Raw genomic sequence first — 57671 nt, 5'->3', positions numbered from 1 at the left:
AAGTGCCGGAAAAACTGGTGCATCTGCTGATGTTCACCGTGCGCTATCTGGATGTGATCGGCCAGGAATATAAGCGTATGCGCCGGGCGATGCAGGCCCGGGCGTTTGTGTTGCGCAGTAATATGCATACCTGGCGTTCTGTGGGCTATCTGGTGGGTATGCTGCTGGTGCACTCGCTGGAGCGTTCTGAACGTATCATGGCAGCCATGAAATGCCGGGGGTATCAGGGCAAACTGTATTTGATGGATAGCATGGAAGTCGTGCGCCATGACTATTACTTTATGGTGCTCAGTGGCGGCTGTTTAGCCATACTGGTTGGACTGAATTTTTATTAAGGCCGGTTTCAGGAACAGGCTGTACGTTAAAACGCGGGTTGAAATAGAGCTATGACAAACATGAATAAGACCGCATTACTTGAAGTCCGTGGTCTCAGTTACCGTTATCCCCGCCGGGGTGTTGTACTGGACGGGGTCGATTTCAGTTTGCATAGCGGTGAGCGGGTTGCCCTGACCGGGGCTAACGGTGCCGGTAAAACTACGCTGTTCCATTTGCTGATGGGGCTGAAAAAAGCCAAACAGGGTGACATTCTTGCCTTTGGTGAAGCCCGCCGTGAAGAGCCGGACTTCGTTGAGGTTCGCGGTAAAGTAGGGTTTCTGTTTCAGGACCCGGATGACCAGCTGTTTTGCCCGACCGTTATCGAAGATGTCGCGTTCGGCCCCCTGAATCTCGGTAAGAGCCGTGAGGAAGCGATGGACATTGCCAGTAAAACGCTGGAGTCGCTGGGGATGGCCGGTTTTGAAGAACGGGTGACCCATCAGTTATCCGGCGGTGAAAAACGCATGATTACGCTGGCTTCCGTTTTAGCGATGGAGCCTGAAGTGCTGTTGCTTGATGAACCAAGCAATGCGCTGGACACTAAAGCCCGGGAGCGCCTGCTGACAACCTTGCAGAACCTGCCCCAGGCGATGATTATTATTTCCCACGATGACAGTTTCCTGGAACAACTGGCAACTCGCTGGGTACGCCTGCAGGATGCCAGTCTGGTAGATTACCAGACCAGTCTGAGTGCGGTTTCAGCCTGACAGTGGAGGCACCTTTTAGATAAAGGTAAAACAGATCCCTTATGAGCAGCTTTTTCAGTCCGTTAGCCCATCCGGTATTTCGCTGGTTGTTTTTTGGTCAGGTAGTTTCCCTGCTGGGTACCGGACTGGCGACGGTCGCCCTGGCGTTGATGGTTTACGACCTCAGCCCTCTGCAGGCCGGTCTTGTGCTGGGGTCTGCACTGGCGGTTAAAATGGTGGCGTATTTGGGTGTGGCCCCTGTTGTTGGCGGTTACAGCCATGCATTTCCCCGCCGCAGCTGGCTGGCGGGTCTGAATCTTGGCCGCGCGGTGATCGTTATCCTGTTGCCGTTTGCCGCAGAAATATGGCAGATTTTTGTGCTGATCTTTCTGCTGAATGCGCTGGCGGCGGGGTATACACCTGTGTATCAGGCGTTGCTGCCGGATGTACTGACCGATGATGATGAATATACCCGGGCGCTGTCTCTGTCGCGTCTGGCGATGGAACTGGAGAGTTTACTCAGCCCTGCGCTGGCGGCAGGTTTGCTGCTGATCACCTCTTATGAATTACTGTTCCGGCTGAATGCAGTTGCCTTTGTGCTGGCTGCCGGGTGTATCTTCCTGGTGAAGGTGCCGGCAGCGGCGGCCAGCGACCGGACCGGCGGGGTCTGGCAGCATGTCAGCTTTGGCATTATCAGCTACCTGAAAACGCCACGTCTGCGCGGTGTGCTGGCACTGAATCTGGCACTTTCTGCCGCCGGTGCGATGATCATCGTAAACACCGTGGTATATGTACGGCACGTACTGGGTATGAGTGAATCTGCAGTGCCTACGCTGATGGCTGCGGCCGGTGTCGGCTCAATGATTACGGCATTTTTACTGCCGAAACTGCTGGATCACTTTTCAAACCGTTCAGTGATGCTGGCTGGCGGCGTATTATTCAGTGTGGCGTTGTTTGCCGGGCTGAGCGGGCCGGGATATGCGGGACTGTTTCCGATCTGGTTCCTGATCGGCGGAGCTACTTCAATGGTACTGATTCCCACCGGCCGGGTGGTACGTGATTCCTGCAATGCCGGAGACCGCAATGATTATTTTTCAGCAAATTTTGCGCTGACCCACGGTATGTGGCTGGTGGGATATTTGCTGGCGGGCAGTATCGGCAGTGCGTGGGGAATGCAGGCCAGCTTTGCTGCACTGGGTGTGGTTGCGCTGCTGGCGACGCTACTGGCGGCTAAACTGTGGCGGCATGATGATCAGGAAAATATCTGGCATGTGCATCCGGCGCAGGAACATTTACATCCCCATACCCATGATGAACACCATCAGCATGAACATGAAGGCTGGGAGGGCCCGGAGCCCCACGTGCATCCTCACTACCATGCCAAGCACCGGCACCGGCACCGGTTTGTGATTGATGAACACCACGCTCACTGGCCGAAGCAATAAACGCCTTAAACGGCAAACAGGAATAACACACAGACAATGAATGAACAGCAGTTTCCATTTGCAGCAGTCACCGGTCAGCAGAATCTGAAGCTGGCCCTGATGCTCGCCGCCGTTAATCCCGCCATTGGCGGGGTACTGGTCAGCGGACCGCGGGGGTGCGCGAAATCGACACTGGCCCGCGGGCTGGTGGGTATTCTGCCGCACCGGGAAACTGACGATGCCACGGCGCCGTTTGTAACGCTGCCGCTGGGTGCCAGTGAGGAAATGCTGCTGGGTTCGCTGGATCTGCAGCAGGTGCTGAGTGACAAACAGGTCAGCTTCCGGCCGGGCCTGCTGAGTAAGGCCCATCAGGGGGTGCTGTATGTGGATGAAGTGAACCTGCTGAATGATCATCTGGTGGATCAGTTACTGGATGTGGCTGCCAGCGGTGTTAACCGCATTGAGCGGGACGGTATCAGCCATCAGCACGCGGCCAGTTTTCTGTTACTGGGCACCATGAATCCGGATGAAGGGGCGCTGCGTCCTCAGCTGCAGGACCGTTTTGGTCTGGCGGTGAATCTGAGCAACCAGTATCCGGTTGCGGAGCGGGTGGAAATTGTCCGTCATCGCGAAGCCTTTGATGCGGACCCGGAAGGGTTCTGCCAGCAGTATAGTGAGACTCAGGCCGGTTTGCTGGCGCAGATAGTGACTGCGCGGCAAATACTGACAAAGGTAACCTGCAGTGATGAACTGCGGATTGCCATTGCTGAGGCCTGTAATGCCGCCGGCGTTGACGGCTTACGCGGCGATATTGTCTGGTTCCGTGCGGCCGTTGCCCATGCAGCATTGCAGGGGCGTGATGCAGTGACCCGTGAAGATATTGATGCAGTAGCCGAGCTGGTACTGGCCCACCGCCGTAAAGACGATGCCGGTCAGAACAGCAACCCGCCGTCCCCGGAACAGAATTCAGATCAGCAGCCACCAAACCCGCCACGGAATAACGGTTTTAAGCGTCCGGATGACAGCCAGCGGCAATCATCAGAGCCGTCATCCCAACAGGACCGGCAGGATCAGTCTGGCAAGGATCAGCAGGGGGACTGGGGCAGTATGGCACCGCAGGCTTATGCGGCTGATCAGACTGTTGACGTGGCTTTGCCGGCTCAGCTGGAACAGGCAGTGCCACTGAAAGGTAAGGCGCTGGCAGCACCTGCGGCCAGCCGTCAGGGGAATGCAGCTGCACACAGCGGTGCAGCCCGCGGCAATACACAGACAAACCGTCCGGACTGGTTTGCCACCCTGGGTAAAAGCCTTGGGGAATGGCCGCCGCAGCTGGTGTTTAAGCGTCAGCCGGAAGGTCGCAGCCAACTGCATTGTTTATTACTGGATACTTCAGCATCTACCCTGGCAGAGGGCGTATTTGCCCGGGCAAAAGGGGCCATGGTGGAGATTGCCCGGCGGGCATATCTGGAACGTCAGCAGCTGGCGATTTTCGGCTTTGGCAATAACCGGGTCGAAAACCTGTTGCCGCAAATCAGGGCACCAAAAGAACTGCAGCGCTGGCTGGACAATCTGAGTGCCGGTGGCGGTACGCCGATGCGTCAGGTTTTCAGCCATGTAGCCGGTTATCTGCAACAGACACAGCGGCAGTTTCCGGCACTGGAAATCCATACTTATGTGTTAACTGATGGCCGCAGTCAGGCACAGTTAAACGATATCAGCCTGCCGGGAAAAACTTTCTGGCTGGATACCGAACAGGCAAGTGTAAAGCGGGGCCGGGGTGAGGCTTTGGCACAGCAGTTACACGCAGAATACATTGCCCTGTAATGACAGGGCTAAACAAGAGGGCAGCACCATGACAGATCAGGAAAAACCAAAGCTAACCCATGAAGAACGAATGGCCCGTAAAAAGGCGGTGGTTGATCAGAAAATTGCCAAGGCGACTGAAGAACGCGGCGTGCTGATTTTGCTCAAAGGCAATGGTAAAGGTAAAAGCAGCTCAGCATTCGGCACGATGGCCCGTTCCGTGGGGCACGGTCAGCGTGCGGCGGTTATTCAGTTTATTAAAGGCCGCACTGAAACCGGTGAATTCAAACTGTTCAAAGATCATCCTCAGATTGACTGGCATGTCATGGGGCACGGCTTCACCTGGGAAACGCAGGATAAAAGCCAGGACATCGCAGCAGCAGAAAAAGCCTGGGAACTGGCGGAAAAACTGCTCCAGAATGATTACTACGACATTCTGATCTTCGACGAAATGAGCTACATGTTCAAATACAAGTATCTGGAGCTTGAGCCGGTTGTTAAGGCGCTGCAGAACCGTCCTGAGAAGCAGAACGTGATGATCACCGGCCGGGTAATGCCTGAAGGTCTGGAAGACATTGCTGACACCATCAGCAGTATTCGCGATGAGCGTCACGCTTTCCGTCTGGGTGTAAAAGCTCAGGAAGGCATCGAGTTCTAGGAGATATCGTCAATATGACTACTCAGAGTGTCAGCTGCCCGGCTATTTTCCTGTCGGCACCCAGTTCCGGTGAAGGTAAAACTACCATCACCGCTGCGATTGCGCGTAACTTCCGTAATCAGGGCAAGGTGGTACGGGTTTTCAAAACCGGCCCGGATTATCTGGACCCGCAGATTCTGGCGCAGGCATCCGGTGAAGATGTTGAACAGCTGGATATGTGGATGGCAGGCGAAGAATACTGCCAGCAGAAACTGTTTGAAGCGGCTCAGGTGGCCGATCTGATCATTGTGGAAGGTGCCATGGGCATGTTCGACGGAGATCCGTCCAGTGCGGATCTGGCGGCCCGGTTTAACATTCCGATTGCGATTGTGATGAGTGTGAAGGGCATGGCTCAGACGGCTGCCGCGGTTGCCGGGGGACTGGCGAATTTCCGTGATGACGTGAAGGTTGCCGGTCTGATTGCCAACCACTGCGGTACTGAACGCCATGCTGAACTGATCCGTGATGCATTACCGGAAAATCTGCCGTTACTGGCAACTCTGCCGCGCTCTGAAGAAGTCGCTCTGCCGGAACGTCATTTAGGTCTGGTACAGGCCTCTGAAGTGTCCGAAGAACTGGAACAGCGCTTCACCGCCGGTGCGGAATGGGTGGATGGCCAACTGATTACGGAACTGCCTGCACCGGTGACTTTCTACAGCGCTGAAACGCCTGAAGTTCCTGTGTTGCTGGAAGGCAAGATCATTGCGGTGGCAAAAGATGAAGCCTTCAGCTTTATCTACGATGCCAATATCCGTCTGCTGGAGCAGATGGGCGCCCGTTGCGTGTTTTTCTCACCGCTGCATGACTCTGAACTGCCTGAAGCGGATGCCATGTGGCTGCCGGGCGGGTATCCGGAGCTGCACTGTCAGGCGCTGTCAGCCAATGTGGATATGCACAATCAGATCCGTGGTTTCTTCGATGCCGGTAAATCTATTCTGGCGGAATGCGGTGGCTTCCTGTACAGCCTGAAGGACCTGGTGGATCTGGAAGGAGCATCACACCCGATGCTGGGCATTTTGCAGGGGACCGGGGCAATGCGCGGTAAACGCGGTTGTCAGGGCATGCAGACTGCCGTATTGCCGGAAGGTGAAGTGCGGGCCCATGCCCACCACCGTTCCCGCAGTGAGAGCACCCCTGAACCTGTCGGACATGGCCGCCGTCAGCGTCACCCGGCACCGGGTGAAGCGATTTATCAGTCCCGCGGTTTAACCGCCAGTTACCTGCACCTGTTCTTTGCATCCAACCCTGAGGCAGTCGCCCGGGTGTTTGGCGCAGAGTGCTGAGCAGGCTGACCCAGTAGCGAGCAGAGAAGTATGTGGCCGGAAACCAGTGAAACGCCCCAGCCTTTACGCAGTGGCCTGACAACAGGCTCCTGCGCGACGGCCTGCAGTGTTGCCGCGGCACAGGCATTGCTGGCCGGCCGGCAGCCGCAATCTGTTGAGGTTACGCTGCCGAAGGGTAAGGTTGTCAACATGACCATTGAGGGCTATCAGCCACTGGATGATAAGCCGGCCGGTAAGGGCATGCGCACCGCAACCGTGAAGGATGCCGGTGATGACCCTGATGCCACCCACGGTGCGACTGTTTATGTGGAGCTGCGTCTGGAAAGTGAACCGGGTGTCCGTTTTAAAGCCGCTGAAGGCGTGGGCACCGTTACCCGTGAAGGGTTGGCATTACCGGTGGGTGAGCCGGCGATCAACCGGGTGCCCCGGAAAATGATGACAGATCATTTGCTGAATGCCGCCCAAGTGTACGGTTACGGCGGTGGCTTTGAAGTATCCGTAGGGGTCGAGCGGGGCGAAATCATTGCCCTGAAAACCATGAATTCCCGGTTGGGCATTCTTGGCGGCCTGTCGATTCTGGGTACTACAGGTATCGTCCGGCCATACTCCTGCGCGGCGTATATCGCATCTATCCATCAGGGCATTGATGTGGCCACCACCAACGGTGTATTCCACATTGCTGCGACTACCGGCAGTACCAGTGAAGGGGCGATCACCGGCATTTACGACATTCCTGAAATGGGCCTGATCGAAATGGGCGACTTTGTCGGTGCGGTACTTAAATACCTGAAGAAGGTACCGGTTGAACGCCTGACGATTTGCGGCGGCTTTGGCAAGTTAACCAAGTTGGCCAACGGCCATCTGGATCTCAACAGCCGTGTCTCCAGTATTGATTTAGAGCATCTGGCGGGGCTGGCGGCGGATATGGGGGCGGATGACGCCCTGCAGCAGGAAATTAAAGCCGCTAACACCAGCATGCAGGCACTGAAAGCCTGTCAGGATGCCGGGGTAGATCTGGCGTCAAAGGTGTGTGAAGAAGCCTGGATAAAGGCCAGAGATGTGATGAATGTGCCGGCACTGGCGAACCTTCAGTTGGATATTTTTGCAGTCGACCGCAAAGGCGGTTTTGTCGGCTGTTATCCGGCGAATCTGCAAGCCGACATGAACCGTGGAGAGCCATCATGAAGTGGCTGATTCTCGGCGGTACTGCAGATGCCCGTCATTTAGTCGGTGCGCTGGCTGATGCCGGATTACTTGCGCCTGCAGGGCCGTTATCGCTGGTGTACAGCGTGGCAGGTTTAGTGCGGATTCCTAAGCTGGATTGCGAAGTAATCAGTGGTGGCTTTACCCAGTTCGGCGGCCTGAAGGCTTACTTACAGGATCAGCAGATCAGCGGTGTGTTTGATGTGACGCATCCTTTTGCTGAAAACATGAGCCGGACGGCTGTAGAGGTTTGTGCGGAACTGGATGTGCCCTGCTGGCGTTTTCACCGGCTAGCCTGGCAACAACAGCCCGGTGACAATTGGCAGAGCTTCACTGACTGGCAGGCGCTCCCCGGCCTGTTGTCAGGTAAGCAAAATATTTTACTCACCGCCGGGCAACTGACAGAAGATATCAGCGCGCAGTTACTGGCACAGGCTGAAGCAGAAGAGCAGCGGCTGATTCTGCGCACTGCCGCGCCGCCACGGTTCAGCTGGCCGGATGATCAGATCTGGATTAAAGCCATTGGCCCGTTTGATCTGGCAGCGGAAGCAGAACTGTTTGATCAGTATCAGATTGATGCGCTGGTAACCAAGAACAGTGGCGGCGATGCCACCGTTGCCAAGTTGGCAGCGGCCCGTAACTGCGGTGCCGAAGTATTTATGCTGCAGCGGCCGGAAATGCCCGCCGCCGGGCAGGAATTTAGCAATATTGCCGACTGTGTCACCGCGTTGCGGGCACAGTTGGCGGAATAACCATTAATAAGAGAGTCAGGCCCGTGAGCTTCGAATACGAATTAAACCCGCAGGCGATTGAGCAGGAAAGTTTCCGTCAGATTCGCCAGACCGCCAATCTGGATGGCCTGAGCCGCGAGCAGCAACAGGTTGTTATGCGCATTGTGCACAGTCTTGGGCTACCTGAAGTCGCTGATCTGGTACGTTTCAGCGAAGGTGCCTGCGAGTCCGGTATGGCTGCGCTGGCCAATAACTGCCCGATCCTGTGTGATGTGGAAATGGTTAAGCAGGGCATTACCAAGCGGATGATCGAGCGTGAACCTCTGTGTTTCCTGAACGATGAGCGGGTCAAAGATCTGGCTAAATCCCGCGGTGAAACCCGTTCCATGGCGGCGTTGGATTTCTGGAAAGACTATCTGGAAGGCAGTGTGGTGGTGATAGGTAATGCCCCGACTGCATTATTCCGTCTGTTGGAAATGATTCAGCAGGGTGCCCCAAAACCGGCGCTGGTGGTCGGCATGCCTGTGGGTTTTGTAGGCGCAGCGGAATCTAAAGATGCCCTGTGGGAAGTACATGAAGAGCTGGGAATTCCGTGCATAACCTTGCTAGGGCGTCCGGGCGGCAGTGCGGTCAGCTCCGCCAGCGTCAATGCGTTGCTGCGCTGTAACCGCGGTGAGTGGTACTGAATATGACGGCAATGGGGCACCTGCAACTGCACATTATTGGCCTTGGGGTCAGTGACAAAGCCCGGCTGAGCGCTGAGGCGGAAGCGGGTCTGAACAGTGCTGCAATTGTTATTGGTTCTGAACGCCAGCTGGAAACGGTGGCCGGGTTGCTCCGTGAAGATCAGCGCCAGGTGGTGTTACCTAAGTTGTCAGAGCTGAAGCAACAACTTCCTGAAATGGCAGCAGATGTGAACAGCATTGCAATTCTGGCCTCCGGTGATCCTTTGTTTTATGGCATTGGTGCCTGGTTTGGCCGGACCTTTGCACAGGCGCAGTTGCATTATCATCCGGGTGTCTCCAGCTTGCAGGCTGCGTGTCACCGGCTGGGGCGTTCATTGCAGGACGTAGAAGTGCTGAGCCTGCATGGCCGGCCACGGGCGAAGCTGCGTACCCGGTTAAGAAACCGTCAGCCGCTGCTGATTCTTACAGACGACAAAAGCCACCCCCGGGCGCTGGCCCATGAATGTCTGGCGGCGGGATTCAGCGAAACCCTGATCAGCGTTTGTGAAACCCTGGGTTACCCGCAGGAGCAAGTGCGCAGTTTCACCGCCCGACAGCTGGCTGAGAACAGCGATGTTGAGTTCGACCCTCTGCATGTCAGCCTGGTTGAGCCACTGTTACCTCCGGCGAAGCAGGCTCTGTTACCGGTGTTTCCGGGCATTCCTGACAATGGTTTTATTACCGATGCTGAGCAGGCCGAACGTATTCTTACCGGAGAGGAATGCAGCCTCACGGCAGATGTGGCGTCCGCTGGCAAAGGGCTGATCACCAAGCGGGAAGTGCGTTTGTCCATTCTTTCGCTGCTGCAGCCAGCGGTGGAAGACACTCTCTGGGATATAGGTGCCGGGTGCGGCAGCGTGGCCATTGAGCTGAGTTACTGGCAGCCGAAGTGCCGGGTATTTGCAATTGAGCATCATGGGCAGCGTTTAGCCTGTTTAACGGCGAATCAGCAGCGTTATGGCGTATCCGGAAATTTGCAGGTCGTGGCGGGAAGGGCACCGCAGGCGCTGAATGATTTACCGTCTCCTAATAAAATTTTTATCGGTGGCAGCGATGGCGAAATGGCCGGTCTGCTGCAGCAGTGCTGGGCGCTGTTACCGCCGGGCGGCGTATTAGTGGCCAGTGCGGTCACCGAGAACAGTAAACAGCAGTTGCTGAGTTTTTATGAACAGCGCTGTGCGGCAGATGACAGCCAGCCGCATACGGTTCAGATCGGTGTCAGCCGGGGTGAGCAACTGGCGGGGCAGCTGATGTACCGGCCCAATTTGCCGGTCAATTTATACAGTTTCTGTAAACGTTAATATTCGTGATGTTGAAGTGAGAAAAAAGATATGAGCAATGCGACAGCAACGGCCCGCACCGGATGTTTCTATGGTGTGGGTGTTGGCCCCGGTGATCCGGAGCTGCTGACTCTTAAGGCCCTGCGTCTGATAAAAGACAGTGCAGTGGTCAGCTATCTGTCGAATGCTGAAGGGCACTCACAGGCTTGGGATATTGCCAGTGGCGCGCTGGAACTTTCCGGTGCCCGCTGTGATGCAAAGCATATCAGCGTGCCGATGCCCATGGTGATTCAGCGTGATCCGGCCAATGCGGCTTATGACAAAGGCGCGGCAGAAATCCGTGAATGCCTGGGGGCCGGTCAGGATGTGGTGTTTCTGTGTGAAGGTGATCCATTGTTCTTTGGTTCTTTCAGTTATTTGCTGGAACGGCTGGAAAGTGAGTTTACCTGCAAAGTTGTGCCGGGAATTTCATCGGTGAATGCGGCTGCCTCTGCGCTGGCATTACCACTGACCATGCAGCAGGAGTCGTTTGCTGTCGTCAGTGGCCGCCATACGGATGAGCAACTGGCAGAAGCACTGACTGATCATGACAGTGTGGTCATCATGAAAGCGGGTATGGCACGGCCACGTATTCTGGCTCAGCTGGAAGCGACCGGCCGTCTGAACGAAGCCCGTTATCTGGAATACATTGGCCGTGAAAATCAGCAGACAATGCCGGCTTCTGAGCTGGCGAAGGAAGCTGGTCCGTATTTCTCGCTGTTCGTTGTAGTACGGGAAAACCGCCCATCATGATGCGGATTTTTGCTTTAACGGATACCGGCAGACGGCTGGGGGAAAAACTTCAGGGTTTGCTGACGGCAGCCGGCGAGACCGCTGAGCTGAGCTTTAAACCGCAACCGTTTAAGCAGCAGGTACGTGATTCTTTTCAGCGCGGGGAACGGCAGATTTTTATCTGTGCTACCGGCATTGTGATGCGCACGCTGGCACCGGTGATTGAAGATAAATTTAAAGACCCCGCCGTGCTGGTGCTGGATGAGCTGGGCAAGTTTGTGATTCCACTGTTGTCTGGTCACGAAGGCGGAGCCAATCAGTGGGCGGCGGATGTGGCACAGTTGATTGATGCTCAGCCGGTCATCACCAGTGCCAGAGCTTATCTGGAGCCGGTATACAGCGTGGGAATGGGCTGTGAACGCCACTGCCCTGAACATGTGTTGCAGGGGCTGCTGGATGAGTGTCTGGCTAAAGCCAATCTCAGCATCGATGACATCAGCAGTATTCACAGCATTGATGTAAAGGCCGATGAAGTCGGGCTGATTGAACTGGCTAATACCCTGGGTAAGCCTTACCAGACCTGGGATGCCGCCACCCTGATGGCCATGGAACCCTTGCTGAGCATGCGTTCCGAGTATGTGTTTAACACCGTGGGCGTGTACGGCGTGGCAGAGTCTGCTGCCCTGTATGCCGCCGGGCAGATCACCGGCGAAGCGCCGGAACTGGTATTGCCCAAGCATAAGAATAAACAGGCGACGTGCGCAATTGCACGGAGCTTTAAATACTGAAGCAGAGATCACTGATCCTGCTGGCTGTGCGGATACGCACAGGTTTTGATAATACGTCCGGTGTCTGTGCACCGGTCCCGATACTGAAGAGTAGATAGAAAATGGCAAAACTGTTTGTTGTGGGCACCGGCCCGGGAAATGCTGATCTGTTAACGCCGAAGGCCCGTACAGCTATCGCTGCCAGTACTGACCTGGTTGCTTATGGCCTGTATCTGGATCTGCTGGGTGAGTTGTGTGAAGGCAAGACCCACCATGACCTGCCATTAGGCGAGGAAATCGGTCGTGCACGTCTGGCACTGGATCTGGCATCAGCCGGTAAAGATACGGCGCTGATTTCCAGCGGTGACATCGGTATTTACGCGATGGCGACCCTGGTGTTTGAACTGCTGGATCAGCAATTGCAGGGTAAAGAAAATCACCCTGAGTGGCTGGATGTGGAAATTGAAGTGGTACCGGGTATTTCTGCGATGCAGGCCGGTTCAAGCCGTATCGGTGCGATGCTGGGCCACGATTTCTGCACCATCTCACTGTCGGATCTGCTGACGCCGTGGGAAACCATCGATAAGCGCATTCACAGTGCGGGCGCCGGTGACTTTGTCGTGTCTTTCTACAATCCGGTCTCGAAAAAGCGTGACTGGCAGCTGAACCATGCCCGTGACGTGCTGCTGCAATACCGTCCGGCCAGTACACCTGTACTGCTGGGCCGTCAGCTGACCCGTGAAGATGAGACTATCCGTATCATCACTCTGGGTGAACTGGACGCGAAAGACGTGGATATGTTCACCATGGTGAGCGTGGGTAACAGTGAATCCAAGCGTATTCTGAACGGCTCTAAAGAGTGGGTGTATACCCCACGTGGATACAGCAAGAAGCTCTAACTTTCTGGCTATTGCGCTTGGTCATACGGCGTCAAAATTTGCCTCGGGATGCTCACTTATTGGCATAAGCTCCGCTCCCTCGGCAAATTTATTCCTTGTCTGACCTGCGCTCATAACGCCAGAACTGTGTCGGGAATTGGCAGTGGGTTCTGGCTATTTGGCTTGCTGATGATGTTAGAGCAGGCAGTAAGTTCTGGCTATTGCGCCTGTAACACCAGATCTGTTTAAGAAGCTTTTGGCTCTTTCTAAGGTCTGGCGACGGGGCAGGTCAGAAAACTGGCAGCGTAACACCGGGATCGTTTGCTACGCGATACGATCGCCGAATAACAACAATGCATGTTTGCAGGAGTCATGAAAATGACCGTTTATTTTATTGGTGCTGGCCCGGGTGATCCGGATCTGATGACCCTTAAGGGTATGAAGACTCTTAAAAAGTGCCCGGTAGTGATGTATGCCGGTTCACTGATTCCCCGTGAAGTACTGGCAGAAGTGGAAGGTACAGCTGAAAAGATCATTGATACGGCAAGTATCGATCTGGAAGAAATTTCAGCGGTCATCGAAGAAGCGCACAAAGAAGGCAAAGATGTTGCCCGCTTACAGTGTGGTGACCCGGCGCTTTACGGTGCTATCGGTGAACAGATCCGTCGTCTGGAAGAGTTCGGTATCGACTATCAGGTTATTCCGGGTGTAAGCGCGGTGGCGGCCTCTGCTGCCATGCTGGGTAAAGAGCTGACGCTGTCCGGTGTGACCCAGACCGTCATCATGACCCGCTATGAAGGTAAAACGCCGTTCCCTGAACGTGAGCGTTTGCCACAGCTGGCCCAGAGCGGCGCGACACTGGCCATCCACTTAGGAATTCTGCGGATCCATAAGATCGTTGAAGAGCTGATCCCGCACTACGGTGAAGACTGCCCGATTGCCGTCTGTTACCGCACCTCGTGGCCGGATCAGGATTATGTGACCGGTACCCTGAAAGACATCGTGCAAAAGGTCCGGGACAAAGGTTTCACCCGTACCGCACTGATTCTGGTGGGTAACGTACTGGACTGTGATGATTTCGCAGATTCATACCTGTACGCCAAAGATCAGGCGCATGTGTACCGCCCGAAAGTTAAGCCGGAAACGCCCCGTACCGTGAAGCGTTAATCCACCAGTGAATAATGACGCTGTGTTGCCCGTCAGAAACAGGGTTGGCACAGCCGAAATAATGAGAGAAACAGATATGCAACTGAATAAGATCCCGACAACTGTTGTTACCGGCTTTCTGGGCAGCGGTAAAACCACGCTGCTGTCTAACGTACTGAAGCAGGCCGCCGGCAAGCGTATTGCCGTGATTGTGAATGAATTCGGCGAACTGGATATCGATTCAGATCTGCTGCGCAGCTGCCCGCTGGACTGTGAAGACGAAACCTCAACCGCGGCTGATGGCGATAACGGTTTTTACGAACTGGCTAACGGTTGCATCTGCTGCACCGTGGAAGAAGAATTCCTGCCGGTCATGGAACAGCTGGTTGCCCGCCGTGATGACATCGACCACATTCTGATCGAAACCAGCGGTCTGGCGCTGCCTAAGCCTCTGGTACAGGCCTTCAACTGGCCGGGCATTAAAGAATACTGCACCGTTGATGCGGTGATCACTGTGATTGACGGACCAGCAGTTGCTGCCGGCCGTTTCGCGCATGATGCGGACAAAGTACAGGAACAGCGTCTGGCGGATGAAAGCCTGGATCACGATCCTTCACTGCAGGAGCTGCTGGAAGATCAGCTGAGTGCAGCCGATCTGGTTGTGGTCAGCAAGAACGATCTGCTGGATGAAGCGCAGCGTACTGTGGTTCAGGACCGTGTTACTGCCAAGGTACCTTCTTCGGTTAAGACCACTTACATCAGCAACGGTGAAGCGGAGCTGGACGTACTGATGGGCCTGGATGCCAAGGCTGAAGAACGTATCAACCATGTGCACAACCACCACGATCATCACCATGATCATGACCACGAACATGAGCACGCCCACGATCACTTTGATTCATTCGTCATTAAAATGGGTGAAGTGGACAGCGACCGTTTACAGCAAGTATTGCAGGGCCTGATCGAAGAATACAACATCTTCCGCGCTAAAGGTTTTGCGGCACTACCGGGTAAGCCAATGCGCCAGGTAATGCAGGCGGTGGGTAAGCGTCTGGATGTGTATTTTGACCGTCCGTGGACGGCAGAAGAAACCCGTGGCACCTCGCTGGTATTCATCGGCAAAGGCATCGAACAGTCTGTGATTGAAGCGGCACTGAGCGAAGCGCTGGTAAACGGAACGGCTGAAGAGGCAGCAGCGGTTTAATGCATTTACTGGCAGCACAACCCGGTGGCTTTGTTGATGAAGAAGGCATCATCGATTTAGATCAGAGCCCCGGCGATATCGTGATTATGGCGGCGGCTGACAGCGCTCTGGCAGGTCTGGCCTGCGGTGTTGATCAGGCGCCGGCAGATTTGCCCGGCGTACGTCTGGCAAACTGGATGCAGATTATCAAACCCGCCGCGTATGACCTGTATGAGCACAAGGTGCTGGAACAGGCTAAAGTGGTTGTTGTCTCCCTGCTGGGGGGCGCCAGCTACTGGCAATACGGGTTTGAACGGCTGCAGGACTGGGCCCGAAAGCCCGGCCGTACGCTGATTCTGGTCCCCGGTGACGATACCCCCGATCCGCAGTTGCAGACTGCCAGTAATGTGACCGCTGAACAGCAACAGCGGGTGTGGCGCTACCTCCGGGAAGGCGGCACCGCGAATGCTGAACAGTTGCTGCGCTATTTAAGTGCAGCCTTTATTCCTGAACATGCAGCGTTACTGTGGCGGGAGCCGCAGGTGCTACCGCGCTGCATGATCTATCAGCCCGCCGGAGATGCTTCTGCGAGCGGGCTGGCACAGGCCTCGTTTGCCGAATGGCAGGCCAGTGCAATTCCCGGCGCGCCGGTGGCATTACTGCTGTTTTACCGTAGCCACCTGCAGTCGGCCAATACTGGCATGTTCGATCACCTGATCGACGTTTTGCGCAGCGAAGGGCTTAACCCGCTGCCGCTGGCGATTGCTTCGCTTAAAGACCCTGAATCCATGGCGCTGGTTAACGCGCTGCTGGAACAGAGCGACGCCAAACTGATACTCAACACCACCGGCTTTGCCAGCAACACAGTGGCGAGCCCGGATCTGTGTTCCCAGCCGAGTGAGTTTTACTCGCCATTCAGCCGCGAAGTACCGGTGCTGCAACTGGTGTTATCCAGCAGTACTGAAGATGACTGGCAGCAATACAGCCAGGGCCTGCGCAGCCGGGACATTGCCATGCAGGTGGTGCTGCCGGAAATGGACGGCCGGGTGATAACCCGTGCGCTGAGCTTTAAAGCTGAAAGCCATTTTGCCGAGCGCAGTGAAATCTCTGTGGTGCGTTATGCCCTGCATGAGGAGCGCGCCCGGTTCGTGGCAAAACTGTCACTGGCCTATTGCCGGCTGGCAAACAAAGCCAATGCCGACAAACGGGTTGGGGTGATCCTTGCTAACTACCCAACCAAAGATGGCCGTATCGGCAACGGAGTAGGGCTGGATACGCCTGCCTCAACGGTGAATATTCTCAACGCCATGGCGGACGCCGGATTCCCGGTGGAAAACATTCCGGCCACCGGTGATGATCTGATTAAAGAATTGCTGGGTTCGGTGACCAATAACCCGAATACCCTGCACACCTTGCCGTGCTGGCAAAGCATGGCCATTGATGAATACATGCAGTATTTCCGGCAATTACCGGAGGACTGCCAAAAGGCGGTTTACGACCAGTGGGGCAGCCCGGAGCAGGACATCAAATGCCGTAACGGCCGGCTGATGTTATCCGGCATGCGTTTAGGTGAGACCTTTATCGGTATCCAGCCGGCCCGGGGATTTAACATCGACCTGGTGGCGAACTACCACGACCCGGATCTGATCCCGCCGCATAACTATTTAGCCTTCTATTTCTGGATGCGCCACTGCTACGGCGTGGATGCGGTTATCCATGTGGGTAAGCACGGCAATCTGGAATGGCTGCCGGGCAAAGGATCGGCGCTGTCAGATCAGTGCTGGCCGGACATTGCTCTTGGCCCGATGCCGCATTTCTATCCGTTTATCGTGAATGATCCCGGTGAAGGCTCACAGGCCAAGCGCCGTACCCAGGGGGTGATTATCGATCACCTGATGCCGCCAATGACCCGTGCAGAAACCTACGGTGAAATGGCCGAGCTGGAAGGGCTGGTAGACGAGTTTTATCAGGCCATGGGGATGGATCAGGCCCGGGAAAACTGGTTGCGTGAGGCCATCCTGCAACAGCTGAATGATTCAAACCTGCGAGAAGAACTGCTCAGCCAGACGAATCTTAATCACGCTGAACAGGCCGACGAAAACGTCAGCCAGGAAGCGCTGGAAGAAACCCTGTTATCTGAGCTGGATGCCTACCTGTGTGACATCAAAGAAGCCCAGATTCGCCACGGCCTGCACATTATGGGTGAGCTCCCCGCCAGCGATAAACTGGCTGACACCTTAGTTGCCCTGTTGCGTCTTCCGAGAGGGGATGCGGATGACAGCCGTGGCATTCTTGATAATATCGCGCTGGATCTGGATTTACGGGTCGACGGTGAGCGATTTGAACCTCTGACCGGCGATCACAGTGTCTGGGCCGGCGAACAGCCGGCATTGTTGCAGACAGTCAGCGGTGATGCATGGCGTACCCAGGCCGATACCCGTGAGCGTCTGGAGTTAGTGGCCAAAGCCCTGATTAAACAGTACGTCCTGAATGATGATTCAGACGCCGGATTACTGACCGCTGATGTGCTGAGTCAGTTGCCCCATACAGCCGCCCAGCTGGACTATGTGAACGGCGTGATTTACCGGGCGTTGCTGCAAAGTGCCGAGCTGGAAATCAACTCGCTGATCAGCGGCCTGAGCGGTGGCTTTGTACCGCCGGGGCCGAGTGGCGCGCCAACCCGTGGCCGCCTTGATACGCTGCCCACCGGCCGAAATTTCTTTGCGGTGGATAACCGTGCCATACCGTCACCGGCGGCCTGGGCAATCGGCGAACGCTCCGCTGCGGCGCTGATTGAACGCCATTTGCAGGAACACGGCGATTATCCGAAACAGATCGGTTTATCCGTCTGGGGCACCGCCACCATGCGTACCGGCGGTGATGACATTGCACAGGCGATGGCGCTGATGGGCGTACGGCCGGTCTGGGCGCCGGGCTCTAACAGAGTGGTGGATTTTGAAGTCGTGAGCTGTCAGCGGCTGGGCCGTCCGCGGGTGGATGTTACCCTGCGGGTATCCGGCTTCTTCCGGGATGCCTTCCCCAATGTTATGAAGCTTTATGATGCGGCGGTTCAGGCGGTTGCTGCGCTGGATGAGCCGGGTAACGGCAACACCATTCAGGCCAATATTGAAGCCCGTCAGGCGGAGCTGGTAGCTGAAGGCATGAGTGCCGAAGATGCTGAGCGTCAGGCCAGTTTCCGGGTCTTTGGCAGCAAACCGGGGGCCTACGGTGCCGGTTTGCAGGGCCTGATTGATGAACGTTGCTGGGAACAGGAAAGTGATCTGGCGGATGCCTACCTGAACTGGGGCGGTTATGCCTATGGCAGCCAGGCAGAAGATGGCGTACAAGCGAAGCAGGCCTTTCAGAACCGTTTATCTCAGCTGGAAGTGGTGGTGCAGAACCAGGATAACCGGGAACACGATATTCTCGACTCTGATGACTACTATCAGTTCCAGGGAGGCATGACCAATGCCGTGCGGGTGTTTGGTGGCGAAATGCCGCAGGTGTATCACAATGATCACTCAAACCCGCAGCAGCCTAAGGTGCGCACCCTGAAAGAAGAGCTTAACCGGGTAATCCGCTCCCGGGTGCTGAATCCGAAATGGATTGGCGCCATGCGCGAACATGGTTACAAGGGGGCATTTGAAATGACCGCCAGCGTTGACTACATGTTTGCTTACGATGCCACCACCAATCTGATTGCGGATTATCAGTATGAAAAGGTGTCAGATGCGCTGGTGTTCGACGAAGAAAACCGGGCATTTCTGGAAGAACACAATCCTCATGCACTGGAAGAAATGGCTGAGCGCCTTTTGGAAGCTGCGCAGCGCGGTCTGTGGCAGGAACCGGGTGACTATCAGGACAAGTTACAGGATCTGCTGCTCAGCATTGATGAACAGCAGGAAGCGGCCGGTTAACCGGCAGGCGAAGCGATAAGTACAGGTTATAAACGATGACAGCTGCAAAATTCAGCTCACCGCACAGTTTAATGGTTCAGGGCACTACCTCCGATGCCGGTAAGAGCATTCTGGTAACGGCCTTTTGCCGGATACTGGCGCGAAAAGGCATCAGTGTTGTGCCGTTTAAGTCCCAGAATATGGCGCTTAACAGTGCCGTGACCGCCGAAGGCGGTGAGATTGGCCGGGCGCAGGCGGTACAGGCTGAAGCTTGCTTCCTCAAACCGTCGGTAAGCATGAACCCGGTGCTGTTAAAGCCGAACAGTGATCTTGGCGCGCAGGTGATTCTGCACGGCAAAGCGGTGGGCAACATGCAGGCCACCGAATATCACGCTTATAAACCGGAGCTGCTGAAAGAAGTGGTGGCCAGCCATCACCGTTTGCGGGATGAATTTCAGACCGTACTGGTGGAAGGCGCGGGCAGCCCGGCAGAAATCAATCTGCGGGAACACGATATTGCCAATATGGGCTTTGCCGAAGCAGTGGACTGCCCGGTGGTAATCTGTGCAGACATTGACCGTGGCGGTGTGTTTGCGCACCTGTACGGCACGTATGAGTTACTGAGCGAGTCAGAAAAAGCCCGGGTGAAGGGGTTTATCATCAACCGTTTCCGGGGCGATGTGCGTTTGCTGCAGTCCGGGCTGGACTGGCTGGAAGATAAAACCGGTGTGCCGGTAACCGGCGTCATTCCGTACATCCATAATCTGCACATTGAAGCGGAAGATGCGGTTGCCCGGCAGCAGACTGGTGACGATGACTACCAGCAGTTGCGGGTGGTGGTGCCGCTTTACCCGCGGGCCAGCAACCATACTGACTTTGATGCGCTGCGGATGCATCCGCAGGTGGACTGCCAGTTCCTGAAGGACCCGGCGCAGTTCACAGGGGCGGACCTGATCATCCTGCCGGGCAGTAAAAATGTTCGCGGTGATCTGAGCTGGCTGGACGGCCGTAGTACATACGCGAAAACCGAACATAACGATCCGGGTATCAGTGGTCTGACCTGGCGTGAAGTGATTCAGCGGCATTTGCGCCTGGGTGGCAAGGTTCTGGGTATCTGCGGTGGATATCAGATGCTGGGTAACTGGGTACATGATCCGGATGGTCATGAGTCTGCACCGGGTTCCGATGCAGGGCTGGGCCTGCTGGATATGGAAACTACCCTGACCGGTAATAAGATCCTGCGTAATGTACGGGGCTGTCTGGCGGCGGATGATTCTGTGGTGGTCAGCGGTTACGAAATTCACACCGGGCGCAGCAGCGGAGCCGCACTGGAGACGCCGATGTTCTGTGGTTTGCAGGAACAGGAACAGCAGCATGGTGAGCTGAAGGCGGCTTCCTCTGAAGGCACGTCTGACGGGGCTGTCGACGCGGATAACCGGGTAATGGGCAGTTACATTCATGGCTTGCTGGATGAAGAAACCACCCTTGAATACGTATTACGCTGGGCCGGGCTGGCGCAGTTTGAAAGCTTTGATTATCTGGCCTTCCGGGATCAGCAGATTGAACGGCTGGCAGACGCGGTTGAAGAAGCCATCCCGTTAGAACAGTTACTGACATTACTGAATATGGACAGCAGCGCAATCCCAGGAGAACAGGAAACAGCACAGGAACAGGCGTCATGACTGAAGGACTGAGCATTGTACTGGCCATTTTGCTGGCCCTGTTGCTGGATTACCGTTTCCAGGAGCCGCGCAGTTATCACCCGCTGGTGGGCTTTGGCAATCTGGCGATCTGGCTGGAGCAGCACCTGAACCGTTACCGTAATGGCTCCCAGGGGGATGCTTCCGGCAAATGGCGGGGGATTCTGGCCTGGTGTCTGGCGGTGTTACCAATCACTTTGGTGGCCTGCGTGCTGGTGGACCTTCTGGCGCTGAATATCTGGTTTGAAACCTTAATCGGTGCCGCGGTGCTGTATCTGGGGATTGGCTGGCAAAGCCTGCTGAGCCATGGCCGTGCGATTGCGAATCCGCTGGGGCAGGGCGATATGGCGGGTGCCCGTCGGGCGGTGAGTATGATCGTCAGCCGTGATACCTCGGAGCTGGATGAAACCGCCATTGCTACGGCAGCGACGGAATCCGTGCTGGAAAACGGTGCGGACGCAATCTTTGCCGCCATTTTCTGGTTCTGTCTGTTGGGTGTGCCCGGGGTTGTTATGTACCGCATGAGCAATACGCTGGATGCCATGTGGGGCTATAAAAACCGCCGTTATCTGAAATTCGGCTGGGCAGCAGCCCGGGCGGATGATGTGCTCAACTTTATTCCGGCACGTTTAACTGCCCTGAGCTATTGTCTGGCGGGTAAGACCACCGCAGGATTTAAAGCCTGGAAGCGCCAGCGTGGCAACTGGAAAAGCCCGAATGCCGGGCTGGTGATGTCCAGCGGCGCTGCTGCCATCGGCGTAAAGCTTGGCGGTGGTGCGGTGTATCACGGCAAGTGGCAGGACCGCCCGGTGTTAGGGCTGGTGGAAAACCCGACACCGAAAGCCCGGGATATCGAAGCGGCCTGCCGGTTGGTAAATAAGGCGATTCTTTGCTGGTATCTGGTGATTGCCGCACTGGCAATGGCGCCGTCTCTCTGGCTGACCGTGAGACTGATGTGATGGCAAACGTGATGGCTGATGTGCATCTGAAGACTGCTGACAGTGAAAACCGTTTAACTGGACAGGCGCTGAATCTATGTCATGGCGGGGATCTGTATACTGCGAGCCAGCAGTTTGGTACGCCGGTGGAAGACTGGATTGACCTTTCAACGGGGATCAATCCGCAGTATTACCCGGTACCGGCGTTTAACAGTCAGGCGTATCAGGCGCTGCCGTATTTACGCCCGGAGCTGGATGAGGCTGTGCGCCGTTATTACGCTGACCGGCCTTACCAACTGGCCAGTGGCAGCCAGCCGATTATTCAGTTTCTGCCTGAAGTACTGGAAAATATGCCGGTGCTGTTACCGGATTTTGGCTATCAGGAACACCGGCAGCACTGGCAACAGTACGGTGCTGAACTGCGTTACTATCCGGCGCTGGATCAGGTCTCTGCCCGGCTGGCAATCGAGCAGGCGCTGGAACAGGCGGAGTCAGATGGTGACCGTTTTCATCTGCTGGTGATTAACCCGAATAACCCCACCGGGCTGACATTCAGCCCGCAGCAGTTAGCCGACTGGGCAGAGCGGTTAGCACCGGGGGCACAACTGATCGTTGATGAAGCCTTTGTGGATCTTCATCCGGAACAGAGTGTGCTGGGTGACTGCTTTCGGCCGAATATGCTGGTGTTGCGTTCATTCGGGAAGTTTTTTGGCCTGGCGGGTATCCGCCTGGGCGCTATTTTTGGCAGTGAAACGGTGATGCAGGGATTGGCTGATTTACTTGGCCCCTGGCCAGTAAACGGGCCAGCTCAGACCGTTGCCATTGCCGCGCTGAATGACATTCAGTGGCAGCAGCAGGCGCGGGCAGATATTGCAGCCAATGCAGAACTGACAGAAGCCCTTTTACAGCCGGTTTTAGAGGCGTATGATGCACAGCCTTTTTGCCGGGAACAGTTATTTGCCTGCCACCGGCTGGCAACGTCAGCGGCTTACAGTTTGTACCAAGGGTTGGCAGAGCGGGGCATATTAGTGCGCTTAATTGATTTGCACGATGGCACCATGCTGTTACGTACGGGCATCATTAACGCCCTTGATTCCGGAACGGCATTACAACTGCAAACCCGGCTGGAAACGATTTAATCGACAACATCTGTTATAGGCGGATGTGAGCAATTAAACATACTAAGAATATAAAGCCCTGCAGAATGAAACAGGGCAACAAGATGCGGAGAGAAATTGTGTCAAAAAAAGGCATTATGGTCTGTGGTCACGGTAGTCGTGATAAAGATGCAGAACGCGAATTTGGTTTAGTGGCCGCTGGCCTGAAGAAACGTTTCCCGGATATTCCGGTTGAATATGGTTTCCTTGAGTTCTCGGCGCCAAACATTCACATGGGGCTGAACTCCCTGCTGGAGCAGGGTGTTGAGCAGGTGTATGCCATTCCGGGTATGCTGTTTGCGGCGACCCATGCCAAAAATGATATTCCGTCGGTGCTGACGACGTTTGAAGAAAACAACAGCCAGATCGAAATGCATTACGGCAGCGAACTGGGCTTACACCCGGCAATGGTCGAAGCGTTCCAGGCGCGGATCTATGAATCCATGGGCCTTGATCCGGAAAATCCGCCAGAGAACCTGTATGACACCCTGCTGGTCGTGGTTGGCCGCGGTACGTCTGACACCGGTGCAAACGCCGAAGCGGCCAAGCTGACCCGTATCGTTAACGAAAATATGGGCTTTGGCTGGGCTGATACCGTGTATTCCGGCGTGACTTATCCGTCAGTCGGCGTGGGCATGGAGAAGCTGCTGAAGCTGGGTTACAAGCGTGTAGTTGTGGCCCCTTACTTCCTGTTCACCGGTCGTCTGATCAAGCGTATCTACGGCTATGTGGATCAGGTTGCTGAACAGAATCAGGGTGTTGAATTCATTAAGACGCCGTACCTGAACGACCATGAGAAAGTGATCGACGCCTTTGAAATCCGTGTCCGTGAAATTCTGGATGGCGCACAGGACCTGAGCAATGAAAGCCTGATGGAATCCTTCAAGCGTCGCCTGGCGGCCGGTGAAGTGGATGTTCACCATCACCATGCGGAGTTCAATCCGAATGAAGGTGAGCACGGTCACGATCATTCTCACGATCACGATCACGATCACGGACATTCTCATGGTCATTCCCACGATCACGATCACGGGCATTCCCATGATCATGGTCATTCCCACGATCATGGTCATTCGCACGATCACGGGCACTCTCATGATCATGGCCACGGCCATTCACACGATCATGATCACGGTCACAGCCATGGTATTTACAAGCACATTGCCCACCCGCTGGGGCCACGCACCATGATTGGTGAAGGCGTATGCTGCTGCTTCATGAGCCAGTTCCCGCAGGAAGTACTGGACGAAGAACAGGACCGTATCGGTCTTGTTAAGGCAGAAGAGACCTTCGCGCATCAGAAATAAATTAAAAAGAAACAAGGGTTAGAGACAAACCGCCGGCAGCGCATGCTTCCGGCGGTTTTTTTATGAGTTCTGATAAGGCTGTTGTCTGATGCTGTGTGGTTTTCTGCTGTTTCTTGTCGCTGATACCCGGCATGTCTGTGTTGCTGAAATATCTTACAGGCCATTGATGATTTATGATTAAGGCCAGTGGGTATCTTTGTTAAGCTATTGGTTTATACAGGTTCTTTGGGTTGAGTCCTTATGTCGGAAAAGAAAATCAGAAAACGCCGTGAGTTTTCTCAAAAGACAACTATTCATGATGTGGGACGTGAAGCCGGGGTATCTTCAATTACTGTTTCCAGATATTTTCGATCACCGGAGAGAGTATCTGAAAGCACCCGCAAGCGGGTCGAACAGGCAGTACAAAAACTAAATTATGTGCCAAACCGTATTGCCGGCACGCTTGCATCCAACCGCAGTAATATTGTTGCTGTCATTGTTCCTAACATTACTAATTCGATTTTTGCAGAAACCCTTCAGGCAATTGAGGATTCTCTACGTCCGTCCGGCTTGCATCTCCTTATAGGGCACAGTAACTACAGCTTACAGACAGAAGAGGATCTGGTCAGAACCTTTCTGGCTCACCGGCCTGATGGCATTATTCTTACAGGCTATACCCATTCTGAAAATACGGTTGAAATGGTCAGGGCTGCCGGCATTCCTGTTGTGCAGATCTGGAACATTACCCAGTCGCCTATTGGGGTGAATGTTGGTGTTTCCAGTTATGACGCCGCCTATACCATGACCCGTTATCTGATCGGTAAGGGGTATCGGAACATTGCTTATATCGGAGGGCATGTTACCAATAATGACCGTACCGTTCAGCGGGAATCCGGTTTCTTGAAGGCCCTGGATGAGGCCGGTATACATTTCAATAACAACTTGTTACAGCGTTGTAATTTCGAGTTTCTTGCGGGCGGGCAGGCACTGGAAAACATAATGAAAGCTGATCCTGATGTAGAGGCAGTGTTCGCTGCATCGGATATTTTAGCAGTAGGAGCGATGCTGAAATGTCAGGAACTGAATATTAAAATACCGAATGACCTTGCTCTGGCGGGTTACGATGATGCAGGCATTTCCAGCCTGATGAGCCCGCCGTTAACGACTGTTGCGGTTCCCCGGTATGAAATTGGCTCTCAGGCTGCTCAGGCGATTCTTAAAGGCCTTAACGGTGACCCTCAGAAACCGCAATGTATTGATTTAGGGTTCAAAATTGTACAGCGGGGCAGTGCATAAGTAGCGTTTCTGCTACGGATTTTATCAGATTGTGTTGACGTTAAGTTTTATTTGTGAATAAGATGTTACCGGTAACATATGTTATCGGTAACATCTTGTCATTCTATCAGAGAATCTGCTTATGAAATCTCACCCGCAGGATCGCACAGAGACACTTCAGCAACAGGCTAACCGAATTCGGCAGCAGGTGATCAGGTTAGTTGCCCGGCGTGGCCAGGGCTATGTGCAGCAGGGGCTGGGGGCTGCAGATATCTTTACCGCTATCTATCTGAATGAAATGAACATCCATGCCGGCTATTTCAGTGATATAGGCCGCGACCGGTGCATTCTCTCTACGGCTCATAATTCTGCTGTTTTTCACGCCACGCTTGCTGAGGCCGGGTTGCTGGACAGCAACCGGCTGGATACTTATTGCGATGACGGTTCAGAACTTGAAGTGAATGTTTCGGAGCGTCTGGGAGACAGTGTGGAAGCAACCTGCGGTTCGCTTGGTCAGGGACTTTCCGTTGCAGTGGGGATGGCTTTATCTGCAAAAAAGAAGGCTTTGCATGGCCGTTATTTTGTCATTCTGGGTGATGGTGAAATGCAGGAGGGCCAGACCTGGGAAGCTGCCATGAGTGCCGCAAGCTTCGGGCTCGACAACATTTGTCTGGTGGTTGATATGAACCGTATGCAAGTAGAGGGAGATACTGACCAGGTGATCAAAATGGAGCCTGTGGCAGATAAGTGGCGGGCTTTTGGCTGGGAGGTCTGTGAAGTGGATGGTAACAACATGGAGGGTTTACTCCGCAGTTTCTCCCGGGCACGTAACAATACGGAGAAGCCCTTTGCTGTAATCGCACACACCGTAGCAGGGAAAGGTGTTCCTTTTCTGGAGGGGCAACTGAGTCACAACATGGTTCTGGATGCCACGACTGCAAATGACGCATTAAAAGTACTGGAGGAGGCATCATGACACGTGCTACGTCGTTACACCTTGGTGATTTTACATCTTCGGTTTCTGTCTATGGAAATCAGGCGGTTCCTAAGTATTACGGTGATGCGTTGGTGCAGGTTGCCCGTGAAATACCTGAAGTCATGTGTCTGGGATGTGATTTGTCGGCCTCAACAGAGACCGATGTCTTCCGTGATGCGATTCCTGAACGCTTTGTCATGATCGGCATGCAGGAAGCGAATGCAATTGGCGTCGCTTCAGGTATGGCACGCATGGGAGATATCCCTTTTGTTCACAGCTTCGGCGTTTTTATGACCCGGCGTGCGTTTGATCAGGTTGCAATGCAGGTGGCGTATCCGAAAAACAATGTAAAAATCGTTGGATTCTTACCGGGGTTAACAACTTTACTGGGGGTCTCTCATCAGGCGATTGAGGATATTTCGCTGATGCGTTCCCTGCCTGGTATGACTGTGATTGAACCGGCCGGCGCCGCTCAGGCCCTTGCTGCTGTCCGGGCTGTTGCCGGTTATAACGGGCCGGTATATCTGCGCATGGAAAGGGCAAGTGAAAGTCTGGCTGACGACCAGCCGCTGATGGAATTAGAAATCGGTAAGGCGCAAACGCTTTGTGAAGGTGAAGATCTGGCGATATTTGCCTGTGGCCTCATGGTCGGTCATGCCCTGAAAGCGGCTGACATCCTTACAGATCGTTTCGGCATTGCCTGTTCCGTTATCAATATGCACACCATCAAGCCTTTGGATAAGCAAGCTGTTCTGCAACAGGCTGTGCAGGGTAAAGGAATTATTACTGCGGAAAATCATTCTGTTATTGGTGGTTTGGGGTCTGCGGTTGCGGAGGTTCTGGCAGAGGCGGGGAAAGAAAATACCTTCTTAAGGGTTGGCATTCAGGATACTTTCGCCCAGGGAGGGTCACTATCCTATTTACAGGAAAAGTATGGCTTGTCTGTCGCGCATCTCGTCAGGGTTTCGGCAGACTTGCTGAACAAAACGCTGAAGGAACAGGATCAATGAAAACAGATACACAGCTTAAAATAGCGTTTCTTGGGCTGGGGGTTATGGGAAGCCCCATGGCAAAGAACCTGATCCGGTCTCAGTTTCAGTTGGCGGTCTACGACATAAATCCGCAAGCGATGGCAGACTTTCGTCAGTTGGAATGCCGGTGTGCCCAGTCTCCTGCTGATGCTGCCACAGATGCAGACATTACCATAGTGATTTTGCCGGATTCTTCTTATGTCAGAGAAGCGTTGCTGGGGCAGGATGGTGCCGCTTCTGTCATGAAACCAAACAGTCTGGTGGTTGATATGAGCACCGGTTCTTCCCGGGAGCTGCTGCAACTGAATATGCAACTCAGACAGATGGGGCTACGTCTGATTGATGCACCTGTAGGACGCAGTCGCAGGGAAGCTGTGACGGGGAATCTCATTGTGATCGCCGGTGGTGACGATGATGATATCCGGGAAGCTGGTCCTGTATTTAATGCTATGGCAGATACGGTGCTTCATATGGGAGCCGTCGGTATGGGTCTGAAAGCAAAGCTGGTAAACAATTACGGTTCGATGGTCAATATGGTGATTGCGGCGGAATTGCTGACGTTCGCCGCAAAGCTTGGACTTGATCAGAGCCGCATGCTTGCTTTATTCAGGGAAACGCCGGCCGGCAAAGGCCAACTGACAACCAACTATCCAAAAAAAGTGCTCGCCGGTGATGTTTCACCTGATTTTCCTTTGTTCATGGGGTTGAAGGACTTGGGGCTCGCGCTGGATCTGGCTGCTGAAAACGGTATGCCTGTATGGCTGGGCGCGGCTGCTGAACAGCTTTACGGACTCAGCCGCAGTTATGGCCGGGAGAATGAAGACTGTACCGCTATGTTGCTGCTGCTTGAGGAAATAGCCGGTATCCGAAGGACGGCAACAGGTTAGCTTTCACCAGATTTATCTCTTAATAAAAACAACAGTAACGGAGATGGTATTTTGGTTTATTTCTTATGGCTCTTACAGACACTTGAACGGTTTAACCGGCCACTCGCACTGGCAGGCTGGTATATTTCAGCATTATTTATCGCACTGATGATGATCATGGTGATCATTCAGGTCTTTTTCCGCTATGTGCTTAACAGTTCCCTGTCGTGGGCGGAAGATTTGTCACTGATGTTGATGGTCTGGATGGCATTTCTGGCCGTTCCTGTAGCCTACAGGAAGGCACTTCATGTTCAGATGGATCTGGCACAGCGGCTGATTCCGGCGAGGTTAAACCACTTGCTGCAGTTTTTGATCAGCACCGCTATCTGTGTCCTGTTAGTTTACCTCATTTCCAAGTCTTTCAGCTGGGCCTGGCATTCAACTATACGGGCAAATGCTGTTCCGGTGCAGATGAAATACATCTACGCCGTTATTCCGCTGACCCTGGCAGTTTTATTGCCGAATTGCTTCGAGAACAGTTTGCGCTCGCTGCTTTGTCTGATTAAACCGGACATCACAGAAAGTATTCAGATGAAAGATGCCGGGAAGATGACCGGGGAGAGCAACTGATGACAGCACTGTTCTTTTGGTTGTTTCTGGTACTGACGGCTATCGGCGTACCTGTTTTTTTCGTTCTTCTGATGGCGCCGACGATTTCTCTCCTGATTGATGGTCAGTCAGGCATGTTAACTCAGGTAATATCCCGCTTATTTAATGGCATGTTCTCATTCCCGCTGATGGCGATACCGTTATTCCTGTTAGCAGGGGAATGTATGAATAACGGAGGGATTACCTTACGGCTGGTTAATTTTGCGCAAACACTGATAGGCCATATTCGCGGTGGTCTGGCGCAGGTGAATATTTTTACATCTGTACTGTTTGCAGGTCTTAGTGGTTCAGCAGTAGCCGATGCCTCTGCACTGGGATCAATGCTCATTCCGGCGATGGAGAAAAATGGCTATAGCCGCCGTTTTGCTGCGGCAGTGACTGCCGCGTCAGCGGTCATAGGCCCTATCATTCCGCCAAGTATCATTATGATTATTTACGCATTTATTATGCAGGTTTCGCCTGCTGCGTTATTTGCTGCAGGCATTATTCCCGGACTAATCATTGCTGCTTCACTGATGTTGGTGACTGCGGTTATCGCCAGAAAGCGTCAGTTACCGGTTATGGAAACAAAGGCTACCGGTGCTGAGCGGATACAGGCCGCAAGACATGCGGTATTGCCGCTGCTAACCCCGGTTATTTTACTGGGGGGGATTCTGGGAGGGATTTTTACCCCTACAGAAGCGGCCGGGGTCGCTGCTTTTTACGCATTTTTTATTTCACTGTTTGTCATTAAAACGATGACCTGGCGGGACTTGCCGGGTGTATTTAAACGTGCCGCTGTATCGTCTGCAGTGATAATGGTGGTTATAGGTGCTTCTGTTTCCTTTGCGTGGCTCGCCACAGTTTCGGGTATTCCTCAGGAATTTGCCGCCTGGATACTGGATCTCACCGGATCTGTTCTGCTGCTTCTGTTATTGCTCAATATTTTGTTATTCGCTGTTGGAATGATTCTGGATGCCGGACCGGCCATTCTGATTCTCGGACCTATTTTATCGCCTGTCTTTGTTAACCAGTTGGGAATGGATCCGCTGCACTTCGCCATCATCATGTGCGTTAACGTTACCGTAGGGCTGATTACGCCGCCGATGGGGCTGGTGTTGTTTGTTACCTCCAATGTTTCCCGGGAACGGCTGGAACTTATTCTGCGTGAGTTATTTCCTTATTTAGCAGTAGAAATACTGATTATTTTATTAATCACTTATGTTCCTGCAATTTCGCTGACGTTACCGCGTTTGCTGAATTTCATCTGATGGCTGTCATCAGTTGAGTCACAAAAATAACAAGGAGAACACCTATGAACAGGAAAAAGATAAAAGGATTTTTTAAAGCGGTTTCTGTAATCACTGTTGCGACGGCAGTTTTGCTCTCACCCTTCAGTACAACGGCCGTATTGGCCGCTAAGAAGACGATTAATGTAGGCATTCTGGCGGGTACTGATGATGAAGATTATGATGGCGCAATGGTACTTAAAGACTATGTTGAATCACGTACCAACGGTGATATCAGCGTCAGAATCTTTCCTGCAGGGCAGTTTTGCAGCAGTTATCGGGAATGTCTTGAAAGTATTCAAAATGGGACTTTGCAGGCAACTATCACCACTATCGGTGGTTTTGGTAATTTATTTCCCCCCGGGCAGGTAATGGATCTGCCATATGCGTTTAAAAATGACCGGGTGGCTGAATGTGTTTTTGACGGTCCCTTTGTTACACAACTTCGCGATGGCGTTCTCAGTACATCAGATAATGTAAGGTTAATGACGATCAGTAACACCGGCGGCTGGCGAAATTTTGCAACGACGGGTAAGCAGATAAAAACACCGGCTGATCTTAAAGGATTAAAAATCCGGACAATTCCCGCAGATATACAGAAAGAACTGGTTGTCAGCTTGGGTGCAAATGCAACACCTATTGCATGGCCAGAGGTGTATACATCGTTGGCGACTGGTGTGGTTGAGGGCACAAAAAACGGTATCACTGATATCGTTAATATGAAGTTCCAGGACCATATCAAGTACATTACGCTGGATGGCCATGCTTATATGGGAAGTTTGTGGTGGATGAATAACAGTTTCTGGAGCGGTCTGTCTGAACCAGAAAAACGTATCGTTTATGATGGCTTTCAGCATCTGAAGGGAGTCACGCGTGCATTTCCTATGCGACGTCAGATTGAGGCTTATGATGAGTTTCGTAAGGCGGGAGGTACTGTTTATGTCCCGACACCGGAAGAAAAGCGTCTGTTCCGCAGCGCTGCTAAGCCAATGGAGGCTTGGTACATAAACAATTATGGCACAGAATGGCTGGATAACATGCAGTCTGCGATCCGGACCTGTGAAGCAGCGATTGATGCCGAAATCTGAGGGGCGGATCAGAGGAAGATTAGATGATCTGTCTGTGTACCGGAATCCCGGCAGAAAGTTATAAACCTGAGAAATCAGTTTGAACTCTGTTATCAGTGTGCTGATGAAGGTCTGTTAGGTATGTAGCGGGCGGCCTGGTTAAGGCAGAAGAGACCTTCGCGCATAAGAAATAAATTAAAAAGAAACAAGGGTTAGAGACAAACCGCCGGCAGCGCATGCTTCCGGCGGTTTTTTTTATGCAGGCAGGCACCGGTCTGTATACCCGTTATGCAAAGTTCAGACGGTATTCAGAGTGATATTGTTCAATTAACGTGTTTATATATTAACCGGTGAAGACGGGCGCCCGGTGGGGCAGCCAGGGACAGGTCTTTTCCGGTGCGTCATCACTGAACCTTTGGGGTTTTAAAACTGGGATACACCCGGGCATATCATTGATAACGCTGAAACTGAAATGTGGAATTATTCGCACCTCCCTCAGTATCTGGTGAGGGGGCGCAAGGATGAAATGGTGACAGTGTGAATTTAATCGGCAGTAACACAAACGACTTTTTAAATAACAACGTAAAAGTCCTGAAGTCCCGTGTTTCAAAGACGGCCTATCAGGGCATTGTTGTTGCGGTGGCGGCGCTGATTATAGCGACACTGAGCGCCAGTTATTACACCACCGGCAGTATCAGCATAGATGGTATTGCGCTGGTTCAGAAAACCAATATCGCACTCTGGATTATGGATGCAGTCCCTTTTGTATTTGCGTTCTGGGGGCAGTATTCAAGTACCATTCTGGCTTATGAGGCCAGTGCACTGGTGATTGATCAGACCCAGGAGCTTCGGGAACGGGCTGATTCGTTCGAAAAGCAGGCCCGTTATAATGTCACCCATGATTTACTGACTGACTTACCCAATAAAGAATTGTTTTATGACCGGGTTGAGCAGGGGATCTTATCCCAGACCAGTCAGCAGCAGTCCCTCTCTGTTTTACTCATTGAAATCGGCAATTACAAACAGGTCAGCGATACCCTCGGACGCAACGCCAGTGACAGTTTAATCAAACAGGTCTCGGTGCGGCTGAAAAGCGCCTATGCTTCGCCTGCGACGATTGCCCGGATCGACAGTAATATTTTCTCTTTGCTGTTAACCAATATTGAGAACAAACAAACGGTACTTTCTCAGGCTGAAAACATTCACCGGGCACTGGAAGAACCGTTTTTTGTTGAAAAGGTGAAGATGGCCTGTCAGGCCAATATCGGGATTGTCTACTTCCCGGACCATGGTGGTGATGTGGACACGCTGGTGCAGCGGGCGGGCATTGCGCTGTATGTTGCACAAAACTCAAACAAGGGTTATGCACTGTATGACCCTTCTTATGATGAACATACACCCCGGCAGTTAACCTTGATGAGTGAACTGAATCAGGCCGTTGAACGTGGGGAGCTGGAGCTTTATTACCAGCCGAAGCTGGATTTAAGGGATGATTGTGTCAGCAGTGCGGAAGCACTGGTGCGCTGGAATCACCCGAGGCATGGCTTGTTATTGCCGGATCATTTTGTACCGCTGATGGAACGAACCCGGATGATTCAGTCACTGACCCGCTGGGTCATCGAAGCCAGTATGTTGCAGGCTGTGAAATGGGCCGGTACGGGGTATAACATCAGCATATCGGTGAATCTGTCGGCGAAAGATCTGAACAACCCTGAATTACCGGATTTAATTGCCGGTCTGAAAGGGCGTACCGGGGTGAATCCTGAATGGATCATGCTGGAGATTACGGAAAGCTCGATTATGAGTAATCCGGAAACCGCCTTTGAAATCATTAACCGGATTGACCAGATGGGGTTTCGTTTCTCCATCGATGATTACGGCACCGGTTATTCATCCCTTTCTTACCTGAAACGTATGCCGCTCAAAGAGCTGAAAATAGACCGTTCATTCGTAAAAGATATTATGACCGATGAGAGCGATGCGGTGATTGTAAATGCGACGATCAATCTGGCCCATAACCTGGGGCTTCAGGTAACCGCAGAAGGGGTCAACGATCCGGCAGTGCTGCAAAAGCTGAGACGGGAGGGCTGTGACGTTGTGCAGGGCTATTTGCTGGCCAGACCGATGCCGGTGGGTGCATTTGAGGAGTGGTTATCCAGCGAAGCGAATCAGTTTAAAGAAGTGGTAACGGAGTAACGGGCAGTTCACCGCTGCTCCGGTTCCCCGGATAAGAGAAAGGGCAGAGCGGCTCTCTGCCCGACACTGACTTAAGCCTTCTTTACAAACTTAGCGGTTACCATCATGTCACCGGCGCCGTCTACCTTGCAGTCCAGTTCATGGTCTTTACCGTCGACCATACGTTTGATCAGCGCTTTGGTGCCAATCTTCAGTACCTGGGAGCTGCCTTTTACCTTCAGATCTTTGATCAGGGTGATTTTATCACCTTCCTGTAACTGTGTGCCGTTAGCGTCGCGGATATTCAGGGCGTTTTCTGCGGCAACTTCTTCAGGATTCCATTCATACGAGCATTCCGGGCAGATCAGCATATCCTGATCCTGATAAACATATTCAGAATTACAGCTCGGGCAGTTAGGCAGGGACATAACAGTATTTCTTCTTTCAGTGAGTTCGGCGTGAATGATAGTGGCAAGGCGCTGCTTTGGCGAGCATTTTGTGGGTTGTCTGTTAATTCATATCAGGTGCTTTTAAAGGCTTTTCCGCGATGGTGAAGGGGAATCACAGCATCATCATTTGTCTGTTAAATGGCCACGCTGGTCATAAAAGCTTTTCCCTGCAGGGAATGGAATTCCAGCGTGGTTCAGGCTGTGCAGGGTATGGTTAAGCATTCTGAAGCAAGCAGGTCTTTAGTACCGGGATTTTTGCCTGGTAACCGAGGCGTTTGGAGCGAATAAATGAGATATCCTGTTGTCATTCATCACGAAGAAAATTCAGCGTATGGAGTCACTGTGCCTGATATTCCCGGTTGTTTTTCTGCAGGAAACACCATGGATGATGCAATTGATAATGTTCGGGAGGCAATTGAGTTTCATCTGGAAGGGCTGGCAGAAGATGGTGAAATTGCACCTGCAGCAAGTCCTGTGTCGGCTTTTGAACATCAGTTTCCGGGTGGTACCTGGGCGTTAGTTGATATAGATATCACACCGTTTTCAGGTAAAACTGAAAAAGTAACAATTACATTATCGTCTATTTCAGTGCGTCAGATCGAGAAACAGAGTCAGAAAGGGCACGGGAAAAACCGTTCAGCTTTTCTGGCTGATTCAGCCGTAAAGGAAATCAGCCGTTACGGTTAATGCTATTTTTCTTCTGCAGTACACCGTAAAAACCTACAGTAATCTGTTCTGATTTCTGCTTAAATAACCCCCATCACGATGTAGCTATACAAGGTAAAGACAATGGCTTACGAACTGACCGGTAAGGTTAAGTTAATTCAGGATCCACAGACCTTTAACAGCGGCTTCACCAAGCGTGAAATGGTTGTTACGGTTGAAGAAGGTAAATACCCGCAGGATATCAATCTGGAGTTTGTGCAGGATAAGGTCAGCCTGCTGGACAACATCCAGCCGGGTCAGCAGGTAACGGTTTCTTTCGATATCCGTGGCCGTGAGTACAACGGGCGTTATTTCAACAATCTGGTGGGCTGGAAAATTCAGGGCGGTGCAGCGGCAGATCCGTATGATCAGACCCCTGCTTACGATACCACTGCGCCGGTTGAGTTTGATGACGACGTGCCGTTCTGATCCGAACTGATATCCGTACGTTTACAAAAGCCCTGCACTGCAGGGCTTTTGTGTATCTGGGTGTACGGTTGTGGTTATCCTGGCTGTTTAACTTTACGTAAATAGGGTTTAACGGTTTCCCAGCCGTCGGGATAGATTTTGGCGGCGTCTTCATTAGAGACTGCCGGCACGATGATGACATCTTCACCCTGCTGCCAGTTCACCGGGGTGGCAACTTTATGTTTGGCGGTGAGCTGCATGGAGTCGATGACCCGCAGGATTTCATCAAAGTTGCGGCCGGTGGTCATCGGATATGTGATCATCAGCTTAATGTTTTTATCCGGCCCCACCACGAATACAGAGCGTACCGTGGCGTTGGTCATGGCGGTGCGGCCCTCAGCAGAGCCGGTTTCATCGGCGGGAAACATGTTATAGAGCTTGGCGATGCTCAGGTCTGTATCAGCAATGACCGGGTAGTTAACGGTGGTGTTGCCGACTTCTTCGACATCTTTTATCCATTGGATGTGATCATCGAGGGGGTCGATGCTCAGGCCAATGATTTTGGTGTTTCGTTTGTCGAATTCCGGCTGAATCTTTGCCATGTATCCAAGCTCGGTTGTACACACCGGGGTAAAGTCTTTGGGGTGAGAGAAGAGGACCGCCCAACCGTCGCCAATCCACTGATGAAAGTCTAATTCTCCCTGGGTAGTCTGCGCTGTAAAGTTTGGTGCCTGATCGTTGATGCGTAATGACATCATAAACCTCCAGTTGTCTTTTGGTTTGCAGGAATGAGGTCAGTTAAGGTTAGTTCATAAACCGTCGGCTGGCGGTCTGGCGGATGACGGATTGTCATTTTTGAAGCAGGGGCTTGCCGTGAATTTATGGCACACTGTAATAACCACTATTTAGAACAGGCGAGTACAGGGTGTTTATTCAGTTTTTAGGTACCTCTTCCGGTACGCCGACGAAGCGGCGAAACGTCTCGGGGCTGGCCTTACAGGAAAGTAAGGGGCGGGGCTGGTATCTGATTGATTGCGGGGAAGCGACCCAGCATCAGTTGCTGCATACCAGGCTGTCGCTGAACACCTTAAAGGGGATTTTCATTACCCATGTGCACGGTGATCACTGTTATGGCCTGCCTGGCCTGTTAGGCAGTGCCGGGATGACCGGCCGGACTGAGCCACTGACCATTGTAGCCCCGGCAGGTATCCGCGAATGGGTTGAGGCTACGCAGGGTTTTACTGAATTTCATCTGTCCTTTGAGCTTAACTTTGTAGTGCCGGAATCGCTGATCCTGAATCCGGATGGGGAACAGCAGGGAATGCCGTTTGGGCAGTTTGGTGTCACGGCTGCACCGCTGGTCCACCGGGTAGAATCTTATGCGTACAGTTTTACGGAAAACTGGGTGGACGGTGAACTGGATGTGGATGCGCTGAGAGCCTCAGACTTACCCGCCGGCCCCGACTGGGGGCGGCTGAAGTCCGGGGTGGATGTCAGTCATGATGGCAAGCTGTACCGGGCCCGTGACTTTGTTATAACGGATTGTGTGCCCAGAAAAGTGGTTGTTTGCGGTGATAATGCCGAACCTGCTGTCCTTAAGGATCTGTGTAACGGTTGTCATGTGCTGGTGCACGAGGCGACCTATGCAAAGGATCTGGCCGAACAGGCTGCAGCATATGGTCACAGTTATGCCGCTCAGGTCGCGGAATTTGCCGCCCGGCTGGACATTCCTAATCTGGCGCTGACGCATTTCAGCCCCCGGTATCAGTTGAATCCGCAGGTAGCGTCTTCTGTTGAATTGCTCCGTCAGGAGGCTCAGGTCATCTACAGCGGGCAGTTGTTTCTGGCAGAGGATTTAGACAGGTACCGGCTCGATAAAGACGGGGTGTTGCATGCTGATCAGTAGTTGTCTGATTAAGTTACAGGGGAGTCGGAATACATGAAAATCTACCGCGGTGCCTGTCACTGTCAGGCGGTGACATTTGAGATTGAAACAGATTTTCCGGAACTGACCACCTGTGACTGTTCCATCTGCAGGCGTAAGCATGCACTGATGGTCAAAGTACCTGAGAGCCGGATGAACATTTTGAGTGGTGAGGATGTCCTTACGGCCTATACCTTTCACACCCATACGGCGCAGCACTACTTTTGCAGTGTGTGCGGTATTTATCCTTTCCACCGTAAGCGGGTCACTCCGGATTATTTTGGGGTGAATGTGTATTGTCTGGTAGGGGTTGACCCTGAGGGTATTCCGGTACGTGCGACTGATGGTATTGGTATGGCGTAATTGCTGACACAGGCTGTCGCTTTTTAGCCGGGCTTTTTTAGTCAGGCTTTTTAGTTGAGCTTAGTAAGTTGATCTGGCTGCTTGCTGTCGTAGCTGAAAGCTGTCATTAATGGCCGCCATACTTACGACAATAATATGACTGCCGCCGCCAAAATATATTTCTTATAAAAATGCGGCAGTTTCAGGAGCAGGGGTTGGGCATAGTGATGCTGCCAGGCAACTATCAGGATTTATTCATTTCAGGTAATCCCGCACTGGTGATTATCGATGTTCAGGACGCCATTGATTGCTATTCTGATTACAGCCGGAATAACCCGGATGCGGAGCAGGTGATTGCTTCTTTGCTGACGGTCTGGCGTGACCGGGCCTTGCCGGTGATTCATGTCCGGCATGCGTCGAAGTTTGAAAACTCACCCTATCATCCCACCTCTCATCATTTCTCATTTAAGTATGAAGCAGAGCCGCTTGCTGAAGAGCCGGTCATAACCAAGCAGGAAAACTGTGCTTTTATCGGTACCGAGCTGGAGGCTGTATTGCGGCAGCAGGAGATTACTGAACTGGTTGTCTGCGGCGTACTGAGCAATAATTCGCTTGATGCCACCGTACGGATCGCCTGCGGCCTTGGCTTTCGCGTAATGGTACCGGATGACGCCAGCGCGGCGTTTGCCATGGATCTGCTGAACGGTAAGCAACTCAGTGCGGAAGATGTGCACTGGACCTTTCTCAGTAACCTGCATGGTGAATACTGCCATGTGTGTGAATCCCGGGAATTGCTGCAGGCATTGCCTCAGCCACACTGAGCGGATCGCAATGATGACAGATATACGCTGGCCTGTGTTACTGCAGTATGAAGGTGATCCGGAGCTGACCGTCATCCGTTCGCAGGAAGAATGGCGAACAGAGTATGTGCAGCATTATTTTGCTGCGCAGGACCGTCTGATTGACAGCGCAGGGCAGTGCTTTTTGTTGCAGCAGCGGATTTCAGGTCAGATTATGCCGCACGCGGCCGGCGTTAGGCTGTCGCTTAACGAACTGAATGACATATTGCGGGCGCATTTTGCTGCAGCCGGCCATTGTTGCGTGGCAAAGATGCTGGTGGCATCTGTTGCAGAGGCTGTTCAGGCCGTTGAGGCGGCCGGATAATCTCCGTGCGACTGTCTGATACGACGATTGATGCCATTGAAATACCGGATTTGGTCTGGCCTTCCTAAAACAGATGGCGCATAATTCCCGACAAAATTACTAGGGTATTAAGAGCCAAGAGTAGATAACCTTATGACGAGCTTAACAAACGAGCAGGTACGCGGGGCGATTGCCGGCGTACAGGATACGTATTTAGAACAGGATTATATCAGCGCTAACGCAGTGAAAGCGCTGAGTGTGGAAGGCAGCACGGTTAATGTTTCTCTCGAGCTGGGTTACGCCTGCAAAGGCGCAGAAGCAGATATTAAGCAGGCACTGAGCGATGCGATCACTGCCGCCGGTGCCACCGCTGTAAAGATTGAAATTACCAGCAAGGTTGCCGCTCATCAGGTACAGGGCAGCCTGCAGGCTCTGAAAGGTGTGAAGAACATCGTTGCGGTCTCTTCCGGTAAGGGTGGCGTGGGTAAATCCACCACAACGGTGAACCTGGCGCTGGCGATGGCAGCGGAAGGCGCCCGCGTTGGCGTGATGGATGCGGATATTTACGGCCCGAGCCAGGGCATGATGCTGGGGGTGACCCCGGGAACCCGCCCGCAGCCGGTGGGTGAAAAGAACATGGCGCCGATTGAGGCACATGGCCTGCAGGTAATGTCGATCGGTTTCCTGATTGATGATGATCAGCCGATGGTATGGCGTGGCCCGATGGCCAGCGGTGCACTGCAGCAGTTGCTGACTGAAACGGTCTGGGATGAACTGGACTATCTGTTTATCGATATGCCGCCGGGTACCGGTGATATTCAGCTGACTCTGTCACAGAAGGTACCGGTCACCGGTTCTGTGATTGTTACCACACCGCAGGATATTGCCTTACTGGATGCCAAGAAAGGCATTGAAATGTTCCGTAAAGTTGAGATTCCGGTACTGGGGATTGTTGAGAACATGAGCCTGCACATTTGCAGCGAATGTGGTCACAGCGAGCCGATTTTCGGCCACGGTGGCGGTGAGATGCTGGCGGATCAGTATAAGGCGCCTATGCTGGGTGCTCTGCCACTGACGATGGGCATCCGTACCTCTACCGACAGCGGTGCGCCGACGGTTGTCAGCGCGCCGGACAGCAAGGAAACGGCGATCTACCGTGATATGGCACGTAAGGTGGGGGCTCTGCTGGCGAAGCGTGCAGAAACCCCGGTAGCCATGCCGAATATATCCATTGTGAATGACTGATTCAGGCTGCCGGGCAGGCTGTCCGGCGGGCTGTTGATCAGGGTTAAAATTAACCGCATTTTTTTATGAAAAAATGCGGTTTTTTTTAGACAAAAACGTTAAGATTGTCGCCTTTTTTAAGATTAAACTGACGGATAGTGTAACTATGGGTATTAAGTCGGACGGTTGGATTCGCCGCATGGCGGAAGAACATCAGATGATCGCGCCGTTTGAGGCGGGACAGGTGCGTCGCCGTGATGAAGAAAAGCTTATTTCCTATGGTACATCAAGCTATGGCTATGATGTCCGTTGTGCGGATGAATTTAAGATCTTCACCAACATCAACTCTTCAGTGGTTGATCCGAAGAACTTTGACGAAGGCAGCTTCGTGGATGTGAAGTCTGATGTCTGCATCATCCCGCCTAACTCGTTCGCCCTGGCGCGAACCGTTGAATACTTCAAAATTCCCCGTGATGTGCTGACCATTTGCCTGGGTAAAAGCACCTATGCCCGTTGCGGTATCATAGTGAACGTCACGCCACTGGAGCCTGAGTGGGAAGGTCACGTGACGCTGGAATTCTCGAATACTACGCCACTGCCTGCCAAAATCTACGCCAATGAAGGTGTTGCACAAATGCTGTTCCTGGGGGCGGATGAAATCTGTGAAACCTCCTATAAAGACCGGGACGGTAAGTATCAGGGACAGACCGGAGTGGTTGTTCCGCGCACATGATTCATCGGCAGGCAAATATTCTCAGTTTCTGGCAGCAGCTGGAGAACACCATCGATAATCTGCTGGGCAGTGAAGCGGATAATAACTTCGATGCGGATAATCTGTTGCTGGAGTACCGAAACTCTCTGCAGAAAATCGACCGTAATCTGACCTTTCATTTCGAACGGGATGAAGAGGACGGCCCGGTTGAGATGGTGTTTGGCTGTGACGGTTATCCGGAATCCATCAGTAATGTACTGAGTCTGGTGGGGGCTGCGCCGAGCATCGGTGGCATTCGCTTTATCGCCTTTAATCACCGTTATGACCCGGTACCGGCTTACATCCACCTGGGTGAAGATGTCATTGAGCTGAAAGAGTTCTGGTACAGCTTTCGCATTGAAAACGGCAAGCTTTTTATGGCCGTGTATATGCATGAGCTGCCGGCCAGCCTGGATATGGAACCCCGCATTGAAGCGGTCATGATCTATCTGGATGCGCTGATTGGCGAATACGACCTCATGACCCGGGTCTCGACCCTGGACTGGTATGAACTGCCAACCGATCCGCTGGATTTCGGTTTACGTCCGATGGCGGAATTGCGGGACCACTTCGACGCGCTTAAATCTGAGATTAAGCTGATCGGACTGACCTATCATTAATGACAGATCTTAAGGTATCCGGCGGTATTCAGTTATCGGATAACACGTATACCTTACCTTCATCTTCATCTTCGGGTACCGGCGGCGGTAATTGAATATTCATAACGACCCCTGTCTGGCGAAAAAACGTATAAGGTGACGGCCTCTGAATGCCCGTCATATAAAGGCTATCGACACGCCTGTGTTAAACATTAGTAAAGAGTGCTGACGTGCGAGTTGAAAAATTTGCGTTCAGCCGGAGAAAAACATGAGCCAGTTATTAGCAGACATCGTTGAAAAGGTGCAGCGCGACTATCACGCTGCCATGACGGCGTCTGGCGGTGAGAATGCCCTGGGTACTGCCATGGAACTGTGTAACCAGTACCTTTACCTTGAAGTGGACACGCTGGCACGGGTGGTGGCAGAAGACCCGACACTGCTTGCAACCCGTCCGGGTGGCATGATAGCTGATGAAGAAGAAGCCGCTAATCCCAGTGTCGGGATGATTATCAGCGTAAATCTTGCTGCCGGTATGCTGGAGGCTTTGATTGGCATAGCTGCAGAGCATGGCTGGCTGAAGCCGGATGCAGAAGGCCGCTTGTCTGAAGAAGATCATCAGCAGCTGGATGATGTCAGTGCCCCGGTGGTGGATTACAGTGACAGCGAGCTGGCTAAGCAGAATATGCAAAAGCCCGGCCGTTCAGAGCTGAGCAAAGTGATGGCGCTGGCGGAGGCGGTTTTCCAGGAGCGTCTGGCGACAGAAGCGGCAGATGCTTATAACCTGGCCCTGGAGGTCGCATCCGAATATTCCGTGTTTGCACCGGATGACATTGCACCGCTGGTGGCGGAAAATCCGTTGTTACTGGGGCTGCGTGCTGACGGCATGGTAGATGACGAAATGTTTGAAGGTGATCCGCCAGCGGGGCTGGTGATCAGTGCACACCTGACAGACATGGTTATGAGTCAGCTGATGGATTATGCCGTTGAGCAGGGAGCGCTGGCGCTGGACAGTGCCGGTCAGCCGATTTTACAGGTTAACGAAAGCGGGCCTTCACTGCACTGATAAACAACTGCCTTAAAGCAGATATAAAAAAGCCCCGTCAGGCTCAGTCTGACGGGGCTTTTTTACAACAGTTAAGTAAGTTTACTTAGCCGCTTTTGTCATTTCGCTCATTGCAGATTCGCCAGCTTGCTGCGCCAGAGAAGTGAATGCTTCACCCTGAGCTTTCAGCAGTTCGAACAGTGCAGTGTTAGCTTCAACGTTGAATTTTACAACGTCTTCAGGTGTCTTCAGCGTCTGAGCTTTTTCGGCTTCCTGCTTGAAGAAAGCAGTCAGCTGTTCGCCAGATTGCTTCTGCAGTTCAACAGACTTGCTGATAGTTTGCGCTTGCAATTCCATCAGAGACTTCACTGATTCGAAAGACTTTTGAAAATCGATGTTAGCGGTCATGGTGTATCTCCATATAATTGATTGGTGCAGTGCACAATATATGGCTTATTGTAAGCCGGTTTTCATCACTGTCAAATCTTTTTTTGTGCGATGCACAAAAAAAGATTTCTGATAGCATCCCGAAACATCATCGGGAATCGCAATGATTTTTTTAATTGCCTGTTTTATATAGAATAAATTGGCTTATATTAGCCTGTAACTCTACTGTTGCCGGCATTCTGTATCTGCAAACTACTTTTAGCGGTTATCTGTTTTTAGCGTAATTTTGCTATTTTTTGTGCAGTGCGACAAATGCAGCTGAGCAAAGCATTGCGTTTATTGTTGTGCGTTGCACAAATGTTATGCCGGGACGATAGCAGGGAGATGTGACAGAAATATGATGACAGGGAAAGCGGTGAGGAAATGTTCTGACCGGCCAGCCTGTGAGCAGGTGCCGGTCAGGTATTCAGCGGTCTGGTGTTTAATCGTCCAGTGCTTCGCGCAGCTGATCCACTACCTTGGTTGGCAGGCGGCGGATGATCAGGCTGTTGGTGTTGGGGTCAAACTGAATATCACTGGTTGAGTTCAGTTCACCCAGTGAGCGCTTGGAGAAGTCCAGCTGCCAGTTGTCGGCCTTGGCCTTGATCTTGGTGTAATTGTTAATGGTGCTGGTGTGCGGCTGGAATTCGTGGCTCACCTGATACTCTTCTGAGTTGGCGAAACTGCCAAAGGATTCAGTGCCGCTTTCAGCCTGTTCCGGGGGAATGTGCTGGGCAAAGATTTCATCCATGTCCGGCAGGTAGGCTGACTGCTTTTCACTGCGCTGTTTGGACAGGTATCCGACGACGTCATCAACGATCGCTTCCTGTTTGTCCTGCAACTGGTTTTTGCGGCAGAAATCTTCAGTGGCACGTATCAGTTCCGACGTGGCCTGGCGGGCCGGGACAACGTCGCTGCAGCCCAGCGCTGTGGAGAAGTAATGGGTGATATCTCCTTTACGTTTGGTACCGATGAAGCTCAGGTAGCTGTCGGTGCCTTCTTTGTAGGTGGAGATATTTATTTTCGCAGCCTGGTGCAGCTTATCCAGATCCAGTTCAATCACCTGGGTCGGGTGCAGGTTGCCGTCAAATGCCACGCCGTTCTTGTCGCGGACCAGCGCAACCAGCAGGTAATCAAATACGTCGGCGCTGTAGTGGCAGCAGATTACGTAGCCACCGGTGGCTGCAGAGGCTGACTCGGAACTCAGTGAGGCGGCCAGTTGTTCCATGGCGACATCACACAGGCTGAGAAAGTCGCTGTCATCCGGTGTACCGCTGATGAACTGACGGAAGTTAATGATAAACGGATGGCTGTCCGGGTCTTCTACAGTGAAGGAGCCGTGGGTCAGTGCAGCGCGGCGTCCGTAGGCGGATACCAGGGTATCAAACAGCCGTTGTGCCATCGGTGCCTGAATATCAACAGGGCCACCCCGGTTACTGATAGTTGCCTGGGTTTCGTCAGCATTTTTAAGCAGTTCGCGGATGGCTAGATGTTTCAGTTCCATAATGTCTTCTGTATTGATTAGCGGACAGGGAGGGGGATTTTAGCACCGCCGGCGAACGGCTGCACAGGGCTTTTTAGTCCGGGCGGGTTTCATCTTCCATCCGGGTGAGTATCTGTAATGCCTGCAGGCGGTTGTCGGCACAGTGCTCCCGGTGGGCGGTAAAGTCCTGACAGACCAGTGGGTAGTCGTCCCGCTGCCAGATCAGGCAGTTATTGCCGGCGTCCAGATTGATGCAGCGCACACCGGCAGGCTTGCCTTCAGGCATGCCCGGAATGGCGGAGGATATATGTGGCGCGATGCAACATGCACCGCAGCCCGGTCGGCACTGCATCATTAACACCTGAAAGCGGCGGCTGAGAAAGTCGGACAAGGATGGGCCAATGTGACAGGCGGGTCAAGCGGGATGTCGTGCTGGCGGGGGGCAGTAACGGCTCTGGGTTCTGTCAGACTGCCTGCTGTTTAAGGGGCGCGTTTACCGCTACAATGGCGCACTTTTTTCGTTTTGCTGAGAATTCCTATGGCCCTGAAACCGACAATTTATAAAGTTAACCTGCAGCTTAGCGATATGAACCGGCACTGTTATGAGAGTGTATCGCTTACCGTGGCGCAGCATCCGTCAGAAACCCTGACCCGGATGATGGTGCGGATTATGGTGTATGGTCTGAATTATCACCGGGATCTCAGCTTTACTAAGGGGCTTTCAGCGACGGATGAACCGGAACTGTGGCAGGTATCGCCTTCCGGGGAGGTCGAACACTGGATTGAGCTGGGGCAGGCCAGCCCTGAGCGGTTGCGTAAAGGGGTCAGCCGGGCGCAGCAAATCAGCCTGTATGCGTATGGCAGCGAAACTGAGATCTGGTGGCAGAAGCATCAGCAGGCCATCACCCAGTTGCCTAAGGTCAGTGTCTGGCAGTTGCCGGCTGAGCAGTTGGCACCGCTGGAAGATATGGCGCAGCGGAATATGGACCTGTCACTGATGATTACCGACGATACGCTGATGCTCAGCAGTGCTGAACATACCTGTGAAGTGACTCTCCAGCAGTTGAGCTGAAAGACAGTACCTCAGAAACAAAACAGGCCGGCATATTGCCGGCCTGTTTGCGTATTGCGGGCGGGAATCAGCCGCGTTTCACCTTAAACAGCAGGCTGTAGAGTACCGGTACCACCCCGAGGGTCAGCAGGGTGCCACCCAGCAAACCTGCCGCCAGTACTACTGTCAGGCCGAACCAGAGTTCGTCGCCGCTGAGCATCAGAGGCATTAAACCGATGACACTGGTGCCGGTGGTGACCAGAATCGGCCGCAGGCGGGATGCGGCACCGTCAACAATCGACTGGTAAGGGGACTTACCACTGGCTTCCTCAAGGTCGAACTGTTCCACCAGTAATATGCCGTTATTGATGATGATGCCCCCCAGTGACAGGAAGCCCAGCATGGCCATGAAACCAAAGTTGGCTTGCAGCAGGAAGAGGCCAAAGCTGGCGCCGATCAGGCTGAATACCAGGGTAATGCCGATGATGCCAACCTTACGGAAGGAGCGAAACTGTGCCAGCAGCAGCAGGAAGATCGCGCCAAAGGCGATCGGCAGATTTTGGGCCAGGGCTGCGGTGGCGTCGTTGGAGGATTCTGCTTCGCCGCCGATTTCAATGCTGTATCCCGCCGGAATGCCCAGCGCGGCAATTTCCGGTGTCAGGCGGCTGACCATTTCACTGGCCGGCAGCAGGCTGCTGACGCCTTTGATCTTAATGGTCGGTTCCAGATTATAACGGCGCTGGAGTGACTCGGTCGGCTCCGCGTAAAATGTGGCGATCTGGGTCAGGGTAATGGGGTTACCTTCACGGTCATTACCCACATAGAGGGTGCCGAAGCGTTCCACGTCTTCCCGTTCAATGCCGGCGCTGCGCACCGTGACCGGAATGCTCTGGTCACCTTCGCGGAACTGGGTGATCTCGCCACTGCTCAGCAGGGTATCCAGTGCCCGGGAAACCTGTTCGGTGCTCAGGCCAGCCAGCTCGGCTTTGGTCTGATCGATCTGTACCTTCAGTTTGAAGACCTTGTTATCCCAGTTGTCCTGAATATTGATCAGACCAGGCTGTTGATACAGCAGGCCCTGTACCTGTTCAGAAATCTGTCGCAGGGTGATCTTATCCGGCCCTTTAATCCGGTATTCAATGCTGCCTTCTTCAGCACCGCCGGAGCCAAAGCCCTTGACGCTGATACGTGCTTCCGGGAACTGATTGGTCAGGTAGTTGCGGGCTTTATCCATGGCGGCCTGCTGGCTGCTGCCATCTTTCAGGTTAACCAGCATAAAGGCGCGGTGCGGTGCCGGGTCGTTCGGGTTGAGCGACAATACAAAGCGCGGACCGCCAAAACCGATATAGGTGACATGATCGGCGACTTCCGGATTGCTGTCCGGTTGCATCAGCCAGTGGCTGACTTCGCCGCTGAGTTTTTGGGTGGCATCGATGCTGTAGCCGGCCGGCAGTTCCAGTTCGATCATATATTGCAGTCGGGCATTGGGTGGCATGAATTTTTTCGGTACCGCACCAAAGGCATAGACCGCCAGCACCAGCAGGCCGACCATCATCAGCAGGAAGACGGTCCGGGCCCCCAGAATCATATTCAGCAGGTGCTTATAGCCGGTCTGCAGAGAGGATTCGCTGTCGGCAGACTGTTGCGGACCGCGGGCTTTTATCAGCCACATGGCCAGTAACGGGATGACGGTCAGTGCCACTACCCAGGATGACAGCAGGGTAATGGTAATGACCTGCGCCAGTGAGCGGGTGTATTCAATGGTGACGTTGTCGCCAGCCATCAGCGGATAGAAGGCGAAAATGGTGGTCAGGGATGCGGTGAGCAGGGGCACCATCATCTTACTGCCGGAAGTCATGGCGGCTTCAAAACCGGACTGGCCCTGACTGACCCGGGTGAGGTAGTCTTCTGCAACGACGATACCGTTGTCGACCAGCAGGCCCAGCGCAATGATGATGGCGGCAATCGATACTTTCTGCAGCGGTATTTCCATGACCGACATTACGACAACCGTCACCAGGATCGTAATGGGGACCAGCAGACCGGCGACGATACCGGTGCGAATGCCCAGGAACAGTACCACGACCACAAATACCACTGCGACGGTTTGCAGCAGGCTGTTAGTCACCTGGTCGATAGAGCGTTTTACCTCGGTGGCCTGATACGTGACGAAGTCAACTTCAAAGCCCCACGGCAGGGTGTTCTCAAGTTCTGTCACCCGCTGTTTCATACGTTCTGAAAATGACAGGACGTTAAAGCCGCTTTGCATCGAAACGGCCAGCACCAGTGCCCGTTTACCGTTGTAGTAGGCAAAGCGTTCGGCGGGTTCTTTGTAACCCCGGGTAATCCGGAACAGATCACCGAGGTAGATGATCCCGCCGTCGTCCAGCCGCAGGGGAATATTGGCAATTTCTTCGACATTGTTCAGGTTGCCGGTGGGTTCAATGACAACCCGCTGCTGGCCGGTGCTCAGTTCACCGGCGGCGCTGATGACGTTACGGTTTTGCAGGGTCTGTAAAGCCTGCTGAATATTGACCCCGGCCTTACTCAGTTCGGTGGTGGTGCTTTCCAGATAGATTTGTTCCGGGTTGTTACCTAACAGTTCGATGCGGCTGACACCTTTCAGGGCGGTTAGCTGATCCTGAAAGCGTTTTACCGTGGCACGCATTTCTGCAAGCGTAAATCCTTCGGCGGTGAAGGCAATGCTGGCAACGGCTACCCTACCAAAGTCGTCGTTGACGAACGGCCCCTGGGTACCGCTGGGGAGCTGGTTCTTAACATCGTTTACCTTATTCCGCAGGGTTTGCCAGATGGGCTGAAGGTCGCTGACTGAGTCATACAGGCTGACATTGATCTGGGCATAACCGGTACTGGCCTGGGAGTTGATGTCTTTAACTTCCGGAATTTGCCGGATGGCGTCTTCCAGTTGCCGGATAATGAGGTTTTCTACCCGCTGAGGCGGCAGGCCCGGGTACTGGGCGGTCACCACGGCTTCGCGAATGTTGATTTCAGGCTCTTCCTGGGAAGGAAAGTCCTGATAGAGAAAAATGCCCATCAGGCTGAGCAGCAGGGTCAGGGCAATGGTGACCCGGTTGCCCTGTAAGGCGAGCTTGGTAATCATAATCCTGCTCCCTTACTGCACGGCTTTAAACGGTGTGACCTGCTGGCCTTCATGCAGGAACTGGGCACCGGCGGCCACTACCTGATCACCGGCCAGCAGTTCTCCGCTGACTTCAACACCCTGATCCCGCGGGGCAATCAGCTGGATTTCGACCTTGGTGACCGTCTGTTCCGCCTGGCGGTATTTGAAGACGTAGCCGGTATCGGCCTGATCACCGGCGACAATTGCACTGAAGGGGACGGTCAGGTGACCGCTGTCCTGATAACTGAGGTTAAAGCGTACTTCGGCAGCCATGCCGTCACGCAGTTCGGCAACATCGCCCTGCAGCAGTACTTTCATGGTCACCGCGTTGCCGGCTTCAGAACGGGAGCCGATCTGGTGGATCACCCCTTCATAAGCTGGCGCTTCCCCCAGACTCAGTTCATCGGCAATCAGCGGGGTAACCCGTACTGTGCTGTCCTGATTAATGTAACGCAGGGTTGATAGCGGCATTCTTACGACCACTTCACGCTGGCCCTGTTTGGCGATCTGAAACAGACTCTGGCCGGCGGTTACGTTGGTAAAGGGTTCAACATTGCGGCTGGCAATCAGGCCGCTGAAGGGGGCCTCCAGTACGGCGTAGTCCAGATCTTTGAGTGCCCGTTCATGGCTGGCACGGGCGGCATCGGCATCGGCGGTGGCTGATTTCAGGGTGGCAACAATGTTTTCAAAGCTGATCCGGGAAATAACACCCCGTTTAACCAGTTCTTTGTTCGCGGTGTATTTACGCTGGGCTTCTACCAGTACCGCATTGGCACGTTGCAGTTGAGCTTTAGCGGAGTCGGCGGCCAGCTGTAACTGAGTTTTATCCAATATGGCGATGGCGTCACCGGCACTGACTTCGTCACCGGCATCCACGTTTACTTCGGCGACTTTTCCGCCCACCCGGAAACTGAGGTCGGCCTGATCAGATGCCTGAATGGTGCCGGCCAGGGTTCGGCTCGGGGCTTCTTTGGGTGCCCCTACGCTGTAGAGTTTAACCGGGCGGATGATGGTTTGAGCGGCCTGATCAGAGGTCTGGGGCTCTTCTTCGGCGCATCCCTGCAGCAGGGATACAGATAAAACAAGGCTGGCCAGTAATACTGGCGTGTGGGGAAAACGATACGACAACACGGAAATCTCCCTTTGTGTGGGCGAACAGTCTGAAAAAGTTATCACCCCAGTATAATCCGGTCGGGGTAAACAGGCGGTAAAGCGTGTGTAACAGTGCTTATGCCTAAAGTCTGAAAGATAAGGGTGCAGAATGCTGGACCAATAGTCCAGCATTCCCGGTTGTTTGAGCTATTTACCGTTGAGCTCCGGTACCAGCTTTGCAACGGCGGTGCTGGCGAGCGGGCGAAAAATAACACTGCGTAAGCGGTACCAGAAGGTGCCAAAGACAATGATGAACAGGCCAAAGCCGATAAAGACCACTAACGGCAGGTTTTCGGCACTGACGGGGCTGTTTTCCAGCAGCATGAAGATCGCATAAATCCCGTAGCTGGAACTGGAGACCAGCATTGCCCGCCGGTCGACCAGCAGGGCGATTAACATAAACACAATAAAGAAACTGATCAGCAGGATCTCATTGCCCAGTGCATTTAGCACCGAGGCGTCGGAGAAAATGAGGGTGGTCATGACGCCGTGGACAATCAGTGGTGATGCCAGCAAATGCAGCCAGAAGCCGCAGTCGCTCCAGCGCAGCTGCCGGTGCCGGTCTTTGCTGTCGAAGGTCATGGCAACGGCGAAGACAACCAGTCCGGTCAGGGTAAACAGCCACTGATGCTGCAGTAACTCTTCCCCCAGCCCGATCAGTGCAATGGTCACAATGCTGAGGGTCATGGGTAACAGGCTGAACGGCATACCGTAACGCCAGTAAAATGCGCCGGCGCAGCCCGCCAGTAACAATAACGACGGAATACTGCTGTACTGGTCTGCGAACAGGTCGATGTCCGGTAGCCCGGCCCCCTGAGCGACGAAGTACATAATTGAAAGCAGGATCGCCATGCCGGGCAGGGCAAGCCGGCGTTGCCGCACCAGCCATTCGGCCAGGGCAACAAAACAGCCCGCGGACAGCCACCACTGCCAGTTTTGCAGGTCCATTGTGGCGATCGATATGGCGACGAAGGCGACGCCGATGGTGATAAAAATATCACCAAAATTGCGCACAAACTTCAGCTGTTCCTCATCCTGGGCGGAAGGCAGATCTGCATCCTGTTGCCGGTTGATAAAGTCCAGTAAGGGGGCTTCCTGTTCGGGGTTAAGCAGCCCCTGAGTCACAGCGCGCTGGAGGATTTCAGGTTTTATCATGATTCAGCCTGCTGCGGGTTTACGGCGAATAGCAATTTTCCGGCCGATCTTATCAGGCATTGGCAGGGTCTCGTGTTTGTCGGCCAGTGCTTCAATGTTGGTCAGGATATCAGAGGGGAACTCACAGGCTTTACGGGCGCTGAGGTCGACGCACATCGCCATCTGTTCCAGGGTGGAAGCCAGGTACGTGCTGCCATCTGCATTGCGGGCATGCATTTCGAAGTAGAGGTGCAGGCGTTTACTGTCGTTATCCAGCAGCCGGCAGCTGATATCCACTTCCTGACCAAGGCTGACTTCATTGTTATAGGTGATGTGGTTTTCCAGTACCATCCAGGAAATCTGTTCCTGGGCTGTGTATTCAGGGCTCAGGCCCAGTTTTGTCACCAGTTCAACACCGGCCAGATCAAAGACCAGCACGTAGTAGGCGACGTTCATATGGTTGTTATAGTCGAGCCAGTCTGATTTTATTTCTGTGCTGTAAATAATAGGTAAATTGGGTGTCTGGGCCATGGTATTTTGTCCAAATGATCGATAATCCTTAACCAAAATAGTATCTTGCCTCTATTGCTGTGCCAATGCTTGGGCTATTATTGGCACAAATATCTGTCGTGCTTTCCGGGATGAACAGCAGAATGCTTATGCAGATTCGTACAGGGTTGATTGTGTGCAGTGTGGCGGTAGCGGTGCTGCTGACAGGCTGTGGTGGTCAGTCGGTAAAACCTGCCGTGGTAGATAAAACATCAGTGGCTGAGAAGCCGGTGGTTGGCTGGCGCTATAATAATGTAACACCGCTGCCGGCCGCAGAAGCGACTATTCAGGAGCAGTTGCTGCGCCAGTTTGCGGAGTGGGACGGGGTGCCTTACCGTCTGGGCGGCACGACCAAAAAAGGGATTGATTGCTCTGCCTTTGTACAGCGCAGTTTTGCTGCCCAGTTTGATCTTAACCTGCCACGCACTACGTTGAAACAGGCGGTGACCGGCACGCCGGTCGGCCGTGACGAGTTGCGGCCCGGTGATCTGGTGTTTTTTAAAACCGGAAAATACAGCCGTCATGTTGGCATCTATATCGGCAATCAGTCTTTTCTGCATGCCGGTGAGACCCTTGGGGTAAGTATTACACCGCTGGCGAATCCTTACTGGCGTAAGCGTTTCTGGCAAGCCCGCCGGCCGGGCATTGTTCAGACGTCTGAGTCACAGTCTCTGGCCGACAGATAAGGCCTCTTTTTGTTATGCCGCCGTATGAGATACGGCGGCTGTTTTGGTTTATCAGATGAATTACATACCGTTAGAAGCATATAAACGCGCCTGGATTTTCAGGCATAAAGACCTGCCTGTTGCAGAGGCTGATCTGAATGAAATTAAACCCCTGAGTGAAGCCCGGGCCGAACAGGTCTGGCGTCAGCAGATCAGCCAGGAAAGTAATCATCCGGAATTATTTTATGATGATGACTGGGCGAACAAGAACCCGACCTGGCAGGAAACCTTCCCGTGGCAAAACCGCTGGGAGTCGGACGATGCGGAAATGCCGGAGCAGTTGCTGGAGCATCTGGACTGGGATGATAATACGCTGGTGTATTTCTGTTACGACGTTGAGCACGTGATTGAAACCCGCTGGTACGTGTTTAAGCGTCACTGGAAGAACTTTCTGTTTTTCGATAACGGACCGTTGCTGATCGGACGTAAGCGTAAACAGGTTGCTCAGTTTATGCAGACCGGCAATGTCCGGATCGGTACCCGCCCTTAGTTTTTGTTGTCCTGTTTACTGATGTGTTGCGCTGCCAGCCGGTGAATTTTCCGGCTGCCGGTCTTATTTTATTTTTTTGTCTGTAAGGTTTTCTGAATGGATATTCTGGTTTATCTGAATGCCATCACTGCACTGTTCATTATTATTGATCCGATCGGTGCGGCAATTGTTTTCCACTCTCTGGTACCGGCGGGTGAAACCGGTCACCGGATTAAAATGGCTGTTAAGTCGATTATTATTTCGACCCTGTTGCTGATTATTTTCGGTAACTACGGCGAACCTTTCCTGAATAAACTGGGCATTAATATTGAGGCGCTGCGGATTTCCGGTGGCCTGCTGCTGTTCTATACCGCGTTCAAAATGATTACCCAGGATGTCGAGTACACGGTGACCACCGCTAAACGGGATATTTCGGTGTTTCCGATGTCGATTCCGCTGATGGCCGGCCCTGGCTCCCTGACATTGTCGATCCTGCTGTTTTCGCAGGCAGAAAATGCAGAGCAGAGTTTATCGATTCTGCTGGCGATCATTTCCATCACTGTGCTGACGCTGGTGCTGATGCTGCTGTCACGCTATGTGAAGGTGATTATCGGCCGTACCGGCGATGAGATCCTGCGCCGCTTTTTGGGGGTTATTCTGGCTGCGCTGGCGATTCAGTTTGTCTATGACGGCGTGACTCAGCTGATTGCTAGCAGCTGATTGCGCGTTTACAAAACCGCTTGTCCTTAAAATGGTGAGCGGTAAGGTTTTCCTGCCGGCAATAAGTGTTCTAATAAACGTTTGAATAACAGCCGTTACGTTTATCGAAAACGTAAATGAGAGTGGACCTTTAAACAACATATGTCGGTTGATATAAGAACAGCGGAAGTACCCGATTCAATATTGGCAGGCTGGCAGCAAACTGTAGATCTGGCATCTGAGATTGCCAGTATACCGGCGGTGCTGATTATCCGGGATCAGGGTGAACAGCTGGAAGTATTTGTCGCCAGCGATAACCTCTCAAACCCGTTCAGTAAAGGCAGCCGGGATGTACAGGGGCGCCTGTGCCAGACCTTTATCCGTCATGAAGACCCGTTGCATGTCGCGGATATCGCGCAGCATCCTGAATGGCAGGCGTGTCTGGCAGAAATGCAGGGCATGGTGTCTTATTACGGTTTACCACTCTACTGGCCCGGCGGAGCGCTGTTCGGCACGATTTGTGTGTTTGATAACAGGGAAAATCATTACGCCGATAATATCCGGGCTTTACTGTCCCGTTTTCAGAAAACCATCGAGGCCGATCTGGAAAGTATGGCCCGGCAGGCCCGTCTCGAAGCGGCCAACGAAGTACTGACGCAGTTGTATGAGAAGCAGCAGCAGGAACTGACCGGTTTGCGGGAGCAGCTTTCCAACGAAGTTGATAACCGTGCTTCCATGGCGCAGACGCTTGAGTATGTGCAGCGTTACGATGCGCTCACCGGTTTACCTAACCGGGCCGCTTTGCTCAGCCACATGGAGCATATTCTTTCCGTTAATGCAGAGCAGCAGTTTGCAGTTTTGTATATCGGTTTACAGAACTTCAAAACCATCAATGACAGTTACGGTTACCTGGTTGGAGATCAGATTCTCCAGCGGGTCAGTGACCGGCTGCGCCATGATCTGTCCGGTAATTATTATGTGGCCCGGGTCACCGGTAATGAGTTTGTTGTTTTACTGGTCACGTCCCGGATAGAAGAGCTCAGTGTGCGGCTGGCGAACCGTCTGAGTCATAGCCTGAATCAGCCGCTGGTGATTGATCAGCAGAATATTACGGTGCCGATCAAGATGGGGCTGGCGATGTCTCCGACAGACGGGCCGGATGCATCAACCCTGCTGAAGAAGGCCGGTGCGGCAATGAATCTGGGTAAGGTTTCCGGCAGTGCCTATACGTTTTTTACCGACAGTATGCAGCTGGCGCTGGATGAGCGTTGTCGCCTTGAGTCGCATCTGGTGGATGCACTGAAAAATAACGAATTCAGTTTGCATTTTCAGCCACTGATCGCGACGGACACCCGCAGGCTGATTGGCGCAGAGGCTTTGCTGCGGTGGTTTAATCCGGTGCTCGGACATGTCAGGCCGGATCAGTTTATCAGTCTGGCGGAGCGCAATGGTCAGATCGCTGATATCGGTAACTTTGTGTTACGCACGGCAATTGAACAGATTTCCAGCTGGTACCGGCTGTATAACTATCCGATGCGTATGGCGGTGAATATCTCACCGGTGCAGTTCCGGGATACCGGGCTGGTACGTTACGTGGCAGATCTGTTAACTGAGTTTGAGCTACCGCCGAATATGCTGGAGCTGGAGATCACGGAAGGCGTACTGATGCAGGATGAGTATCAGGCTACCCGGGTGATCAATGCCCTGAAGCGTATCGGCGTGGGTGTGTCTCTGGATGATTTTGGTACCGGCTACGCGTCACTGAGTTATTTGCAGAAATACGCCTTTGATACCCTGAAGATCGACCGGGGCTTCATTGCGCATCTGGATAACAGTGAGCAGGACCGTGAACTGGCCCGGGCAATTATCGCGATGGCCAGAAAGCTTAAGCTGAACGTGATAGCTGAAGGTATTGAAACCCAGGAACAGAATGATTTTATTCTCGAAGAGGGTTGCGGTTGCGGGCAGGGCTATCTCTATGGCCGTCCGGTGCCGGCACTGGAATTTGCCGCAGCCCATTTAGAAGGCCAGGCTGTTGCGCGTAATGATCACCAGATGGCAATCGCCTGAGGCGCAGTCCGTCCAGGGCCTGCGCTGCCTGATCAGCGTTTACTGAAACTTGGCCGTGGCCGTTTAGATGCCTTTTGCTGTTTTACCTCAGCCGGTTCTTTTACCTCAGCCGATCGCTTTGCCGTTCCCGGTTTGCCAGATTTCCCCTGAAGAGCTTTTTTCCGGCCCATTTCCTGCCGCCCGGAGTCGCCATGTTTTTTGGCCGGTTTGCTTTTGGCTGCAGGCGGTTTCTGATGCGTTGTCTTGGACTGTTTTCCCGCCGGTGATTTATCTTGTGTTTTTTTCAGCGCGGCCGGCTTACTGAACAGTGGCAGGCGGTGATCTGCTTCAAATCCTGCCACTTCGCGGCGCTCAATGTTTTTACCCAGCAGTTGTTCGATGGCCTGCAGTTGCGGAAATTCGTCGGCACTGACCAGCGAAATTGCCTGTCCCTGCTTGCCGGCCCTGCCGGTGCGGCCGATGCGGTGAATATAGTCTTCAGCCACGACAGGCAGATCAAAGTTAACCACCTGTTGTAACTGATCAATGTCCAGCCCGCGGGAGGCGACATCCGTGGCAATTAATACCCAGACCCGGCCTGCCTGAAATGAATTGAGGGCTTTATCCCGGGCCTGCTGATTACGGTCGCTGTGAATAACCGCGCAGTTAATGCCTGCATCTGCCAGCGTACTGCCAAGGGCATCAGCGCCTTTCTTGGTTTTGGTGAATACCAGGGTCTGACGCCAGCGTTCGGTAAGAATAAGTTCGGTGAGCAGTTCTGCCTTACGTTTTTTGTCAGTGCTGTAGAGCCAGTGCTTCACCGTTTTGGCGGCGCTGTTGGCCGGGCTGACAGAAATTTCTGCCGGGTTGTTCAGACGTTGTCTGGCCAGTTCCCGGATACTTTCGCTGAAAGTGGCAGAGAACAGCAGGGTCTGACGCCGGGCGGGCAGGGCGTCAAAAATACGGGTGATTTCCGGGCTGAAGCCCAGGTCCAGCATGCGGTCAGCTTCATCCAGTACCAGATATTCCAGCTGCTCAAAGCGGATGGCGTCCTGCAGATACAGATCGAGTAAACGGCCCGGAGTGGCGATCAGAATTTCAGCGCCAGCCTGAAGTGCTTCCAGCTGTGGTTCGCGGGGAACACCGCCAATCAGAATGGTGCAACGGACTGAATCATCGCTTAGCTGTTCGATATTTGCGGCTACCTGGCTGGCCAGCTCACGGGTAGGGACAAGGATCAGTGCCAGTGGCCGGTGCGCTTCTGCCTGCCGGTGGCCTATCAGGTGCAGTACCGGCAGTGCAAAGGCGGCGGTTTTTCCGGTGCCGGTTTGCGCGGCGGCCAATACGTCTTTGCCTTGCAGGATCAGCGGAATCGCCTGTTGCTGTACAGGGGTGGCTGTGGTGAAGTTTTGTGCTTCCAGAGCGGCGAGCAGGTTGTCACTAAGACCCAGTTTTGCGAATGACATAAATAGCGTTTGATATCCATGATAGCCAAGTGGTTGGCAGGTAGGGCTAAAAGCTGTGCAGCTTAGCGGATCTGAAGGTTTTTTGCGAATGATGCGGCGCTGGCTGGTACTTCATAAGAGCCACGGTTGGTGGGTTGTTGCACTGCAGTAACTGTGTAATGCTTTCCGCCTGAAAATGACTGCGCAGAGGAGTATACCAATGGCTGATATCCGGGATGTATTTGATATTGAGTTACCCATTATTCAAGCACCGATGGCGGGTGTGCAGGGGAGTTCGCTGGCGATCGCAGTCAGTAATGCCGGTGGATTGGGATCATTGCCCTGTGCCATGCTGACGCCGCAGACAATGGCGACGGAGCTGGAGGCTATCCGGGCCGGCACGGACCGTCCGGTGAATGTTAACTTTTTTGCCCATGACCCCGTGCCGGTAACAGACGGTCAGTTACAGCGCTGGCGGGACAGGCTTCAGCCCTATTACGAAGAACTGGGTGTTGATGAGACGCCAGCCGCCGGTGGCCGCGCGCCTTTTAATGCAGATCATGCGGCCGTGGTTGAAAAATACCGGCCTGACGTGGTGAGCTTTCATTTTGGTTTGCCGGATGCATCGCTGTTGTCCCGGGTCCGGGCAACGGGGGCAAAAGTGATTGCCAGTGCCACCACGCTGGAGGAAGGGCGCTGGCTGGCGGAGCATGGGGTGGATGCCATTATTGCCCAGGGACTTGAGGCCGGTGGGCACCGGGGTATTTTCCTGACCCGGAATATGGATACCCAGTCGGGTACATTCGCGCTGTTGCCGCAGCTGGTTGCTGCAGTGGATGTGCCGGTGATTGCTGCCGGTGGGATTTGTGATCAGGCAGGTATCCGGGCGGCGATGCAACTGGGCGCTGCCGGGGTGCAGATGGGCACGGTATATTTACTGTGTGATCAGACCAATACCAGCGCTTTGCACCGGGCAGCATTGCAGGATACTTCGGTGCATACGGCGCTGACCAATGTGTTTTCCGGCGGTCCGGCCCGGGGGATCGTCAACCGGGCAATGCTGGAGCTGGGGCCGGTCAGCCCTGACGCGCCGCCGTTTCCCCAGGCGACCGCCGCGCTGGCACCGTTACGCAGTGTGGCTGAAGCGGCCGGCAGCGGAGATTTTTCACCCTTCTGGTCCGGGCAAAACCGCAGCGGTTGCCGGTCAGTGGATGCCGGTATGCTGACCCGTGAGCTGGGGGCGGATTATATTAACGAGAATATCCGCTAAGCCCTTGAAACACAGCAGGGGCGTCGGCATTATGTAAACCATGCCGGCGCGCTTCTGATCAGCCGGGTTAATTAATTTCTGAGGCCTTTGGCAGCGCTATCGCTGTTTTGTCCTTATAAGCGAGAGAAAAACATGCAAGTTGCTGACAATAAAGTTGTTCTGATCCATTACACCCTGACGAATGCCGCCGGTGAAGTACTGGATTCTTCTGCCGGTGGTGAGCCGTTGGCGTAT

The 57671-nt window shown here is 53.3% G+C and carries 55 protein-coding genes (2 of these 55 running past the window's edge); 45 read left to right on the top strand and 10 right to left on the bottom strand.

Going from position 1 to position 57671, the window contains the following annotated elements; genetic code table 11:
* From cbiQ to PCI15_RS14805, 28 genes are all read left to right on the top strand, one after another.
* Positions 1-335: the 3' portion of a cobalt ECF transporter T component CbiQ gene (gene cbiQ, locus PCI15_RS14940; protein ID WP_271270738.1), read on the top strand. The gene continues 448 nt to the left of window position 1, outside the view; only the last 335 of its 783 coding nucleotides appear in the window; its start codon lies beyond the left edge, outside the window; it ends in the stop codon at positions 333-335.
* Between the two features lie 60 nt (positions 336-395).
* A complete protein-coding gene (locus tag PCI15_RS14935; RefSeq protein WP_271270737.1) occupies positions 396-1082 on the top strand; it encodes an energy-coupling factor ABC transporter ATP-binding protein in 687 nt (228 codons plus the stop codon).
* A 41-nt stretch (positions 1083-1123) separates the two neighbouring features.
* Positions 1124-2506 carry an MFS transporter gene (locus tag PCI15_RS14930; protein ID WP_271270736.1) on the top strand — a complete coding sequence of 461 codons (1383 nt, stop codon included), beginning with the start codon at positions 1124-1126 and terminating at the stop codon, positions 2504-2506.
* Between the two features lie 36 nt (positions 2507-2542).
* On the top strand, positions 2543-4309 hold the full coding sequence (locus tag PCI15_RS14925; protein ID WP_271270735.1) for an ATP-binding protein: 1767 nt from the start codon (positions 2543-2545) through the stop codon (positions 4307-4309).
* Between the two features lie 28 nt (positions 4310-4337).
* Complete coding sequence (gene cobO / locus PCI15_RS14920) at positions 4338-4946, top strand: cob(I)yrinic acid a,c-diamide adenosyltransferase (protein ID WP_271270734.1); 609 nt, start codon at positions 4338-4340, stop codon at positions 4944-4946.
* A gap of 14 nt (positions 4947-4960) precedes the next feature.
* Positions 4961-6268 (top strand): cobyrinic acid a,c-diamide synthase CobB, encoded by a 1308-nt coding sequence (locus PCI15_RS14915; RefSeq protein WP_271270733.1) that lies wholly within the window; start codon positions 4961-4963, stop codon positions 6266-6268.
* 30 nt (positions 6269-6298) lie between these two features.
* A complete protein-coding gene (locus tag PCI15_RS14910; protein ID WP_271270732.1) occupies positions 6299-7453 on the top strand; it encodes a cobalt-precorrin-5B (C(1))-methyltransferase in 1155 nt (384 codons plus the stop codon).
* A complete protein-coding gene (locus tag PCI15_RS14905; RefSeq protein WP_271270731.1) occupies positions 7450-8223 on the top strand; it encodes a precorrin-6A/cobalt-precorrin-6A reductase in 774 nt (257 codons plus the stop codon). The genes PCI15_RS14910 and PCI15_RS14905 overlap by 4 nt, the downstream gene beginning before the upstream one ends.
* Positions 8224-8246: 23 nt before the next feature.
* On the top strand, positions 8247-8888 hold the full coding sequence (locus PCI15_RS14900) for a precorrin-8X methylmutase (protein ID WP_271270730.1): 642 nt from the start codon (positions 8247-8249) through the stop codon (positions 8886-8888).
* Positions 8889-8890: 2 nt separating this feature from the next.
* Positions 8891-10228, top strand: a complete 1338-nt coding sequence (gene cbiE / locus PCI15_RS14895; protein WP_271270729.1) for a precorrin-6y C5,15-methyltransferase (decarboxylating) subunit CbiE — start codon at positions 8891-8893, stop codon at positions 10226-10228.
* A 30-nt stretch (positions 10229-10258) separates the two neighbouring features.
* The gene (gene cobI, locus PCI15_RS14890; protein WP_271270728.1) at positions 10259-10999 is read left to right on the top strand and encodes a precorrin-2 C(20)-methyltransferase; all 741 of its coding nucleotides are present in this window, start codon (positions 10259-10261) and stop codon (positions 10997-10999) included.
* On the top strand, positions 10996-11766 hold the full coding sequence (locus tag PCI15_RS14885) for a cobalt-precorrin 5A hydrolase (protein ID WP_271270727.1): 771 nt from the start codon (positions 10996-10998) through the stop codon (positions 11764-11766). The genes cobI and PCI15_RS14885 overlap by 4 nt, the downstream gene beginning before the upstream one ends.
* Before the next feature lie 101 nt (positions 11767-11867).
* On the top strand, positions 11868-12644 hold the full coding sequence (gene cobJ, locus PCI15_RS14880; protein WP_271270726.1) for a precorrin-3B C(17)-methyltransferase: 777 nt from the start codon (positions 11868-11870) through the stop codon (positions 12642-12644).
* A gap of 357 nt (positions 12645-13001) precedes the next feature.
* The gene (gene cobM / locus PCI15_RS14875; protein WP_271270725.1) at positions 13002-13790 is read left to right on the top strand and encodes a precorrin-4 C(11)-methyltransferase; all 789 of its coding nucleotides are present in this window, start codon (positions 13002-13004) and stop codon (positions 13788-13790) included.
* A gap of 76 nt (positions 13791-13866) precedes the next feature.
* A complete protein-coding gene (gene cobW, locus PCI15_RS14870) occupies positions 13867-14973 on the top strand; it encodes a cobalamin biosynthesis protein CobW (RefSeq protein ID WP_271270724.1) in 1107 nt (368 codons plus the stop codon).
* The gene (gene cobN, locus PCI15_RS14865; protein ID WP_271270723.1) at positions 14973-18869 is read left to right on the top strand and encodes a cobaltochelatase subunit CobN; all 3897 of its coding nucleotides are present in this window, start codon (positions 14973-14975) and stop codon (positions 18867-18869) included. Before cobW ends, cobN begins: the two co-directional genes overlap by 1 nt.
* 35 nt (positions 18870-18904) lie before the next feature.
* Positions 18905-20530: a cobyric acid synthase gene (locus tag PCI15_RS14860; RefSeq protein WP_271270722.1), complete on the top strand. Its 1626-nt coding sequence runs from the start codon at positions 18905-18907 to the stop codon at positions 20528-20530.
* Positions 20527-21507 carry an adenosylcobinamide-phosphate synthase CbiB gene (gene cbiB, locus PCI15_RS14855; RefSeq protein WP_271270721.1) on the top strand — a complete coding sequence of 327 codons (981 nt, stop codon included), beginning with the start codon at positions 20527-20529 and terminating at the stop codon, positions 21505-21507. Before PCI15_RS14860 ends, cbiB begins: the two co-directional genes overlap by 4 nt.
* Positions 21438-22625 carry an aminotransferase class I/II-fold pyridoxal phosphate-dependent enzyme gene (locus PCI15_RS14850; protein WP_271270720.1) on the top strand — a complete coding sequence of 396 codons (1188 nt, stop codon included), beginning with the start codon at positions 21438-21440 and terminating at the stop codon, positions 22623-22625. Before cbiB ends, PCI15_RS14850 begins: the two co-directional genes overlap by 70 nt.
* Positions 22626-22708: 83 nt before the next feature.
* Positions 22709-23950: a sirohydrochlorin chelatase gene (locus PCI15_RS14845; protein WP_271270719.1), complete on the top strand. Its 1242-nt coding sequence runs from the start codon at positions 22709-22711 to the stop codon at positions 23948-23950.
* Between the two features lie 240 nt (positions 23951-24190).
* Positions 24191-25225: a LacI family DNA-binding transcriptional regulator gene (locus PCI15_RS14840; RefSeq protein WP_271270718.1), complete on the top strand. Its 1035-nt coding sequence runs from the start codon at positions 24191-24193 to the stop codon at positions 25223-25225.
* 121 nt (positions 25226-25346) lie between these two features.
* On the top strand, positions 25347-26180 hold the full coding sequence (locus PCI15_RS14835) for a transketolase (RefSeq protein ID WP_271270717.1): 834 nt from the start codon (positions 25347-25349) through the stop codon (positions 26178-26180).
* Positions 26177-27190 (top strand): transketolase family protein, encoded by a 1014-nt coding sequence (locus PCI15_RS14830; protein WP_271270716.1) that lies wholly within the window; start codon positions 26177-26179, stop codon positions 27188-27190. The genes PCI15_RS14835 and PCI15_RS14830 overlap by 4 nt, the downstream gene beginning before the upstream one ends.
* Positions 27187-28098, top strand: coding sequence for an NAD(P)-dependent oxidoreductase (locus PCI15_RS14825; RefSeq protein WP_271270715.1), 912 nt, complete (start codon positions 27187-27189; stop codon positions 28096-28098). Before PCI15_RS14830 ends, PCI15_RS14825 begins: the two co-directional genes overlap by 4 nt.
* 51 nt (positions 28099-28149) lie before the next feature.
* Positions 28150-28707: a TRAP transporter small permease gene (locus PCI15_RS14820; protein WP_271270714.1), complete on the top strand. Its 558-nt coding sequence runs from the start codon at positions 28150-28152 to the stop codon at positions 28705-28707.
* Positions 28707-29996 carry a TRAP transporter large permease gene (locus PCI15_RS14815; protein ID WP_271270713.1) on the top strand — a complete coding sequence of 430 codons (1290 nt, stop codon included), beginning with the start codon at positions 28707-28709 and terminating at the stop codon, positions 29994-29996. Before PCI15_RS14820 ends, PCI15_RS14815 begins: the two co-directional genes overlap by 1 nt.
* Before the next feature lie 44 nt (positions 29997-30040).
* Entirely contained in the window at positions 30041-31102 is a 1062-nt protein-coding gene (locus PCI15_RS14810; RefSeq protein ID WP_271270712.1) for a TRAP transporter substrate-binding protein, read from the top strand.
* A gap of 516 nt (positions 31103-31618) precedes the next feature.
* Complete coding sequence (locus PCI15_RS14805) at positions 31619-33277, top strand: putative bifunctional diguanylate cyclase/phosphodiesterase (RefSeq protein ID WP_271270711.1); 1659 nt, start codon at positions 31619-31621, stop codon at positions 33275-33277.
* A gap of 71 nt (positions 33278-33348) precedes the next feature.
* On the opposite strand, the gene PCI15_RS14800 is transcribed toward PCI15_RS14805, so the two are convergent.
* Positions 33349-33684, bottom strand: a complete 336-nt coding sequence (locus tag PCI15_RS14800) for a zinc ribbon domain-containing protein YjdM (RefSeq protein WP_271270710.1) — start codon at positions 33682-33684, stop codon at positions 33349-33351.
* A gap of 309 nt (positions 33685-33993) precedes the next feature.
* Between PCI15_RS14800 and PCI15_RS14795 the strand changes: the two genes are divergently transcribed.
* Positions 33994-34392, top strand: a complete 399-nt coding sequence (locus PCI15_RS14795; RefSeq protein ID WP_271270709.1) for a type II toxin-antitoxin system HicB family antitoxin — start codon at positions 33994-33996, stop codon at positions 34390-34392.
* A gap of 102 nt (positions 34393-34494) precedes the next feature.
* Positions 34495-34839 carry a DUF3127 domain-containing protein gene (locus tag PCI15_RS14790; protein ID WP_271270708.1) on the top strand — a complete coding sequence of 115 codons (345 nt, stop codon included), beginning with the start codon at positions 34495-34497 and terminating at the stop codon, positions 34837-34839.
* Between the two features lie 74 nt (positions 34840-34913).
* Here PCI15_RS14790 and PCI15_RS14785 read toward each other — a convergent pair whose 3' ends face one another.
* The gene (locus PCI15_RS14785; protein WP_271274627.1) at positions 34914-35573 is read right to left on the bottom strand and encodes a peroxiredoxin; all 660 of its coding nucleotides are present in this window, start codon (positions 35571-35573) and stop codon (positions 34914-34916) included.
* A 170-nt stretch (positions 35574-35743) separates the two neighbouring features.
* Between PCI15_RS14785 and PCI15_RS14780 the strand changes: the two genes are divergently transcribed.
* From PCI15_RS14780 to PCI15_RS14745, 8 genes are all read left to right on the top strand, one after another.
* Positions 35744-36724, top strand: a complete 981-nt coding sequence (locus PCI15_RS14780; RefSeq protein ID WP_271270707.1) for a ribonuclease Z — start codon at positions 35744-35746, stop codon at positions 36722-36724.
* 33 nt (positions 36725-36757) lie between these two features.
* Positions 36758-37105: a GFA family protein gene (locus PCI15_RS14775; RefSeq protein ID WP_271270706.1), complete on the top strand. Its 348-nt coding sequence runs from the start codon at positions 36758-36760 to the stop codon at positions 37103-37105.
* Between the two features lie 203 nt (positions 37106-37308).
* Complete coding sequence (locus PCI15_RS14770; protein ID WP_271274626.1) at positions 37309-37905, top strand: isochorismatase family protein; 597 nt, start codon at positions 37309-37311, stop codon at positions 37903-37905.
* Positions 37906-37915: 10 nt separating this feature from the next.
* Positions 37916-38248 (top strand): DUF4144 family protein, encoded by a 333-nt coding sequence (locus PCI15_RS14765; protein ID WP_271270705.1) that lies wholly within the window; start codon positions 37916-37918, stop codon positions 38246-38248.
* A gap of 132 nt (positions 38249-38380) precedes the next feature.
* Positions 38381-39472, top strand: coding sequence for an iron-sulfur cluster carrier protein ApbC (gene apbC, locus PCI15_RS14760; RefSeq protein WP_271270704.1), 1092 nt, complete (start codon positions 38381-38383; stop codon positions 39470-39472).
* Between the two features lie 145 nt (positions 39473-39617).
* Positions 39618-40184 carry a dCTP deaminase gene (gene dcd / locus PCI15_RS14755; protein WP_205656830.1) on the top strand — a complete coding sequence of 189 codons (567 nt, stop codon included), beginning with the start codon at positions 39618-39620 and terminating at the stop codon, positions 40182-40184.
* Positions 40181-40822, top strand: a complete 642-nt coding sequence (locus tag PCI15_RS14750) for an enolase-like domain-containing protein (RefSeq protein WP_271270703.1) — start codon at positions 40181-40183, stop codon at positions 40820-40822. Before dcd ends, PCI15_RS14750 begins: the two co-directional genes overlap by 4 nt.
* A 247-nt stretch (positions 40823-41069) precedes the next feature.
* Positions 41070-41864: a hypothetical protein gene (locus PCI15_RS14745; protein WP_271270702.1), complete on the top strand. Its 795-nt coding sequence runs from the start codon at positions 41070-41072 to the stop codon at positions 41862-41864.
* Positions 41865-41945: 81 nt separating this feature from the next.
* On the opposite strand, the gene PCI15_RS14740 is transcribed toward PCI15_RS14745, so the two are convergent.
* From PCI15_RS14740 to PCI15_RS14730, 3 genes are all read right to left on the bottom strand, one after another.
* The gene (locus tag PCI15_RS14740) at positions 41946-42251 is read right to left on the bottom strand and encodes a hypothetical protein (RefSeq protein WP_271270701.1); all 306 of its coding nucleotides are present in this window, start codon (positions 42249-42251) and stop codon (positions 41946-41948) included.
* Between the two features lie 460 nt (positions 42252-42711).
* Positions 42712-43773: a nucleoid-associated protein gene (locus tag PCI15_RS14735; RefSeq protein WP_271270700.1), complete on the bottom strand. Its 1062-nt coding sequence runs from the start codon at positions 43771-43773 to the stop codon at positions 42712-42714.
* A 73-nt stretch (positions 43774-43846) separates the two neighbouring features.
* Entirely contained in the window at positions 43847-44107 is a 261-nt protein-coding gene (locus PCI15_RS14730; RefSeq protein ID WP_336296710.1) for a YkgJ family cysteine cluster protein, read from the bottom strand.
* Positions 44108-44290: 183 nt separating this feature from the next.
* On the opposite strand from PCI15_RS14730, the gene PCI15_RS14725 reads away from it, so the two are divergent.
* Entirely contained in the window at positions 44291-44824 is a 534-nt protein-coding gene (locus tag PCI15_RS14725) for a YaeQ family protein (protein WP_271270699.1), read from the top strand.
* A 67-nt stretch (positions 44825-44891) separates the two neighbouring features.
* Here the strand turns inward: PCI15_RS14725 and PCI15_RS14720 are convergent, their stop codons facing one another.
* The 4 genes from PCI15_RS14720 to PCI15_RS14705 all read right to left on the bottom strand — a co-directional run bounded on the left by PCI15_RS14720 (position 44892) and on the right by PCI15_RS14705 (position 50762).
* Positions 44892-47924: an efflux RND transporter permease subunit gene (locus PCI15_RS14720; RefSeq protein ID WP_271270698.1), complete on the bottom strand. Its 3033-nt coding sequence runs from the start codon at positions 47922-47924 to the stop codon at positions 44892-44894.
* Between the two features lie 12 nt (positions 47925-47936).
* The gene (locus tag PCI15_RS14715) at positions 47937-49073 is read right to left on the bottom strand and encodes an efflux RND transporter periplasmic adaptor subunit (RefSeq protein WP_271270697.1); all 1137 of its coding nucleotides are present in this window, start codon (positions 49071-49073) and stop codon (positions 47937-47939) included.
* Between the two features lie 171 nt (positions 49074-49244).
* Entirely contained in the window at positions 49245-50252 is a 1008-nt protein-coding gene (locus tag PCI15_RS14710; RefSeq protein WP_271270696.1) for a hypothetical protein, read from the bottom strand.
* A 3-nt stretch (positions 50253-50255) separates the two neighbouring features.
* Positions 50256-50762: a thioesterase family protein gene (locus tag PCI15_RS14705; RefSeq protein ID WP_271270695.1), complete on the bottom strand. Its 507-nt coding sequence runs from the start codon at positions 50760-50762 to the stop codon at positions 50256-50258.
* A gap of 128 nt (positions 50763-50890) precedes the next feature.
* On the opposite strand from PCI15_RS14705, the gene PCI15_RS14700 reads away from it, so the two are divergent.
* From PCI15_RS14700 to PCI15_RS14685, 4 genes are all read left to right on the top strand, one after another.
* The gene (locus PCI15_RS14700) at positions 50891-51466 is read left to right on the top strand and encodes an NlpC/P60 family protein (protein ID WP_271270694.1); all 576 of its coding nucleotides are present in this window, start codon (positions 50891-50893) and stop codon (positions 51464-51466) included.
* Positions 51467-51521: 55 nt separating this feature from the next.
* A complete protein-coding gene (locus PCI15_RS14695) occupies positions 51522-51995 on the top strand; it encodes a DUF2947 domain-containing protein (RefSeq protein ID WP_271270693.1) in 474 nt (157 codons plus the stop codon).
* Between the two features lie 96 nt (positions 51996-52091).
* Positions 52092-52694, top strand: a complete 603-nt coding sequence (locus PCI15_RS14690) for a MarC family protein (RefSeq protein ID WP_271270692.1) — start codon at positions 52092-52094, stop codon at positions 52692-52694.
* Positions 52695-52835: 141 nt separating this feature from the next.
* On the top strand, positions 52836-54743 hold the full coding sequence (locus PCI15_RS14685; RefSeq protein ID WP_271270691.1) for a bifunctional diguanylate cyclase/phosphodiesterase: 1908 nt from the start codon (positions 52836-52838) through the stop codon (positions 54741-54743).
* A gap of 32 nt (positions 54744-54775) precedes the next feature.
* Here PCI15_RS14685 and PCI15_RS14680 read toward each other — a convergent pair whose 3' ends face one another.
* On the bottom strand, positions 54776-56188 hold the full coding sequence (locus tag PCI15_RS14680) for a DEAD/DEAH box helicase (protein WP_271270690.1): 1413 nt from the start codon (positions 56186-56188) through the stop codon (positions 54776-54778).
* 199 nt (positions 56189-56387) lie between these two features.
* Here PCI15_RS14680 and PCI15_RS14675 point away from each other — a divergent pair, with 199 nt between their 5' ends.
* Entirely contained in the window at positions 56388-57437 is a 1050-nt protein-coding gene (locus tag PCI15_RS14675) for an NAD(P)H-dependent flavin oxidoreductase (RefSeq protein ID WP_271270689.1), read from the top strand.
* 132 nt (positions 57438-57569) lie between these two features.
* Positions 57570-57671: the start of an FKBP-type peptidyl-prolyl cis-trans isomerase gene (locus PCI15_RS14670; protein ID WP_271270688.1), read on the top strand. The gene runs 381 nt beyond the window's last position; only the first 102 of its 483 coding nucleotides appear in the window; the start codon lies at positions 57570-57572; the stop codon falls past the right edge of the window.

Origin of the sequence: Aliamphritea hakodatensis, from assembly GCF_024347195.1 — a bacterium.
GTDB classification, from domain to species: Bacteria; Pseudomonadota; Gammaproteobacteria; order Pseudomonadales; family Balneatricaceae; genus Amphritea; species Amphritea hakodatensis.
The sequence above is the reverse complement of the archived record's forward strand: the minus strand, read 5'-3'. Positions and strand labels throughout refer to the sequence as shown.

Bases quoted from the DNA above. Each gene is read 5' to 3' on its own strand.
- PCI15_RS14935 (WP_271270737.1), top strand. From the start codon at position 396: ATGAATAAGACCGCATTACTTGAAGTCCGTGGTCTCAGTTACCGTTAT.
- PCI15_RS14930 (WP_271270736.1), top strand. From the start codon at position 1,124: ATGAGCAGCTTTTTCAGTCCGTTAGCCCATCCGGTATTTCGCTGGTTG.
- PCI15_RS14925 (WP_271270735.1), top strand. From the start codon at position 2,543: ATGAATGAACAGCAGTTTCCATTTGCAGCAGTCACCGGTCAGCAGAAT.
- cobO (WP_271270734.1), top strand. From the start codon at position 4,338: ATGACAGATCAGGAAAAACCAAAGCTAACCCATGAAGAACGAATGGCC.
- PCI15_RS14915 (WP_271270733.1), top strand. From the start codon at position 4,961: ATGACTACTCAGAGTGTCAGCTGCCCGGCTATTTTCCTGTCGGCACCC.
- PCI15_RS14910 (WP_271270732.1), top strand. From the start codon at position 6,299: ATGTGGCCGGAAACCAGTGAAACGCCCCAGCCTTTACGCAGTGGCCTG.
- PCI15_RS14905 (WP_271270731.1), top strand. From the start codon at position 7,450: ATGAAGTGGCTGATTCTCGGCGGTACTGCAGATGCCCGTCATTTAGTC.
- cbiE (WP_271270729.1), top strand. From the start codon at position 8,891: ATGACGGCAATGGGGCACCTGCAACTGCACATTATTGGCCTTGGGGTC.
- cobI (WP_271270728.1), top strand. From the start codon at position 10,259: ATGAGCAATGCGACAGCAACGGCCCGCACCGGATGTTTCTATGGTGTG.
- PCI15_RS14885 (WP_271270727.1), top strand. From the start codon at position 10,996: ATGATGCGGATTTTTGCTTTAACGGATACCGGCAGACGGCTGGGGGAA.
- cobJ (WP_271270726.1), top strand. From the start codon at position 11,868: ATGGCAAAACTGTTTGTTGTGGGCACCGGCCCGGGAAATGCTGATCTG.
- cobM (WP_271270725.1), top strand. From the start codon at position 13,002: ATGACCGTTTATTTTATTGGTGCTGGCCCGGGTGATCCGGATCTGATG.
- cobW (WP_271270724.1), top strand. From the start codon at position 13,867: ATGCAACTGAATAAGATCCCGACAACTGTTGTTACCGGCTTTCTGGGC.
- cobN (WP_271270723.1), top strand. From the start codon at position 14,973: ATGCATTTACTGGCAGCACAACCCGGTGGCTTTGTTGATGAAGAAGGC.
- PCI15_RS14860 (WP_271270722.1), top strand. From the start codon at position 18,905: ATGACAGCTGCAAAATTCAGCTCACCGCACAGTTTAATGGTTCAGGGC.
- cbiB (WP_271270721.1), top strand. From the start codon at position 20,527: ATGACTGAAGGACTGAGCATTGTACTGGCCATTTTGCTGGCCCTGTTG.
- PCI15_RS14845 (WP_271270719.1), top strand. From the start codon at position 22,709: ATGCGGAGAGAAATTGTGTCAAAAAAAGGCATTATGGTCTGTGGTCAC.
- PCI15_RS14840 (WP_271270718.1), top strand. From the start codon at position 24,191: ATGTCGGAAAAGAAAATCAGAAAACGCCGTGAGTTTTCTCAAAAGACA.
- PCI15_RS14835 (WP_271270717.1), top strand. From the start codon at position 25,347: ATGAAATCTCACCCGCAGGATCGCACAGAGACACTTCAGCAACAGGCT.
- PCI15_RS14830 (WP_271270716.1), top strand. From the start codon at position 26,177: ATGACACGTGCTACGTCGTTACACCTTGGTGATTTTACATCTTCGGTT.
- PCI15_RS14825 (WP_271270715.1), top strand. From the start codon at position 27,187: ATGAAAACAGATACACAGCTTAAAATAGCGTTTCTTGGGCTGGGGGTT.
- PCI15_RS14815 (WP_271270713.1), top strand. From the start codon at position 28,707: ATGACAGCACTGTTCTTTTGGTTGTTTCTGGTACTGACGGCTATCGGC.
- PCI15_RS14810 (WP_271270712.1), top strand. From the start codon at position 30,041: ATGAACAGGAAAAAGATAAAAGGATTTTTTAAAGCGGTTTCTGTAATC.
- PCI15_RS14800 (WP_271270710.1), bottom strand. From the start codon at position 33,684: ATGTCCCTGCCTAACTGCCCGAGCTGTAATTCTGAATATGTTTATCAG.
- PCI15_RS14795 (WP_271270709.1), top strand. From the start codon at position 33,994: ATGAGATATCCTGTTGTCATTCATCACGAAGAAAATTCAGCGTATGGA.
- PCI15_RS14790 (WP_271270708.1), top strand. From the start codon at position 34,495: ATGGCTTACGAACTGACCGGTAAGGTTAAGTTAATTCAGGATCCACAG.
- PCI15_RS14785 (WP_271274627.1), bottom strand. From the start codon at position 35,573: ATGTCATTACGCATCAACGATCAGGCACCAAACTTTACAGCGCAGACT.
- PCI15_RS14775 (WP_271270706.1), top strand. From the start codon at position 36,758: ATGAAAATCTACCGCGGTGCCTGTCACTGTCAGGCGGTGACATTTGAG.
- PCI15_RS14765 (WP_271270705.1), top strand. From the start codon at position 37,916: ATGATGACAGATATACGCTGGCCTGTGTTACTGCAGTATGAAGGTGAT.
- apbC (WP_271270704.1), top strand. From the start codon at position 38,381: ATGACGAGCTTAACAAACGAGCAGGTACGCGGGGCGATTGCCGGCGTA.
- dcd (WP_205656830.1), top strand. From the start codon at position 39,618: ATGGGTATTAAGTCGGACGGTTGGATTCGCCGCATGGCGGAAGAACAT.
- PCI15_RS14750 (WP_271270703.1), top strand. From the start codon at position 40,181: ATGATTCATCGGCAGGCAAATATTCTCAGTTTCTGGCAGCAGCTGGAG.
- PCI15_RS14745 (WP_271270702.1), top strand. From the start codon at position 41,070: ATGAGCCAGTTATTAGCAGACATCGTTGAAAAGGTGCAGCGCGACTAT.
- PCI15_RS14740 (WP_271270701.1), bottom strand. From the start codon at position 42,251: ATGACCGCTAACATCGATTTTCAAAAGTCTTTCGAATCAGTGAAGTCT.
- PCI15_RS14735 (WP_271270700.1), bottom strand. From the start codon at position 43,773: ATGGAACTGAAACATCTAGCCATCCGCGAACTGCTTAAAAATGCTGAC.
- PCI15_RS14730 (WP_336296710.1), bottom strand. From the start codon at position 44,107: ATGATGCAGTGCCGACCGGGCTGCGGTGCATGTTGCATCGCGCCACAT.
- PCI15_RS14725 (WP_271270699.1), top strand. From the start codon at position 44,291: ATGGCCCTGAAACCGACAATTTATAAAGTTAACCTGCAGCTTAGCGAT.
- PCI15_RS14720 (WP_271270698.1), bottom strand. From the start codon at position 47,924: ATGATTACCAAGCTCGCCTTACAGGGCAACCGGGTCACCATTGCCCTG.
- PCI15_RS14710 (WP_271270696.1), bottom strand. From the start codon at position 50,252: ATGATAAAACCTGAAATCCTCCAGCGCGCTGTGACTCAGGGGCTGCTT.
- PCI15_RS14705 (WP_271270695.1), bottom strand. From the start codon at position 50,762: ATGGCCCAGACACCCAATTTACCTATTATTTACAGCACAGAAATAAAA.
- PCI15_RS14700 (WP_271270694.1), top strand. From the start codon at position 50,891: ATGCAGATTCGTACAGGGTTGATTGTGTGCAGTGTGGCGGTAGCGGTG.
- PCI15_RS14695 (WP_271270693.1), top strand. From the start codon at position 51,522: ATGAATTACATACCGTTAGAAGCATATAAACGCGCCTGGATTTTCAGG.
- PCI15_RS14690 (WP_271270692.1), top strand. From the start codon at position 52,092: ATGGATATTCTGGTTTATCTGAATGCCATCACTGCACTGTTCATTATT.
- PCI15_RS14685 (WP_271270691.1), top strand. From the start codon at position 52,836: ATGTCGGTTGATATAAGAACAGCGGAAGTACCCGATTCAATATTGGCA.
- PCI15_RS14680 (WP_271270690.1), bottom strand. From the start codon at position 56,188: ATGTCATTCGCAAAACTGGGTCTTAGTGACAACCTGCTCGCCGCTCTG.
- PCI15_RS14675 (WP_271270689.1), top strand. From the start codon at position 56,388: ATGGCTGATATCCGGGATGTATTTGATATTGAGTTACCCATTATTCAA.